Source organism: Amycolatopsis sp. NPDC049252, assembly GCF_043197175.1.
Classification (GTDB): domain Bacteria; phylum Actinomycetota; class Actinomycetes; order Mycobacteriales; family Pseudonocardiaceae; genus Amycolatopsis.
This window is the reverse complement of the sequence record NZ_JBICSQ010000017.1, coordinates 1-55,351: the sequence shown is the minus strand read 5'-3', so window position 1 is coordinate 55,351 and position 55,351 is coordinate 1. Positions and strand designations below refer to the sequence as shown.

Here is a 55,351-nt window from a genome sequence, read left to right as displayed (position 1 = left end):
CGACGACGCGGCGGGCCGCCAGCGCGGGTCGGTTCGCAGCCGTGCGCTCAGGGCCAGCGCCGCCAGCGGGAGGCTGGTGAACAGCACCGCCCCGCCGAGGCGGTGGATCTCGCCGGACGCGGTCGGGTCCGTCGCGCTGACGTTGCTGCGAAACAGGAGGACCACGACCAGCCCGGCCGTCCACAGCGCGAACAGCGTGCTGGCCAGCGGCGTCCGGGGCAGCTCGGCGAGGTGGGCGGCGGCGGCCAGCGTTCCCGCGGCCACGAGCAGCAGCACGACGGCCACCGTGAACAGCACCCGCCCGCCGCGGTGCCAGGCGTAGTCGCTGACCGGGTCGCGCAACGGGTTCACGTGGCCGGCGAACCCGAGGGTCAGCCCGGCGATGATCACCTGGGCGGCGAGGGCCGCGACCAAGGTCAGCGTCGCCAGCGGCGAGGGTGAGAGCGTGGACCGTGGAGTCACACCTCAAAGCTGCTGGGCGCGCATGAGAGTTCGATGAAGATCGCGCGCGGTTTCCTTAAGAAGCGGTGAGAGGGAGCACCAGGTCGAACCGGGCGCCGCCGCCGTCGGCGTGCGCGGCCTCGGCGCGTCCGCCGTGCTGGACCAGCACCTGCTCGACGATGGCCAGCCCCAGCCCGGAGCCGGGCAGGGCGCGGGCGGCGTCGGCCCGGTAGAACCGCTCGAACACGTGCGGCAGGTCGGCTTCGGCGATCCCCGGGCCTTCGTCGTCGACGCGGACCCGCACCGCGAGCGACGTCACCGACATCGTCACCCGGACCGTCCCGCCGGACGGCGACCACTTCGCGGCGTTGTCGAGCACGTTCAGCACGGCGCGTTCGAGCGCGGCCGGGCGGGCGAGCACGTCGGCGCCGGCCAGCTCGGCCTCGAAGGACACCGCCGGCCACCGCGACCGGGCGCGTTCGACCGCCGAGCCGACGACGTCGGCCAGCGCCACGCGTTCCTCCGCCTCGCTCGGCCGTTCCCCGGTGGACAGCTCGATCAGCTCGCCGATCAGCGCGCTCAGCTCGACGGCCTGGGTGTCGAGGTCGGCCAGCAGCCGGGAGCGGTCCTCGGCCGGCAACTGCCGCTGCGGGTTCGCTTCGGCGTGGATGAGCAGCTCGATGTTGTTGCGCAGGCTCGTCAACGGCGTGCGCAGCTCGTGGCCGGCGTCCTCCACCAGCCGCCGCTGTTCGTCGCGCGAGCGGCTCAACGCCCCGAGCATCGCGTTGAACGCGGTCGAGAGCCGGCCGATCTCGCCGGACGCGGTGACGTCGATGGCCGCCGAGAGCTCCTGGGTCCGGGCGACGTTCTCGGCCGCCGCGGTCAGGTCGTCGACCGGCCGCAGCGCCGACCGCGCGATCGCCCGGCCCACCAGCGTCGCCCCGAGCACCCCGGCCACGGACACCACCAGCAGCCAGATCCCCAGTCGTGCCAACGTGTGCTCGACGTCTTCGGAGTCCTGGGCGACCTGGACCGCGCCGCCGCCGGCGCGCTGGGCCGTCCAAACCCGGAAGCGGTCGCCTTCGATGCGGCGGACGTCGGAGGTGCGGTCGAGTTCCCCCGCCGCGACGGGTGCGTCGGGCGGCAGCACCGGGATGACGGGCTTCGCGCCCGCCGTGCCGGTGATCTCGCCCGTGGCGGACAGGAACTGCACGGTCAGGCCGCCGCCGTGGCCGGAGTCCGGGCCGTGGTTGTCCGTGGAGGTCAGCGTCTCGAGCGCTTCGGCCGGCGACGACGTCTTCGCGGCGAGCTGGGCGTAGGACTGCAACCGGGCGTCGAACTGGTCGTAGAGATCCGCCCGCGTGATGCTCCAGGAGATCGCCGACACCAGCACGACGGCGATCGCCACCGCAGCCGCGACGAGCACCCCGAGCCGCGCCCGCAGCGAGAGCGTCTTCCAGCGGATCCGTTTCACAGTTGCTCTTTCACAGTGGCTCTTCGCGCAGTACGTAGCCGACACCGCGCACCGTGTGCAGCAGCCGGGGCTCGCCCTCGGCTTCGAGCTTGCGCCGCAGGTAGCTGACGTAGACGTCGAGCCCGTTGGAGGCGGTGCCGAAGTCGTAGCCCCAGACGTGCTCGAACATCGCGGTGCGGGTCAGCACGATCCGCGGGTGCCGCAGGAAGGTCTCGAGCATCGCGAACTCGGTCCGGGTCAGGTGCACCGGCCGCTCGCCGCGGAACACCTCGCGCGTCGCCGGGTCCAGGGTCACGTCCGTGAACCGCAACGCCGTCGATGAAGGGACCGAGGCCGTCGGGGTGTTGTACTCGGTGCGGCGCAGGAGGGCACGCACGCGGGCGAGCAGCTCCTGCAGCGCGAACGGCTTGGCCAGGTAGTCGTCGGCGCCGGCGTCGAGGCCGGCGACCCGGTCGGTCACCGCGGTGCGGGCGGTCAGCATGAGGATCGGCACCGGGTTGCCCTCGGCCCGCAGCACCCGGCAGGTTTCGAGGCCGCCGAGCAGCGGCATGGTGACGTCGAGCAGGACGCCGTCGGGCGCCTCGGCGCGGATCAGCTCGAGCCCGGCCACGCCGTCGCCGGCGACGGAGACGGTGTAGCCCTCGAACCGGAGCGTCCGGGACAGCGAGTCCTGCACGGCAGCTTCGTCGTCGACGATCACCAGGTGCACCCTCGCGTCCCTTCGCTCAGCTCGATGACACACCGTGACTGTAGTCGAGGTCCGGGGGCGGCCGGCCAACTCTCATCGAACCTTAACGTTGGACCGCGATCGGGGCCGGATTCCGCGGCTAACCTCGCTGGAAAGGGATTTCACCGACGCGAAAGAGAAGAACATGAGCGAGAGTGTGCTCGGCGCGACCCTTCCCGCCGACGCCCCGGCGGCCGAGGGGATCCGGTGCTCGGATGCGGAACGTGAGCAGGTCCGGGCCCGCCTCTGCACCGCGGCCGGCGAAGGCCGTCTGACGATGGACGAAGTGGAGGAGCGGCTGGCCCGGATCGAGGCCGCCCGCTTCCGCCACGAACTCGCCGACGTGACGGCGGACCTGCCCGGCCCGGAGCGGAACGAGCCGGACGGCCGGCGGCCGATCCTGGCCGCGGCCGGCCGGACCCTGGCCGCCGATCTCGCGGTCCTGCTCGGCCGTGCTCCCGAACCGGCCCCCGGCCGCCGCCGGCGGTTGCTCGCGCTCACCGTCCTCATCGGACTCCTGATCACGGCCGCGGTGATCGTCGCCGCGGTGCACGGGTTCGGCGGCGACGGTTTCGAACCACACGGCATCGACGCCGGCGAGCACGGGCGCGGCTGAGCCCCGGGTACCCGCTGGTGCGGTGCCGTCGCCGCTGTCTTGGTCGACAGCGCCATCCCCGCCCCGGCCGGCGCGGGCGCGGCCGGGCAGCAGGGCCGACGGCGAGCGCAGGCTTCCGGCTCGCCGGGCAACCACGGCGGCCGCCCGGGCGTGCTGGTGGCATGACGTCATCGAGGTCCTGGCTGCCCGAACCGGCCCTGCTGTGGCTCCCGCTGGTGGTGCTGATGGGGGGGTGGCGGTGCTGTGGACCGGCGCGTCCATGCTCGCGGACGTGAACCGGTCGGCCGGCCTCGTCCCGGGGCGGGTCGTCGCGACCGAGGCCGGGGAGCACCGGACCGCGGACGTCGAGTACACCGGACCCGACGGGCTGACCACCACGGGAACCTTCGAGTACAACGACAAGAGGATCGCCCCGGGATACCGGGTTGAGATCCGGGTGTGGCCGGACGGACGGCGAGCCGAATTCGACGAAGGCGACAAGCACACCGGGCCGATCGTGTACGGCGGCCTGCTGATCCTGCTCGGCGCGGGCGCCACCGCCGCCCTTTTCGTGTGGCACCACCGAGTGCGGCGTCGAGGGTGAGGAAGATGGTTTCGTGAGCCGGCAACGCCCTCAGCGGGCCGCGAGCACCCGGCGCACCTCGTCCGCGCCCAGCACCACGGGGGAGTGCAGGGATCCGACCTCGTCGATCTCGATCTCGACCAGGTCTCCCGGCCGCAGCTCCTGATCGAGCCCCGGCACGACGGACGTGCCCGTGGAGAGCACGGCGCCGTCGGGGAAGTCGTTGTCCCGCCACAGGTACTCGACCAGTCCGGCCGGTTCGCGGTTGAGCTGCGCGGTACTGGCGTCGCCGGCGAACACCTCGTGCCCGTCGCGCCGGACGCGCATGCGGATCTCGAGCGACAGGGGGTCCGGCACCTCCCACGCGGGCCGCACCCGCGCCGACACCGCGCACGAGCCGGTGTAGATCTTGGCCTGCGGGAGGTACAGCGGGTTTTCGCCTTCGATGCTGCGGGAGCTGACGTCGTCGACGACGACGTACCCGGCGATCTCCCCGGTCCGGGTCAGCAGCAGGCCGAGTTCTGGCTCCGGCACGTTGTTGGCGGAGTCGGTGCGGATCGCGATCGGCTCACCGTCGGTGACCACGCGCCAAGCGGGCGACTTGAAGAACAACTCCGGCCGCTGCGCGCGGTACACCCGCGCGTAGACGTCCTCGTCGGCGCTCTCCTCGCGACGGGCCTCCTCGGATCGCCGGTAGGTCACCCCGGCGGCCCACACCTCCATGCGCCCGTCCAGCGGCGGCAGCAGGCGTGTCCCGGCCGCGGGCACGGGCTCCCCGGCGGCCTCGGCCAGCTCGCGGATCTCCGCCACGGGGCGGCGCAGCAGATCGCTCATCGACGCCACCGCGAGCGGCCGCAGCTGCTCGTCGGCGAGCAGGCCGACCCGGACCGTGCCGGTCCCGTCGGCGAATCGCACCAGGTGGCTCATGCCGGACCTCCTCGTTCCGCGTCGAACCTACGGAGTGCGGAGCGCGGTGGTCAACGAATGCCGGACAGCTGCCTGACCGGGCTTCGGGGGTCGCTCAGCTGATGACGATGTGCACGAACGCGTTCACGGAGTTCAGGCACTGGTTGCCGGTGCCGTTGTCGTGGTCGTGGTAGCCGTTGTCGGAGTAGTTGTCGTCCTGGTAGCCGAGGATCAGGCTGCCGCCCCGGCCGCCGACCACCATGGGCCGGCCGACCACGTTCTGCAGCCGCGCGAGGCCGGCGGTCGCTCCGGGCACGGTGATCAGGCCGTGGTAGAGGTCGTTGTCCGCGGCCGGGTCGACGTAGCGTTTCCAGGTCGAGCCGTGGCCGCCGGTCTGCACGCACCCGCCCGCGTTCACGGTGACGTGGTCACCGGGCAGGAAGGAGAACTGGTAGGTCGTCTGGGGCTGGTTCACGACCGGTTCGGTGATCGTGCAGTCGATCGGCAAGGTGGTACCGGAACAACCGGGGCTCAACACGAACGCCGAAGAGATCGCCGCCGGTGTCCGGCGGACGTTGCGGTCGCCGGGCTGGGTGGGCGAGGGGCTCTGCGCGGCCACGGCGGTGTTCGTGTTCACCGCCGCACCGATCAGCATGTGCTTTCTCATGGTCGACACTCCCGTCGACAATCCGTCGACAGGGCCGGGAGCTCGGTCATTCCCGGCCGATCGCCGGCTTGACGGCTTCTTCGGCGAACTCGCGGAAGGTGGTGGCCGTGGTGTTTCCGGCGGTGCGCGGCGTGGCGTGGTTGATGCCCCGCTCACCGGCGATGTCCATGGCCGTCACGGATCGGGCCATCGCTTCGGAGAAACCGCGGCTGACGAGGAACCGTTCGACCGCGGTGCGGTCGCCGGCCTGGTAGCGGACCGGGGTGCCGAGGACGTCGGTCAGGATTTCGGCGATGTCCCGGTACGAAAGGTCCTCGCCACCGAGGACTTCGACCGGGTCCTGGCCGGTCCAGGTGTGGTCGGCGAGGTGGCCGGCGGCGAGGGCCGCGATGTCCTTCGTCGCGATCCAGGGCATCGTGAAATCGGCCGGGAGGGTGCCCGAGACGACGCCGTTCCGGATCGTGGCCACCTGCCGCAGGATGTTGTCCATGAAGGTGGGCAGCGCCAGCGCGCGCACGTGCGTGCCGGTGCTGCGGAAGAGGTCCTCCATCGCGTGCGACGCGGAGATGTGGCCGGCGTAGATCCGCGATCCGTGCCCGAGCGCGGAGACGATCACGACGCGCGGCACCGCGTGGCGCACGACCGCGTCGGCGCCCGGGATCGACGCGGTCACGTACGCCTCGTAGGGACTGCTCGCGGTCGCGGCCGCCGGCATGAGCCAGAACAGCGCGTCCGCGCCGTCGAGGGCACGGTCCAGGACGTCGGGCTCGCGGTGCGACCCGACGACGACCTCGGCCCGGTCCCGCACCTCGGCGGGCAGCCGGCCGGGGTCCCGGACGACGAGGCGGACCGGCTCGCTCCGCCGGAGCAGCGCGGGGACGAGCTTGCTGCCGATCTGCCCGGTGGGGGCGGTGATGACGATCATGGATGATGGCTCCGAACAAGAGGAAGCAGAAGTAAACTACACTGTACCGTAAACTTTAAGGGGAGCGCCATGGCCCGACGCGGGGAAGCGCTGCGTGAGCACATCCTCGACGCGGCGAAGCTCGCGTTCCTGGAGGGCGGCTTCGAACGGACCTCCATGGACGCGATCGCGGCGCGCGCGGAGACGTCCAAGCGTTCCCTCTATGCGCACTTCCCGACGAAGGACGCGTTGTTCCTCGCGGTCGTCGAGCGGACCCGCGTCCTGTTCGGGGAGCGGATGCGCACGCCCGCCGAGTACTCCGAGCAGCCGGCGGAAGCGGTCGTGCGGTACTGCGGGCGTTTCGTCCAGCTGCTGCGGTGGTCTTCGGTCGCCAGGATGGTCCGGCTCGGCATCGCCGAGGCCGACCGGCTGCCGGACCTGGCCGCGGGCCTCTACGAGGTCCTCTTCGGGACCACGGCCGGCGCTCTCGCGTCCCACCTGGTCACCGCGCTGGGGCTCACGGCCGGCGAGGCCGAACTGGTGGCGGACGAGCTGATCGGCCTCGTCGTCCACCCGACGCTGCCACGCCTGTTGTTCGGGATCGACGCTTCCGTGGACGAGCTCCCGGAGGACACCCGCCTGGCGGCCGAGGTCGACCTCGCCCGGATCAGGCGCCTCTTCCGCGTGGTGCTGCCTCCGCCGGCCGTGGCGGATTAGCTCCGCCGCGGGTCCTCACCCGGGACGCCGGGGCACCTCGGCGCGGAGCGTTTGTCGCGGCTACGCCACGAGTTCCGGCTCGTGCGCCGGAGCACGGCGGGCGGCAACTTTTCGTGCGTCCGGCCGGGAAAGTGTCACTGCCGGCTGGCCTCGTCCAGACGGCGGGCCTCGGCGGCCTGCTCGAACGGCGTGTCGCCGGCCGGGTGGCGGTCGCCCAGGGCGGCGAACAGGGCGGCCACCTTCAGTGAGTCGTGGTGGGTGGCGAACTCGGCCAGCGCGGGATCCGTGGCGGCCAGCACCTGCCGGAACCGGAGCTCGGCGAGCGGGCCCAGGCGGTCGTAGATCTGCACGAACACCTTCTGCGCGCGGTCGCGAGCCCAGTCGGCCGGCAACAACTCGGCGGGCAGGTCCGGGTCGGTCTCCGGGAACCGGCGCCAGTCCACACGCAGTTCGGTGCGGGTGCGCAGCGCCTGCGCCGGGCTGATCAGGCCGGCCTCCAGGCCGGTGAGCACCTCTTCGTAGCGCTCGACGAACTGCTCGTACTCCCGGGCGAGGGGCTCGAGGTCGAACGCCGCGACCGGGCTGCAGGCGTCGCCGGGGACCTCGGTGGCGCGGAAGACCGTCGCGCTGCGGAGGTCGAGTTCGCGCAGCGCGGTGAGCGCCGGTCCGGTCAGGTCGTGCGGGCTGACCCACACGCCGTCGTAGAGGGCCGCGAACCGCAGGACCCGCAGCCGGGAACGCAGGGCCGTGCGCAGCCCGCGGTCCTGTTCGGGCACCGAAAACGTGACCACGGTCCACTGCCCGTCCCAGCCGGGGGCGGTCGCGCCGAAGGTCAGCATCCGGTGCGTGCGCTCGATGATCACCTCGGACGTGCGCGCGGGAATCCCGTACGCCGTCGTCCGCCCGCTTCGCGACACGGTGAGCAGGCCGCGGGCGGCGAGCCGGCGGATCGCGGCCCGCGCGCTCGCCGGGCTGATGTCGAACTCGCCCAGCAACGCCACCAGGGCGGCCGAGGGGACGTGTTCGTCGCGCCAGTACCAGAAGTCGCCGAGCAGGGACGTCAGGAGCAGCTGCGGTTCGGCTCCCTGCTGGGAGCGGGGCAGCGGCCCCGAGGACGTCGCTGTCATCGCGCGCCTGCCTCTCCCGGGAATCGGTCCGACGTCCGGCGGGGGTCGCCCGCCGCGGATGTCCATGGTGACAGTGCCGTCCGGGTGGGCGCACCGAGGGGTTGAATCACGCGACACATCATGCGACGATCGGCGCCCAGATAGCAACCAATCGATCCCTCGGGTTCCCGCGCCGCCCGGTCGGGCGGCCTTCCTCAGGAAGAAAAACGACATGGGTTCCTCACTTCGTCAATGGCGTCGAAGGCGTCGAAGCTCGCTCGCCGTGGCCGCCGCCGGGCTCGTCCTGGCCGGGTGCACGGTCGACGACGGCGCGGCCACGGCGCCCACGGCCGCCGCCCTGACCGCCGACCAGGCGCTGCACGACCAGCTGCCCCAGGCGGTCAAGGACTCCGGCGTCCTCCGGTTCGCCGGGGACTCGCACCCGCCTTACCGCACCGTCGGGCCGGACGGCAAGACGGTCACCGGCATCGACCACGACTTCCAGGAGGCGCTCGGCCAGCTCCTGGGCGTGCGCACGGAAACCACCATCGTCAGCGGCCTCCCGGCCGCGCTGCAGGGCATGCTCAGCGGCCGCTACGAAGCCTTCAACGGGCCCGTCAAGGCCACCGCCGAACGCGAGAAGCAGTTCGACACCGTCACCTGGATGACCACGCGCACCGCCTACGTGATCCCCGAGGGCTCCGCCGCCGGCATCAAGCAGGCCGCCGACCTGTGCGGCAAGCGCGTCGCGGTGGTCACCGCCAGCGTCGTGGAGGACCAGCTCGCCAAGCTGTCCGCCTTCTGCGAGAAGCAGGGGCGGCCGGCCGCGCAGGTGGTCGGGCTCGACGACACGAACGCCACCCTGCTGGCCGCCAAGTCCGGCCGGGCCGACGCCGCCGGGATGACCCAGGCCGCCGCGATCGACGTCACCAGCCAGCAGAAGGGGCAGTACGAGTACGTGACGCAGACCGAGGAGCAGGGCGCCACGAAGGACAACCTCGCGCTCTACACCCCGAAGGCCGGCAAGCTCGGCCCGGTGCTGCAGAAGGCCTTCGAGGAGCTGTTCCGCGACGGCACCTACACGCGGATCATGCAGAAGTGGGGCCTCGCCGACGTCACGGTCCCGCAGCCGCTGTTCGACGCGGCGTCCGCGAAATGACCGCGGTGTCCACTGTGGAGGAGACGTCGGCCGCCCGCGACGACGTCGCGTCGGCGCGCGGCCGCTTCCGTCCCCTGCGCTGGCTGTTCGTGCTCGTGCTTCTGGTGCTGCTCGCGCAGCTGGTCGTCTTCCTGGTCGGCAACCCCCGGTTCCAGTGGGACGTCGTGGTGAAGTACCTCTTCGAGAAGAGCGTCGTGGCGGGCCTGGGCACGACCGTCGTGCTCGCCGTCGCGGCGATGGTCCTCGGGTCGCTCGTCGGCGGGGTGGTCGCGGCCATGCAGCTGAGCGGGTTCGGGCCCGCCCGGTGGGTGGCCACGCTGTGGGTTGGCCTGTTCCGCGGGATTCCGCCGCTGGTGCAGCTGATCTTCTGGTTCAACCTCGCTTACCTGCTGCCGAAACTGTCCCTCGGCATCCCGTTCGGCCCGGTCTTCGGGACGTGGGACGCCAACACGGTCATCACGCCCTTGACCGCCGCGGTCATCGGGCTGTCGCTGGTCGAATCGGCCTACCTGGCGGAGATCTTCCGCGCCGGGGTGTCGTCGGTCGACCCCGGCCAGCGCGACGCCGCTCGCGCGATGGGCTACCCACCGGGGCAGACGCTGCTGCGGATCGTGCTGCCGCAGGCGATGCGCGTGATCATCCCGCCCGCGGGCAGCCAGTTCATCAACGTGCTCAAGGGCACCGCGCTGGTGTCGGTCATCGCGATGTCGGACCTGCTGCACGCGGTGCAGGTGATCTACAACCGCACCTACGAGATCGTGCCGATGCTGCTGGTCGCCTGCTTCTGGTACCTGGTCGTGGTCACCGTCCTGACCGCGCTGCAGCGCCGGCTGGAGCGCCGGTTCTCCCGCGGTCACCTCCCCGTCGTCCTCCGGAGGCCCCGATGACCGCGCCCGTGCTGCGGATCAGCGACGTCCGCAAGGACTTCGGCCCGGTGACCGCGCTCGCGGGCGTCAGCCTCGACGTGCACGAGGGCGAGACGGTCGTGGTGATCGGGCCGTCGGGCTCGGGCAAGTCGACGCTCGTCCGCTGCGCCCACCAGCTCGAGCCGATCGACGGCGGGGCGATGTACCTCGACGGCGAACTGCTGGGCCACCGGCGCACCCCGGGCGGGCTGCGGGCGCTGACCGAGCGGCGGATCGCGGCCCAGCGCCGCCGGATGAGCATGGTCTTCCAGCAGTTCAACCTGTTCCCGCAGTTCACCGTGCTGCGCAACGTGACCGACGCGGCGATCCGCGTCCACGGCCGCGATCGGTCCACTGTGGAGCAAGAGGCGCGGGACCTGCTCGAGCGCATCGGCCTGGCCGGCCGTGAGGACCACTACCCGCGGCAGCTCTCGGGCGGGCAGCAGCAGCGGGTCGCCATCGCCCGGGCCGTGCTGGTCCGGCCGCGGATCATGCTGTTCGACGAACCGACCAGCGCCCTCGACCCGGAGCTGGTCGACGAGGTCCTGGCCGTGCTACGGACCCTCGCGGCGGCGGGCACCACGATGGTCGTGGTCACCCACGAGATGGCCTTCGCCCGCGAGGTGGCCGACCGGTGCGTGTTCATGGAGGCGGGCCGGATCGTCGAGGAGGGCCCGCCGGGCGAGCTGTTCACCCACCCGCGGACCGACCGGCTGCGTGCCTTCCTGTCCCGCCATCTGTCCGAAAAGGAGGGTGTTTCGTGATCACTGTCGGCGCCGTCGGCGACCTCATCCTGGACGAGCCGGACCCGGAGTTCTTCCTCGCCCCGGCCGCGCCGGTGCTGCGCGGGATGGACCTGGCGATCGGGCACGTCGAGGTGCCGCATTCGACCACGGCCGTCCAGCGCAGCACCGACGTTCCCGCGCCCCCGGCGGACCCCGAGGCGCTGAAAGCGGTGGCCGGCGCGGGCTTCGCGGTGGTCACCCTGGCGGGCAACCACGTCTGCGACGCCGGTGACGGGGGACTGGCCGACACCATCGCCTACTCCCGTGCGGCGGGGATGGTGACGGCCGGCGCCGGACCGGACCTCGCGCAGGCCCGGCGTCCGGCGATCGTCGACCGCGGCGGCCGGCGCATCGGCGTGCTGTCCTACAACTGCGTCGGCCCACGCGACTCCTGGGCGACGTCCCGCAAGCCCGGCTGCGCCTACGTGCACGTCCTCACCCATTACGAGCTCGACCACGCGAGCCCGGGCGGCCCGCCCAAGATCTACACCTTCGCCGACCCGGACAGCATCGAGGCGATGGCCGAGGACGTGCGCAGCCTGCGCGCCGAGGCCGACGTCGTGCTCGTCGCGCTGCACAAGGGCGTCGGGCACACGCCGACGGTCGTCGCGATGTACGAAAGCCCGGTCGCCCGCGCGGCGATCGACGCCGGCGCCGACGCCGTGTTCTCCCACCACCCGCACATCATGCGCGGCATCGAGGTCCACAGAGGACGGCCGATCTTCCACGGGCTCGGCAACTTCGCCACCGTCACCCACGCCCTGACCCCGGGCGCCGGGGTCGGCGCGGACGAACTGCGGGCCTGGGCCGAACGCCGGACGAAGCTCTACGGCTTCGCGCCCGACCCGGACATGCCGTTCTTCCCGTTCCACCCCGAAAGCCGCAACACCGCCATCGCCTTTTGCCGCTTCGACGAAACCGGGCTGCGCGAAGCCGGCTTCGTCCCGTGCTGGATCGACGACCACGGCCGTCCGGTGCCGGTCGGCGGCACCCCGGAAGGCGAGGCCGTGGCGAAGTACGTCGAGGACATCACCCGCGGGGCCCGCCTCAACGGCCGGTTCACCACCCGCGGCACCGAAGTGCTCGTCGATCTCTCGGAAGGGATCTCTTCATGACCGACCAGCCGCTGGCCGGCCGCACCGTCATCGACCTGACCACCGCGCTCGCCGGGCCGTACGCGACGCTGCTGCTCGCCGGGCTCGGGGCCACCGTGATCAAGGTCGAAAACCCGGCCACGGGCGGGGATTCGTCGCGCAACAACGCGCCCTACGTCGGCCGTGACGGGCTGAACCTCGCCCGCAAGCACGAGGACGACCTGTCGGTGTCGATGCTGCTGCGCGGCCGCAACAAGCTCAGCGTCACCCTCGACCTGAAGAACCCGCGCTCCCGCGCGGTGTTCACCGACCTCGTCCGCGACGCCGACGTGCTGGTCGAGAACTACAGCCCGGGCGTCACCGACCGGCTCGGCATCTCCTACGAGCAGGTCCGGGAGATCAACCCGCGGCTCGTCTACACCTCGATCAGCGGGTTCGGCGCCCAGGGCGGCCCGGGCTCGGGCAAGGCGATGGACTCGATCATCCAGGCGCTGAGCGGGGTGATGATGACCGCCGGGGAACCCGACGAGGGCCCGGTCCGGTTCGGCCTGCCGATCGGCGACCTGCTGGCGCCGCTGTTCGCCGTGGTCGGCACGGTGTCCGCGTTGCTGCAGGCCGAGCACACCGGTGAGGGCCAGCGGGTGGACGTGTCGATGCTCGGCGCGCTCACCTCGCTGGTCGCGTGTGAGCCGTTCGACGCCTTCGACGCGGTCGGCCTGCCGCAGCGCACCGGGTCGATGGTGCCGCGGCTGGCGCCGTTCGGGATCCTGCCGGCGGCGGACGGCTACCTCGCCCTCTGCGCACCTACGGACGCCTTCGCCCACGGCGTCCTCCGCGCGATCGGCCGCCCGGAGCTGGCCGAGGACGACCGCTACCGCACCCGTGACCAGCGGGTCCGGGCCGCCGACGAGCTGCACGACCTCATCCGCGAGTGGTGCCGTGTGCGGCCGCTGGCCGAGATCCTCGCCGCGTTCACCGCCGAAGGTGTTCCCGCGGCGGAGGTCCGCGAGCCGCGCGACGCCGTCCGTGACCCCTTGGTCCTGGCGCGCGAGGAAGTCGTGCCGCTGCGGCACCCGCGCCACGGCGCGGTGGCCGACCTGGCCGGGACCGGCGTGCCGATCCGGTTCTCCGCCTCCCGGGTCTCGCTGGAGCGGCCGGCGCCGGGGCTGGGGGAGCACAACGAGCACGTCTACCGCGAGCTGCTCGGGTACACCGAAGAGCAGCTGGCGGAGCTGGCCGCGGAGGCCGTGATTTGAGCGCGCCGACGGTGGGGTACGTCGGCGCCGACGTCCCGGTCGAGCTGATCACCGCGGCGGGGCTGCGGCCGCTGCGGCTGGCCGGGAAGCCGGGGGAGGACAGCACGCTGGGCGACGGCTACCTCGGCCGCGGCGTCGACCCGGTCGCCCGGTCGATCCTGACGCGGATCCTCGCCGGCGGTTACGGGCCGCTCGAGGCCATCGTCGTCTCCCGCGACTGCGAAGCGTCGCTGCGCCTGTTCTACGCCCTGCGGGAGCTGCACCGGGTCGAGCCGGAGCTGCGGCTGCCGCCGGTGCGGCTGGTGGACGTCCTGCACCTGCCGCACCACACGACCACCCGGTACGTCCACGCGAAGATCGCCCAGCTGCGCGAGTGGCTCGGCCGCTGGCGGCCCATCTCCGACGACGACCTCGCCGCGGCCATCACCGCCCACGACACCCTGCGGCGGTCGCTCACCCGGGTCGCCGGCCTGCGCCGGGCGAACCGGGTGAGTGGCACCCGGTTTCTCGAGGTCGTCGCCGCGACCACCCGGCTGCCGGTCACGGCGGCCACCGCGCTCGCCGACGGCGTGACCGCCGACCCGTCCGAGGCCGGCGGGGTGCGGCTGTTCCTCACCGGCAGCTCCCACGACGACCCGGCGGTGTACGAAACGTTGGAGCGCAACGGTTTCCTGGTCGCGGGGGAGGACCACGACTGGGGGGAGCTGCTCTTCGCCCGGACGTGCGCGGCGCCGACGGAACTCGCGCTGGCCGAGCGTTACCAGTACAACGGCCCGTCCGCGCCGCGCGCGTCCATCCGGCAGCGCGCGGCGCACACCGCCGCGGCCGCCCGGGCCTGCGGCGCGGAAGTCCTGCTCTCGTACGCCCGGGTGCACGACGACGCGCCGCCGTGGGACTTCCCGGAGCAGCGGGCCGCGACGGGGTTGCGGGCGGTCCTGGCGGAACGTCAGCCGTACGGCGAGCTGACTCCCGAGGCGCTGGCGGCGCTGCTCCCGGCGGGAGTGGTGGCATGACCGCCCGGCTGGCCTCGGCGACCACCGCGACCGCCTACCAGCGCGAGTGGTTCGCCGGGGTGCGCGACGCCGGAGGCCCCTTGGCGCTGGTCAACGCGGACGCGCCCCAGGAGATCTTCCGCACCATGGGGATCCCGTACGTCGTCAACCAGTGGTGGGCCTCGATCGTCGCGGCGAAACGCCAGACCCAGCGCTACCTCGGCCTGCTGCGCGAACGCGGCTACCCCGACTACATCGAGCAGTACAGCGCCACCTCGCTGGCGTCGGCGTTCGAGGACGATCCCGGCCAGGCACCGTGGGGCGGGCTGCCGACGCCGTCGATCGTGCTCGGTGAGACCACCGGCGACGCCTCCCGCAAGATCTTCGACGTCTGGGACGCCCAGCCCGGTGTCACGTACTACCCGCTGGAGAGCGCGGCGGAGAACGCCGTGCCCGAGCGGTGGTGGGAGCTGATGCCGCACCGCTGGGAGGAGGCGATCGGCAGCGACCGGCTCGACCTGCTGACCGGCGAGCTGACCGGGCTGATCCGGTTCCTCGAGCAGACGACCGGCCGGGTGTTCTCCGCAACCCGGTTCCGCGAGGTGCTGGCGCTGGTCAACGAGCAGCAGGAGTGGAACCGCCGCACCCGCGACCTGATCGCCGCCGCCCGGCCGTGCCCGATCGCCGTCACCGACGGCATCCCGAGCGTCATGGTGCCGCAGTGGCACCGCGGCACCGAATGGGCGCGCGACGCGGCGCGCGCGTTCCACGACGAGGTGCGCGACCGGATCGACGCCGGTGTCGCGGCGGGCCCGGACGAGCGGCTGCGGCTGATGTGGGTCGGCCGCGGGCTCTGGTTCGACCTCGAGTTCTACCAGCGGTTCCAGCGCTCGCACGGCGCGGTCTTCGTCTGGTCCATGTACCTCGCCATCGCGGCGGACGGCTACCTGCGCTACGGCGACGACCCGCTGCGTGCCCTCGCCGCCCGCTTCGCCGCGTTCAGCGACCAGCTCTACACCCCGCCGTGGTCGGCGGAGTGGTACGTCAAGGAAGCGCGGCACCACGGCGTCGACGGCGTGGTCCACCTCGTCTCCGACGACGCGCGCGGCAGCTACTTCACCACCCGCGCCCTGCGCGCGGCGGGCATCCCGGTGCTGGAACTGCCCGCCGACAACGTCGACGCCCGCACGGGCGACGACCTGACCGCGCGGATGACCGCGTGGCTCGACGACCTCGTCTGATGCAGTTCCGCGCACGATCGTCAGGCAAGTAGCGCGTAGTCACGCTAGAAGTGAACCGCCAGGCCCAGACCACTTCGCAGATGTCATCGAGAGGGGAGGGGGTGGGGTTGAACAAGGCGACAGATTATGCAACGATCGCCGCCGCGTCAGCAACCTATTGTGTCCCGGGTCTCGCCCCCGGAGGCAAGTTCGACAGCCGATCACAGCCAAGGAAGCCGTCCTATGCGATCACCCCTTCGCCGACGAAGCCGAAGAAGCCGAAGAACGATCCTCGCCGTCGTCGCCCTCGGGCTGGCCACCACCGGGTGCACGGTGGGAGGCAGTTCGCCGGGCCTGGCGACCGCGACGAACCTCGCGGTGGTGCCGTCCCTGCACGACGCGCTGCCCCAGGCGATCAAGGACGCCGGGGTGATCCGGTTCGCCGGTGACTCCCACCCGCCCTACCGCACGGTCGCCTCGGACGGGACCGTCACCGGGATCGACGCCGACTTCCAGGCCGCGATCGGGCAGGTGCTCGGCGTCCGGACGCAGACCGTGATCGTCACCGGGCTGCCGGCCGCGCTGCAGGGCATGCTGAGCAACCGGTACGACGCGTTCAACGGCCCGGTCAAGGCCACCGCCGAGCGCGAGAAGCAGTTCGACACGATCACCTGGATGACCACCCGCACGGCCTACGTGTTCCCCGCCGATTCGACGGCCGGGATCTCGCGGGTCGAAGACCTCTGCGGCAAGCGCATCGCGGTGGTGACCGCCAGCGTCGTGGAGGAGCAGCTGGACAAGCTGTCCCGCTTCTGCACGCAGAGCAGGCACCAGGCCACGCAGACCGTCGGCCTCGACGACACCGACGCCACGCTGCTGGCCACCCGCTCGGGCCGCGCGGACGCCGCGGGCATGACGGAGGCCGCGGCGATCGACGTGACGCAGAAGCAGGGCGGCATCAAGTACGTCACCCAGACCGAAGCGCAGGGAGCGGCCAAGGACGACCTGGCGTTGTACGTCCCCAAGTCCTCGAAGCTGGGCCCGGTGCTGCAGCAGGTGTTCGAAGAGCTCTTCGAGGACGGCACGTACGTCGGGATCATGTCCCGCTGGGGGCTCAACCAGGTCTCGGTCCCGAAGCCGGTCTTCAACGCGGCCACGCCGCGGTAACTTCCGACAGGAGCGGTTCATGGGTACCAGAATCACCTTGGCGGCCACGGCCGTGGTCCTCGCCGCCGCCTTCCCCGCCACCGCCCAGGCGGCGGAGCCCGGATCCCCCTGCCCGGACGCGGCGAGGTGCGTCGACGGGCAGCTGACCGACGGCACGCCGTACGCCTTCGCGAAACCGGACCGGTGGAACGGCGCCGTGCTGGTGGACCTCGACTTCGCCGCGGGCGGGCTCACGAGCCCGCTCACCGCGAGCCTCCTGCGGCGCGGTTACGCGGTGGGCGGCACCACGCGGACGATCACCAGCTGGAACATCGCGCGGGCCATCGACAACCAGGCGGCCGCGCTCGGCCGGTTCGAAACCGCGTTCGGCCGCGCCCGGTACGCGATCGCCGAAGGCCGCTCGATGGGCGGGATGGTCGCCGCCGGCGTGGCGCAGGTGTACCCCGGCCGCTTCGACGCGGCGATCCCGATGTGCGGCGGCCTCGGCGGCGCGGTGGGGCAGTGGAACCAGAAGCTCGACACCGTCTTCACGCTCAAAACCCTGCTGTTCCGCGATTCCGCGCTCCCGGTGACCGGCATCCCCGCCGACGTCCCCGGACTCCAGCAGCAGTGGGTTTCGGCGATGACGTCGGCCCAGGCGACCGCGGCGGGCAAGGCGCGCATCGCCCTGGCGGCGGCGATCGGCCAGCTGCCGGGCTGGGGCCTGGCCGCCGACGGCACGACGACCCCGGTCCCGGACGGGCGCGACGCCGACGGCGTCGAGCAGGGGATGTTCCTGGCCCTGGCCGGTGGGCCGCTGCCGTACCTGGGGCAGGCGGTCAGCAGCCGGCGGGCGATCGAGCAGCTGGCGGGCGGGAACCCGTCGTGGAACACCGGCGTCGACTACGCGCACCAGCTCACGACGGCCGACCCGAGCCAGCAGAACGCGGTGCGGCGGCTGTACGAGCGCGCGGGGCTCGACCTGCGCGCCGACCTGGCCCGGCTCGCCGCCGAACCGCGCGTGTCCGCCGACCCCGCCGCCGTGGCGTTCCTGAGACGGGGCATCGTGTTCACCGGTGATCTGCGGATCCCGGTGCTCACGGTCAACGGCACCGGCGACCAGATCTCGACGGTGGCCCAGCAGCAGTCCTACGGCGCGCTGGTCCGCCGTGAGGGCAACGAATCCCTGCTCCGGCAGACCTACGTCCAGACCGCGGGGCACTGCACCTACACCACCGGCGAGCAGCAGGCGGCGATCGACCGGATGCTGACCCGGCTGCGCACCGGGCACTGGCCCGACACCGCACCGGCGGCGATGAACCACCTGGCCGCCGCCGCGGACGGCGTGCCGGGACGGTACCTGTCCTATGCGCCGCCGCGGTTCAACCGGATGTACCCCGCGGTTCATCGCGCCGGGGAAGGCTTTCCGGCCGTACCCCGCTGAAGTGGTCCGGACAGCCGTGGAGCCGGCCTGCCGGAAGGCGGCGGGCCGGCCGGGCGTCGCCGGCACCGCCGGGCTTCAGAGGCTGCGGGCGGTGATGTCGCCCTGGGAGGTGGTGGCCCGGATGGTGAGTTCGGGGGTGCCGTTGTTCTTGAGGGTGTTGTCGATGCGGCCGTAGGTGGTGCCGGCGTCGAGGGAGGCGGAGACGCCGGGGGCCGCGGCGACGGTGATGCTGCCGGACTGGGTCGTCAGCGTGACCGTGCCGCCGGCGGCTTCGCCGATGTGGATGTCGCCGCGGGCCGTGCTGATGTCGGCCGGGCCGTCGAGGTAGCCGATGTGGACGTCGCCGTCGGTGGCGGTCAGGTGGACGGCGGCGGTGTGGGCGAGGGTGATGTGGCGGTAGGCGCCGGTGAAGCTGACGTCGCCGAGGCGCCCGGTGCTGTCGACTTCGGCGGCGGCGGTGGTGGCCTCGACGCGGGAACCGGCGGGCAGTTCGACGGTGACGTCGAGGGAGCCGGACGGGCCGAAGTGCTGGTTCTTGCCCTGCGGGGTGTGGACCCGCAGGACACCGTCGGTGTAGGTGACGGTGGTCTGTTCGGCGGCCTTGACGTCGCGGTTCTTGCCCGGGTCGGCCGGGCGGATCTCGACGGTGGTGTCGGCGCGGTCGGTGGCGCGGAGGTGGACGCGGCCGGCGGGGAAGTCGAGGGTGGCGGTGATCGGGGCGGTGGTGGCGAAGGTCTGCACGGTGTTCTCCTGGGTTCGTGGCCCCCGGTGGTGGGGACGGGAACCACGGTCGCGGGCCGGGCTGACACGGGACAGCCACGGCGCTGACACGGCAGCTGACACGGCGACAGCCCCCCGGTCGCTACTCGAACACGCCGTAGCCCGCGACGGCGTGGGCCCGGACGCCGTCCATGTCGAGCTCGACCCCGATGCCGGGTGTGTCCGGAAGCGTGATGTAGCCGTCCTTCACGATCGAGCCGCTGCCGTCGGGGGCGTGGACGTAGCTGTCCCACACCTCCCGCTCTTCGAGGGCGTGCCATTCCTGGACCAGGAAGTTGGGGATCGCGCCGCACTGGTGGGACGTGGCCATCGTGCCCAGTGGTGTCGACACCAGGTGCGGGGCGAAGGGAACGTAGTGCAGCTCCGCGAGGTTGGCGATCTTCTTGGCCTCGGCGAGACCGCCGCACTTCGGCACGTCCGGCTCGATGACGTCGACCGCGCCGCGTTCGAGCAGCTCGCGGAATCCCCAGCGCAGATAGAGGTTTTCTCCCGCGCAGATCGGCGTGCGGGTCTGTTCGCGCACCCGCACCAGCGCGTCGACGTTCTCCGCCGGCAGCGGCTCTTCCAGCCACATCAGGTGGAACGGCTCGAGCTCCCACGAAATCCGGCACGCGCTCGGCACGTCGTAGCGGGCGTGCAGGTCGATGGCCAGGTCGACGTCCGGTCCGATCGCTTCCCGGACGGCGGCCACGCGCTCGACCATCGAGCGCAGCTCCGCGGCGTTGATCGTGTGGTTGAAATCGTCGAACTTGGCCGGGTGGCGGAGGTTGTCGATGTCGAACTTGATGGCGGTGAAGCCTTCGGCGACCATCCGCTGGGCCCGGTCGACGCACCCGGCGATCGAGCCCGCCGGGTCGTCGCCGTCGCCGCAGTCGGCGTAGAGGCGGATCCGGTCGCGGAACTTCCCGCCCAGCAACCGGTACACCGGCTGGCCCGCGGCCTGGCCCGCGAGGTCCCACAGCGCGAGCTCGATCCCGGACAGCGCGATCACGAACACCCCGCTCTGCGCGCCCGCGAAAACCTTGCTGCGGCGCAGTTTCTCCCAGCACCGCTCGACGTTGCGCGGGTCCTCGCCGATCAGGAGCGAGGTCAGGGACTTGATCATCCCGACGACGGCGCCGGCGCCCGCGTCGGGATTCGCTTCGCCGAACCCGCTGAGGCCCTCGTCGGTGTCGATCCGCACCAGCGTGGCCTGACCGTGGTAGGCCACCACCGCCGTCGTGACGTTCACGATCCGCATTGTTCTCCCGCCGCAGGGTAATGCGTATGAAGAGGACTGTCGCGATGTCGAACTTGTCCTATAAGCTGATGACATGCCAAGGAGACAAGAGTCTCCGGACGCTGTCAAGGTCCGGACTCTCCCGGTGCAGGTGGCGGCCCACCTGACCCGGCGCATCGTCAGCGGCGAAATCGAGGACGGCCGGGCGCCGTCGGAGCTCGAGATCTCCCAGGAGTTCGGGGTTTCCCGGGTGGTCGCACGGGAGACGCTCAAGATCCTCGCCGCACTCGACATCGTCGACGTCGCGCAGGGCCGCCGCGTCGTCGTGCGCCCCCGCGCGGAGTGGGACTACCTGAACCCGTTGCTGATCGAGTGGCTGCCCGCGGAGATCGTCGACGAGCTGCTGCAGGAACTGCACCAGATGCGCGTACTGCTCGAACCCGAACTCGCCGCGATGGCGGCGGCGAGCATCACCGCCGAAACGTTGGCCCGGCTCGAAGACGAGATCGAGCGGATGTCGGCGCTCGAAGCGGATCCCGAGGCCTACCTCGAGGTCGACCACGAATTCCACATGGAGATCTGCCGGGCGGCCGACAACCGCATCCTCGACCGGATCATGTACTCCGCCCGCTGGCTCGGCACGGCCAGCCGGCGCCTCACCAACGAGGCCCCGGCCGGGCTGCGCCGCGCCACCGCCCAGCACACGGAGATCTACGAGGCGCTCGTGGCGCGCGACCCGGAGGCGGCCCGCGCGGCGATGCGCAAGCACCTGAGCAACAACTACTCCACGCTCCTCGCGGAGAAGGAACAGCGAAGCAAGCGGGCCGCCAAGCGGCGTTAGAGCACTGCACGACCGACGTTCCGGAACCGATGACGAGGACGGACGAGGCATGGCAGCATCCGCGATCAAGCCGATCCGCCTGGGGCTGATCGGCACCGGGCTCGCCGTCGAGAAGCTCCACTGGCCGGCCTTGCGCGAGCTCGCCGACCGGTACGAGGTCACCGCGTTCACCGACTCCTCCGCCGAGCAGCGCGCGCGGTTCGCCGGCTACAGCGGGACCGATCCGGCCCGGGCCGCCGCCGACCGGGCCGCGTTGCTGGCCCGGGACGACGTGGACGCCGTGCTGATCTCGGTGCCGATCCCGCACCTGTACGAGGTGGCGTGCGACGCGCTCACGGCCGGCAAGGACGTGCTCTGCGAGAAGCCGGCCGGCGTCGACGCGGAGCAGGCCAAGGCTTTCCTCGCGTTGGCGGCCGGGCATCCGGACCGCACCTTCGTGATGGGGGAGAACTTCTTCTACCGCGACGACCTGCGCTACGCCCGTGCCCTGCTCGACGGCGGCGCGATCGGCCGCTTGCACCTGATGGCGTGGCGGCACGCCGGCCGGCTGGTGCCCCGCGAGGGCGGCTTCACCGGCACCCCGTGGCGGCACCGGCCGCAGTACCGCGGCGGGGTGCACCTCGACTTCGGGGTGCACCACATCGCCCAGATCCGGCTGCTCTGCGGGGACATCGCGCGGCTGCACGGTGCCGTGCAGACGGCCAACAGCACGATCGACGCGCCGTCGGACCTCGCGCTCAACCTCGTGTTCACCGGAGGCGCCATCGGCAACTACACCGCGTCCTTCCCCGAAATCCCGGTGCCGCCCGAACCCAACGACATGCGGCTGTACGGCACCGAGGGGGTGCTCGTGCTCGCCGGGTCCGAAGCGGAGCGCCGCGTGACGCGCAGCGGCTCCGACGCCACCACCCACACGACGGTCTTCCGCGGCAGCGACAACGGCTACCGCGCGGAGCTCGTCGACTTCGCCGACGCCGTGCAGTTCGGCGTGCGGCCGGTCGGCAGCGTCGCCCAGAGCGTGGCCAACGCGATGGTCGTCCAGCGGGCGCTCGACTCCGCGGAACGGGCCGCCGCACTGGCGCTCGACCCCGTGCCCGGCGCGGGCCCGGTACCGCTGTGGCGGCCCCGAGGCTCGGCCGGGCTGTTCGACGGGCTGCCCGGACAACGCAGCAGCAGTTCGGCGTCCTTCGCCGCATGAGAAGACCCAGCTTTGAAGACCCAGCATTGAAGACCCGGCTTTGAAGACTCGGCTTTGCACACTCACAGCGGGGCGCTCGCCTCGCTGTCCCCGCCGGTTGCACCGTCGCCCCGTCGGTACGAGGAGTTGTCATGGAAGAGAAGAATGACCTGTCGAGGCGTACGTTCCTCGGGATGAGCGCGGGGGTGAGCGCGCTGGGCGTGCTCGGTCTCGCCGGGTGCGGGGGCGGCCCCGCACCCGCACCGCAGGTCGACGTCCAGGTGCCCCAGGCGCTGCTCGACCAGGCCGCCAAGCTCCGCGGCGGGTCGGTGGGGATGCTCTCGCAGAAGCTGTACTCGGAGGCCGCCAACAAGGCGCTGGACAAGTCGCTGCAGGTGTTCGCGCAGGCCACCGGCACCACGGTCCGCAACGACCTGGTCTCCGGCGACGCCGGCGACATGGTCGCGAAGATGGACGCCGAGGTGAAGGCGGGCACCAACCGCGACCTGGCCTTCCTGAGCGACCGGCGGTTCGTCGGCCAGCTCCACAACCTCGGCGCCCTCACCGACGTCACCGACGTGGTCACCGACATGAAAGCGCTTTACGGGGAGCCCGCGACGGAGGCGGACAACTACTGCGTGTTCGACGGGCGCTGGTTCGCGATCCCGTACCACTTCATCGCGACCGGGATGTACCTGCGCAAGGACTGGTACCAGGAAAAGGGTCTTCCGCTCAAGCCCTACTACACCTGGGAAGAGCTGCGCGACAACGCGTTGGCGGTTTCCGACCCGGCCAAGCGGCGCTTCGGCTGGGGTCTCACGGTGAACCGTTCCGGCGACGCCAACGGCTTCATCGCGAACGTCATCAACACCTACGGCGGGGCGATCGCGGACAACACCGGCACGAAGGTGGTGTTCAATTCGCCGGAGACGGTCGCCGCCGTCACGTTCATCGGCGACATCTACACGAACCCGAAGTACAAGCCGATGCTGCCACCCGGGGTCGGCAGCTGGACCGACTCGAGCAACAACGAGAACTGGCTGGCCCAGATCCTGGGGCTCACGCTCAACCAGTTCAGCGTCTACGCCGACTCGAAGACCAAGAAGAACCCGGTCTACGCCAACACGCACGTGTTCAACGGCGCCACCGGGCCGGCGCTCGACCGGCCGCTGGCGTACGGCGAGTCCAACTCGTTCGTCGTGTTCAAGGGGGCGAAGAACCCGGGCCTCGCCAAGCTGGTGGCGAAGTTCATGGCCGGCGGGAGCGCGCTGCTCGGCGTCGCGAAGGAAGCACCGTGCCTGGTCAACCCGTCGTGGAGCAAGGTGTGGGACTCCGACCCGTACTACACCGGTGGCGACCCGGCCTTCCCCGCGCTTCGGGACCAGACCCGCGCGCCGCTCCCGGTCAAGACCAAGACCGGCTACGCGTTCCCCCAGGCCCCGAGCCCCGGTGAGCAGGCCGCCACCGCCGCCTACCTGCTGACCGACATGATGCAGTCGGTCATCCAGGGCACCCGGCCGGCCGACGCCGTGGCCTCGACCCACACCCGGATCGTGCAGATCTTCGAGCAGCAGGGCTACCGGCAATGACCGTCCTGCGTCCGAAGACGACACCGCCGGCGCCGGCCCGTCCGGCGCCGGGCGGGTCGTCCTCGCTCACGCCGACCCAGCGGCGGCTCGGGCGCGACTGGCGCCTGGCCGCGGTGTTCATCGGGCCGACGCTGATCCTGGTCGCCGGCCTGATCCTGGTCCCGATCGTCAGCTCGGTCTTCACCAGCGCCACGGAGCGCCACGGCGCGGAGACGGTCTTCGTCGGGCTGGACAACTACACCGCGCTCATCGGCGATGCCCTGTTCCACAAGGGCGTGCTCAACTCGTTCGTCTTCACCGCCTACGCCGAGATCTTCAAGGTGGTCCTCGGGCTCATCGCGGCGTTGATGCTGCACCACATGCGGCGCGGGCGGGCGCTCATCGCCGGGGTCATCCTGCTGCCGTGGGTGATCCCGACGGTCGTCACGGCGTTCACGTGGCGGTCGCTGCTCGACCCGATCTTCGGCAGCGTCAACGTTCTGCTCACCGATTCGGGGATCGGGCCCGCCCTCGCCGCGATCGGGCTCGTCGACAAGTGGCCCGCGGAGTGGCTGTCCGATCCCGCGCTCGCGATGCCGGCGGTCATCCTGGTCAACGTCTGGAAGGGCATCCCGTTCTTCACGGTGACGTTCCTGGCCGGGCTCAAGGCCATCGACGCCGGTCTGCACGAGGCGGCGATGGTGGACGGCGCCTCGCCGTGGCAGCGCTTCGTGCACATCACGCTGCCGGGGCTGCGTCCCGTCATGATCGTGACGACGCTGCTGTCGTCGATCTGGACGTTCAACAACTTCGACCTGATCTGGCTGATGACCCAGGGTGGGCCGGGGGACGCCACCGCCCCGTACGTGATGGTGGCCTACTCGAAGGCCATCCAGCAGCTGCAGCCGGGTGCGGGCGCCGCGGTCACGCTGGTGATGCTGCCGATCATCGCCGTCCTCGTGGTGATCCTCGTGCGGATGATGCGGCGCAGTGACCAGCCGGGCGCCGCGGACCTGGGGCGAAGGCGGCTGAGTCCCGCGCAGCGCCGGGCTCTGCCGTGGGTGATCGTCGCGGGCTCGGTGCTCGTGCTGGTCTGGGCGTCGCCGCACATCGTGTGGAAGGCCGCGCTCGTGCTGGGCGTGTTCGTGGTGCTCGCGGCCGTCGTCGGACGGGTCGTCTCGGTGCTCGCCACGCGAGGCAACCGGCTGGCCGCCCGCGTCGTCGGCGCCACCGGCTCGGGGGTCGCGCTCGTGGCCCTGCTGGGCTTCGTGCTCGCCCCGCTCTACTGGATGACGGTCACGGCCTTCAAGTCCGACGACCAGATCGTCGCGCGCACCGACGACCTCTGGCCGACGCCGTGGAGCACCGAGCAGTTCACCAACCTGTTCACCGGGGCGTTCGGCACCTGGTACGTCAACACGATCCTGGTGTCGGTGGCGTCCACGGTGATCGCCCTGGTCTGCGCGGCGCTGGCCGGTTATGCGCTGGCGCGGCTGAAGTTCCGGGGTTCGGAGAGCTTCACGGTGACGATCCTGCTCACCTACGTGATGCCGGGCGCGCTGCTGTTCATCCCGCTGTACCAGCTGATGAGCGGGATCGGGCTCAACGACTCGCTGTGGTCGCTCGTGCTCGCCTACCCGACGTTCACCCTGCCGTTCGCGACGTGGCTGCTCGTCGGCTACTTCAAGTCGATCCCGGCCGACCTCGAGGAGGCCGCGCTGGTGGACGGCTGCACGCGGCTCGGGGCGTTCCGCCGGATCGTGCTGCCGCTGGCCAAGCCGGGGCTGCTCGCGGTCGCGCTGTTCACGCTCACCAACGCGTGGAACGAGTTCCTGTTCGCCTTCGTGTTCATCACCAAGGACGAAAACAAGACGCTGCCCGTCGGCATGCAGTCGATGATCTTCGGCGACGTCGTGCCGCAGGGACAGCTGGCCGCGGCCTCGCTGCTGGTCAGCATCCCGGTCGTGCTGATGTACGGGTTCGGGCAGCGGTTCCTGACCGAGGGTCTCACCGCGGGAGCCGTCAAGGGATGAGCGAGATCACCGAGGAGCACGTCGCCACGGCCTCCCGGCCGAGCGAGCTGCGCATCACCGACCTGCGGGTGGCCACGCTGGCCGGCGTGCCGTTCCGCTCGTCGATCATCCGGCTCGACACCAACCAGGGGCTGGCCGGCTACGGGGAGGTGCGCGACGGGGCCAGCGCCACCTACGCGCTCATGCTCAAGAGCCGGCTCGTCGGCGAAAATCCTTGCAACGTCGACAAGATCTTCCGCAAGATCAAGCAGTTCGGGTTCCACGGCCGCCAGGGCGGTGGCGTCTCCGGCGTCGAGATGGCGCTGATGGACCTGGCCGGCAAGGCGTACGGAGTGCCGGCGTACGCGCTGCTCGGGGGCCGGTTCCGGGACGAGATCCGCTGCTACGCGGACACTCCGTCGCTGCCGGACCCGCACGCGATGGGCGCGCGGCTGCTGGAGCGCAAGAAGCGCGGATTCACGATGCTGAAGATGGACGTGGGCGTCGACCTGCTGTGGGACGTGCCGGGGGCGCTGATCGCGCCGCCGGGGGCCCGGGAGGACGTGACGACCATGCACCCGTTCACCGGCATCCAGGTCACCGCCAAGGGCGTCGACCACCTGGTGTCCTATGTGGACATCGTCCGCTCGGTCGTCGGCACCGACGTCGCGCTCGCCGCCGACCACTTCGGCCACATCGCCCTCGACTCGGGCATCCGGATCGGCCGCGCGCTGGAACCGTTCACGTTGGCGTGGATCGAAGACCTGATCCCGTGGCAGCTGACCGGCCAGTGGCGGCAGCTCACCGAAGCCGTCGCCGTCCCGACGTGCACGGGGGAGGACATCTACCTGCTCGACGGCTTCCGGCCGCTGCTGGACGCCGGCGCCGTCCGCGTGGTGCACCCCGACCCGGCGACGGCGGGCGGGATCGCGGAGACCAAGCGGATCGGCGACTACGCGCAGGAGCGCGGGATCGCGATGGCGCTGCACCTGGCGGCGTCGCCGATCGCGACGATGGCGTGCGTGCACCTGGCCGCCGCCACGGAGAACTTCCTCGCCCTCGAACACCACGCGGCCGACGTGGGGTTCTGGAGCGACCTCGTCACCGGCCCGCTGATCCGGGACGGCCACATCACGGTGCCGGACACGCCGGGGCTGGGCTTCGGTGACGTCAACGAGGAAGTGCTGCGCCGCCACCTCGATCCGCGCGACCCGGTGTTCTTCGCCGAGACGACGCACTGGGACCAGGAGTCGAGCCACGACCGCCTGTGGAGCTAGGCGCGGCCCTGTCCGGCCCGCCACTGTTCGTACTCCGGCCGCGCCTCGTCCGACAGCGGGTAGTACCGCCGCAGGTCACCGCCCTCGGCCAGCCGGATCCGGGAGAACTCCTCCCATTCCGCGTGTTCCTGCGCGTGGGCCACCAGGGCGGGGGCGAGCTTGACCGGCACCACGACCGCGCCGTCGTCGTCGGCGACCACGATGTCGCCCGGCTCGACGAGCGTGCCGCCGCACGCCACCGGCACGTTGACGGCGGCCGGGACGATGCCGGTCTGGGCGTGGAAGTTCGGTGTGGCGCCCCGGATCCACAGCCCGAGGCCGAGCTGCTTGGCCTCGCCGGTGTCGCGCAGGCACCCGTCGATCACGACGCCGGCGCCGCCGCGGCCCTTGAAGTACGTCAGCATCATCTCGCCGAAGACACCGCTTTCCATGTCCCCGCGCGCGTCGACGACGATCATGTCGCCGGGCTGGGCGTGGTACATGACGTGGCGGTGCAGCTGTTTCTCCGGTTCTTCGTACTCGTCGACAGGGTAGAGGTCCTCGCGCTTCGGCAGGAACTGCAGCGTCAGCGCCGGTCCGGCCACGCGCACGCCGGGGGTCACCGAAACCGGGCCGCGGATGAACGCGCTGCGGATGCCCATGCGGCTGAGCTCGCCGCTGGCCGTCGCGCTGCCGATGGCCGCGAGGGCCGCGCTGAGCTCGGCGGGCGGGCGGACGATGTCGTGCGTTTCGACCACGTCGATGGCTCCCTCGGGTCCGCGCTGACCGTGACTTTCGGAGAGTTTCACGGGTTTCCGGATCCGAGCCTAGTCCGGCGAACCCCCCTTGCGCGATGGTGTGCGCCGTCCGGGGGCGGTAGGAGCCGGCCAGGGTTCCGCTGGCGGACAACGAGATGAGCACCTTCCTTTCGGGAGAAAGGAGAACCTGGTGGTCACGAGGTCGTGATGACGAGCTTGCCGCGCCGGGGTGAGCGTTCGAAGTCCGTGAGGGCCGCGATCGCCTCGCCGAGCGGCACGCTGCGCGCGACCGGCAACCGCAGGATCCCCTTCCCGGCGGCCTGCGCGACGGCGTCGAGGTCCGCCAGGGTGGCTTTGCTGACCAGCACCCGGAACGGCCCCGGCAAGGCGCTTCTCACGAACTTCGCCGGCGTGGGGTTGATGTCGATGGCGCGGCCACCCGGCTTGAGCAACGTCCGTGCCGCCCGGACCGGCAGCGTGCCGGCGGTGTCGAACACGACGTCGAATCGCTTCGCGAGTTTCGCCGCGTCGAAGTCGAAGTCCACGATCGGGGAGATACCGAGGTCGCGTGCCTCGGGCACGGCGGTGTCGCGGCAGCTGCCGCCCACCGAGGCGCCGTGCGCCAGGGCGATCTGCGCGGCGGAGCGGCCGACTCCGCCGAGGCAGCCGTGGATGAACACGGCCTGCCCGGCGCGCAGCCTGCCCAGGTTGACCACGGCCTGGAAAGCGGTGAGCCCCACGACGGGAAGCGCGGCGGCCTCCTCCCAGGACAGGTTCGCCGGCTTCGCCACGACCGCGTTCTCCTCGGCGACGACCACCTCGGCGAACGCTCCCGCCGCCCGCAGGCTCGCCCCGCCGAGCACCTCGTCGCCGACGCCGAGGCGCGTGACGCCGTCACCGACCGCGATCACGACGCCCGCGAAGTCGTGCCCCAGCCCGCGCGGGAACTTCCGGCCGGTCAGGAGCTTCATCTCGCCGCTGCGGATCTTCCGGTCCATCGGGTTCGCGGCCGCGGCCTTCACGCGCACCTGCACCTCGCCGGGGCCGGGCGGCGCCGGCTGGAAGTCCTCGAGCCGCAGCACCTCGGGACCGCCGTACTCGTGGTACTGGATGCGCTTCGCCGGGGTCATGGGGCCGCCCTCCGCAGTGATGTCAGCTGATGACATCACCGTACCACGCTGATGTCATCGGCTGACATCACCGCGCGACCTCACGGATGACCGCACTAAACTCGCGGCATGGGACGCTGGGAGCCGGGAGCTGCCGGGCGGCTGCGCGAGGCCGCGCTGAGCCTGTTCGTCGAACGCGGCTTCGAGCAGACCATGGTCAGTGACATCGCCGACCGGGCCGGCGTGACCGCCCGCACCTTCTTCCGCCACTTCGCGGACAAGCGCGAAGTCCTCTTCGACGCATGGGCCGAGCTGGAAGAGAAGTCGCTGGCCGCGCTGGAGGCGGCGCCCGCCACCGCATCGGCGCTGGACGTCGTCGCGGCCGCGCTCGACGCCATCGCCGCCGTCATCGGGCACGACCGCGAGCTCACCCGGCAGCGGCACACGGTGGTCCTGGCCAACGCCGAGCTCCGGGAACGCGAGCTGATCAAGCTGGAGCGGATGTCGGCGGCGATCGCCGACGCGCTTCGTCGGCGCGGCTTCGGCGACGCCGAAGCCGCCCTGGCCGCCGAGACCGGCTCCGCGGTGTACCGGGTCGCCTTCCAGCGATGGGTCGACAACGCGGACGACCTCGACCTGCGGGGCGCCCTCCGCCGGTCGTTCGCCCAGCTGCGCGCCCTGGCCGCTCCCCGCTGAGCCGTCTTCGGCCGCTCCTGCAACAGATCACGGGGGCAGCGGCGTCTTCAGGGATGTGCGGCTCGATCGCTGAACGCTTTCCCCTGCGACGCCGGTTTCCGCCGTGCCTTCGGCCGGCCGAAGGAGCTTCGATGCGCAGATCCGTGATCGTCGTCCTGGTGGGCGTCGTCTTCGGTGCCCTCGCCTCGGCGGCCTGCCTGCCTCCCGGCGGCCCTTCCGCCGCGGCGGAAGGGCCCGGTTCGTTCGTGTCCTCGCCGCCGGACACGCGCCCGGCCGCCTCACGGCCGGCACCCCTGCGGCCGGAGGAGGTCGAGGTGGCGGCCGACGTCCGGGGCGCATGGTCCTGGGCGTTGCGCGAACTCGGCACCGGCACGGTGGTCGGCGACGGAACCCTGCGCAACACCGCCGAATCGATGATCAAGATCTGGCTGGCCGTGGATTTCCTCGCCACGCGGGACTCGCGGATCGCCGCCGGCGACGAAGACCGGCTGACGCGGATGATCCGGGCCGGTGACGACCACGCCGCGCAGACGCTGTACCTCCGCCTCGGCGGGGACGCGTCGATCGCCCGGATGGTCCGGACCTGCGCGTTGCGCGAAACGCGGATCCACCCGGGCTGGTGGACCAGGACCACGATGTCCGCGGCCGACGCGACCCTGCTCGGCCGGTGCGTGACCCGCGGTCCGGGCTTGAGCCCGGTGTGGCGGGCGAAGCTGCTCGACCTCATGCGGCCGGCCGAGCCCGGCGTCGCCTTCGGCATCCCGGAGGCACCCGCGCTCGCGGGCCGGTCGCCGGCGGTCGGGAACGGCTGGTCCCGGCACGGGAGCTGGTGGGCGGTGACCTGCCTGGCGATCTGGGACCACTGGGCGCTCGCGGTCATGGTGCACTACCCGGACCAGGGCGACGAGCAGCGGTACGGGGCCGGGGTGTGCAAGACCGTCGCGCAGCGGTTGTTCGGCCGCGCGGACATCGGGTTCGCGGCGGTCGCCGGCCACCCTTGAGCGCACGTAGCCTCTCCGGCCGGAGAGGCTACGTGCGCGTCGGAGCTCAGGCGCAGGACGTTCCGTTCAGGGTCGCCGACTGGAACGGCGGCGTGGTCCCGGTGTAGCTCGCGTTGTAGCCGATGGTGGCCGTCGCGTTCGTGCCGAGGGCGCCGTTCCACGCCGCGTTGTCGACGTCGACGACGTCACCGGTGTCGGTCCAGCTCCCGTTCCAGCCCTGGCTGACGGTCACCCCGGGCGCGGAGAAGGTGAGCCGCCAGTGGTCGACGGGCGCGCCGCGGTTCTCGATGACGATCTCGCCGGTGAACCCGGTCGACCAGGTGCTGACCACCCGGTGCGTGACCTTGCAGCCGCCGGAAGGCGGCGGGGTCGTGGTGACCGGGGGAGTGCTGCTGGTGGGCGTCGTCGGGGTGCTGGTCGGGACCGGGCCGGCCGCGACGGCCAGGTCGTAGGCCCGCTGCGGCACGAACTGGCCGGCCGTGGCGAGGCAGCCGTCCGCTTCGCCCGGCGGCTTGACCCAGAGGAAGGCGGCGATCGAGCCGTCGCCGGTCTGGTCGGTGCTCGGGGTGCCGATCGCGCGCCCGGCCGGGTCGCACCATTCGCTGCCCTGCGGCCCGTTGCCGTTGCGGCTCGTGTCGACCACGGCCTTCAGCCGCGCGTCGCCGAGCTGGCCGAGGACCGCCTTGTCGTAGGCGACTTCGTCGCCGGTCGCGCGGTAGTTGGACACGTTGGTGGAGAAGCCGTCCGCGCTGTTCGAGACGTCGGCGGCCCGCAGCCGCGCCGCGGCGTCGCCGGCCGAAAGCCAGGCGGAGTGGCCGATGTCGAAGTACACCTTCGCCTGGGACGAGCCGGCCTTGAGCCGCTTGCCCGCGTACGCGATCGACGCGGTGGTCTGGCTCTGCTGGTCACCGCTTTGGCAGCTGGTCATGAGCGCGAGCACGTCGGGTTCGAGCACGATGGCCGCGGGGCGGCCCGCCAGGCCGGCCGCCACCTGGTCGATCCACGCCCGGTAGGCGTCGTGCGACGGCGCGCCGCCGCTGCTGGCGCCGCCGCAGTCGCGGTTGGGGATGTCGTAGACGACCATGATCGGGATCTTCCCCGCCGCGGCCGCGGCCGCGGTGTAGGCGTCCACCTCGCCGCGCACCGTGGCGGTGTTCGTGGTGGTGAACCACCTCGCCTGGGGTACGGCGGCGACGCGGTCGCGGATGACCGCGGCGCGCGAGTCGCCGGGGTTCGCCGCGACCCACTGGGCCGCGTTGGTGCCGGGGTCGGTGTAGAACGCCGATCCGGCGGCCTGTGCGCCGGCCCACGTGGTCGTGGCGACGACACCCGTCGCGGCCAACGCGGCGAGCACCCCGGCTGCCACTGTCCTGCTTCGCATGCACCTTCTCCTTCGAGCGACTGGATGGCACCGGTGCGAAGACGGCCGCGTACAGCGGCGTCTCCGCCCCGGCATCGCCGGACCGAAAAGGCTGGGAGCGCTCCCAATAATCTGGACTGTAGCCGGGAGAGCGGATCGGGGAAAGGGCCGGCCGGTGCGTTTGCCCGGCCCGGTGTTGCGGGTACCGGTAGGGACCACGAGCCGACGGGGTGCCTGCCGATGACGAACGAACGGTCCGCTGACCACGGTGCGGCGCCGCACGTGCTCGCCGGGCGCTACGAGATCGGGCCGCTGATCGGCCGGGGCGCCACCGCCCGGGTCCACCGGGCGCTCGACCGGGAGCTGGGGCGCGCGGTCGCCGTCAAGGTCTACGACGTCCGCGCGGTGGACGGGGAGCACCTGCGCCGGGCGCGGGAGAAGACGGTGCTGGCGAGCATCCACCACCCGCGGGTGGTGACGTTGTTCGACAGCGGCACCGACGGGGACCGCCCGTACCTGGTGATGCAGCTGGTCGACGGGGAGAACCTCGCCGAGCGCCTGCTCGCCGGGCCGTTCACCGCGGCGCAGGTGAGCGAACTGGGGGTCCGGCTGGCGGACGCGCTGGCCCACGTCCACGCCCGGCAGATCGTGCACCGCGACCTCAAACCCGCGAACGTCCTGCTCGGCCCCGACGGCCCGCTGATCACCGACTTCGGCATAGCCCATGAGCTGGACTCCACGCACATCACCGGCACCGGCCTGGTCACCGGCACGGCCGCGTACCTGGCCCCCGAGCAGATCCTGGGGGAGCGACCCGGCCCTCCCGCCGACGTCTACGCCCTCGGCCTGATCCTGCTCGAATGCCTGACCGCGCGGCGCGAGTTCCCCGGCACCCTGGCGGAGTCGGCCCTGGCCCGGCTGCACCGCGCACCCCGGATCCCGGACGGCACCCCGGCCCCGCTCGCGCACGCCTTGAGCCGGATGACCGCCCGTGAACCGGCGGACCGCCCGGACGCTGGGGAGTTGCCGGGGTTGCTGGGCGAGGACTCGGCCACTGTGGTGGGTGCCGCGGGCCGGTCGGAGGCTGGGGAGTTGCCGGGGTTGTTGGGCGAGCGCTCGGCCGCCGTGACGGCCGCCGTGGACGGGTCGGGTGCCGGGGAGTTGCCGGGGTTGTTGGGTGAGGACTCGGCCACTGTGATCGCCGCCGTGGACGGGTCGGGTGCCGGGGAGTTGCCGGGGTTGCTGAGCGAGCGCTCGGCCGCCGTGACCGCCGTAGTGGACGGGTCGGACGCTGGGGAGTTGCCGGGGTTGTTGGGTGAGAACTCGGCCGTGGCGGCAGCCGCGGACCGCCCGGAGGCTGGGGAGTTGTCGGGGTCGTTGGGTGAGGACTCGGCCACTGTGGTGGGTGCCGTGGGCCGGTCGGAGGTTGGGGAGTGGCCGGGGTTGCTGGGCGAGGACTCGGCCACTGTGGCGGCTGCCGCGGGCCGGTCGGAAGCTGGGGAGTGGCCTGGATTGTTGGGCGAGCGCTCGGCCGCCGTGACCGCCGCCGTGGACCGGCCGGGCGCGGAGCAGTTGCCGCGGTTGTTGGGCGAGGACTCCGCCACCGTGACCGCCGCCGCGGTTCCGGCGGCCGCCACGGCGCGACGGCGGACGCTGGCCGCGGCCGGTGTCCTCGCGGCCGCGGCCGCGGTGCTCGCGGTCGTGCTCACCAGGCCCGCCGACCCCGGGAGCGCCCCGGCCCGGCTGCCCGAGGCCGCGCCGCCCACCGGTTCGGCCGCGGCGCCCTCCCCGGTCACCCTGTCCCCGGCGTCGGCCGTCATGGTGGTCTCGTCGCAAGCCGTGAAACCGGTGACCCAGGGCGTGGTGGCCGCCGTCCCGCAGAAGAGAGGCCCGGCGAAGCCGGGCGGCGGCCCGCACCCCGGTGCCGGAAAGCCCGGCGGGCCGGGGAGACGGTGAACGCGGGGTCGTGATCGAGCCGGTATTCGCTGGCCCGCGCCCTGCGTCGAAGAGGTTGCGCGCCCGGGCTGTGATCCCGACGTTTCGGCCGGGCGTGAAACCTTCCCGGTCCGGTTGACGGCGTTCGCCCGCCGCTGGCACCTTTCGCTTCATCGAGAGCGCTTTCACCCGGCTCTCGGTGCAGGGGCGTGCTTACTGGGGAAAACGGGGGTCGGCATGGTGCGCAAAAACAGGCCAACTACGACCGCCATCTGACGCCAGACTGTCCACTTCGGACGTAAGCCTCCTGCGGATCCAAGGTCGGAAACCCCTCCGGGCAAACGATTCCGGCGTCGCCTGGCGTTCGGCCACGGCATTCACTTCCGGCTCGGCGCGTGTTCGCGCCGAGCTCGCCGGTGCGCCGAAAACGCCACCCAAACGATGGGAGAAACATCGTCATGAATCCGAGAACCAAAGTCTTCGCCGTCCTCACGTTGGTGCTGTCCGTGGTCTTCGCCGGGGCCATGCCGGCGTCGGCCACCACGGCCCCGCCCGTGGAAATCAGCGCGCCGGCGGCCAACGGCCTGCCGCCCTACCTCGCCGTCATCAAGCCGGTCACCGCGGAGCGGCTCGCGTCCAGCTGGCACGAGGGGTGCCCGGTCGGGCCGGACCAGCTGCGGCTGGTGAGCTTGAACTTCTACGGTTTCGACGGTGCGGTGCACCGGGGTGAGCTGGTCGTCAACGCCGATCGCGCCGTCGAGGTCGCGCGCACGTTCGCCGACCTGTACTTCGGGCGCTTCCCCATCGAGCGGATGGAGACCGTGGAGAAGTACAACTCCGACGACGACGCGTCGATGGCGGCGAACAACACGTCGGCGTTCAACTGCCGGGCGATCACCGGCGGTACCGCCTGGTCGAACCACTCCTACGGGCGTGCCATCGACATCAACACGGTGCAGAACCCGTACATCTCCGGCAGTGGCGCGGTGTACCCGCCCAACGGTGCGCCCTATGTGGACCGCACGCAGACCGTGCCGGGCATGATCCACGCGGGTGACGCCACCGAGCGGGCGTTCACCACCCGCGGCTGGACCTGGGGCGGTTCCTGGGACACCCCGATCGACTACCAGCACTTCGAGAAGCCCTGACACCAGCCGGGAAACCCGGCGCCCTCAGGGACGCGAACAGCTCGCCGGATTTCTCGTGCGAGCGTGAGAATGGGAGTGCCTGATGCGTAACAAGGGGGGTTCCGTTCCGGGTGCCTACGACATCCGCCTCACGCTCACCGCGTCCGGCGGACTCGGGTCGTGCGCCTCGGCCGGCGCCTCTCAGGGCGGCGTGTACCACCTCCCGGAGAACACGAGCATCGGCGTGACGGTCTGGCTGGGCCCGGACTACGAGCACCAGAGCACGCACTACCACCTCAACGACCACTAGGTCCTGTTCGGACGGCCCGGTCGCTCCCGACCGGGCCGTCCGCGGTGGTTGCTCGATTGAAAGCGGCTTCAGGTCCGGTACGGGCCGCTGTCGCCGAGGTCCGGGCTGACGTGCGGGTGTGGTCCGCCCTGGCCGGGAACGGGAGTGACGGCCGGCGCCTGCCGCGGCGAAGGAAGCTCGGCGTCGGCGGTTCGGTCGCGCTCGTGGAGGTGCGTTTCCACGACGTTGTCCTGGCGGCGGCGCGCCAGCACCGAAAGGGTGGCGGCGTGGGCCACGGCCACCAGGAGCAGGAACACGCCGATCCGGCCGACGAGCGCGGCCGTCGAGCCCGACCAGCCGGGTCCGATGACCGAGAGCAGGGCCAGCAAGCCCAGGGCGACGAGGTGGAAGACCGTCACCACCATCCGGGCCATCGGCCCGGATCCCTCGTCGCCGTCCGGGCCGCGCAGGTAGCGGCGGCCGCTGCGGTAGAGGACCTGGCCGTCCGCCACCACGATGATCAGCCCGATGATCAGGAACCCGGTCAGTTCGTTGTCGGTCATGGCCGCCTCCTCGTTTCGGGTGGGGTACCCGGGGACGGCGGCGTGACGGGGTGGTTCACCGCATCGAGCGAGAGGTCACGCCGTCTTGCCGGTGGCGCACTGCCGCCGCGGAGGGCGGCCTCAGCCCGAAACCACCGGAACGGGACCCGCGGTGCGTCAGAGCCGCGAGGCCGTCCGGATCAGGCCGGCCAGGGCGCGGGAGCGGCTGTGTGCCGGCCAGACGATGTGGGTGGTCACCGGGGGAGCGTCGCGTACCGGGACGGCGGCGTGCTCGTCCCACAGCCAGGTGCGGGCGGACTCGGGGAAGACCGCCATGGTGCGGCCGAGGGCGATCAGCTGGGCCAGCTGGGTCTGGTCGTTGACCTCGGGGCCCGGGCCGCGCGGGTACGTGTCGTCGCGGGGCCAGCGGGCGAGCGGGAGATCGGGGACGTCCGCGATGTCGGCCAGGGACAACGTCTTCCGCCGGGCCAGGGGGTGGCTCGAGGGCAGGATCGCCACCTGCCCCTCCGTCATCAGCTCGACGCTGTCGAACCCGGCGAGGGAGTTGAACGGCGTGTGCATGAGCGCCACGTCGGCGCGGCCGTCGCGCAGCATCCCCTCCTGCTCGCACATGCCGCTCGGCAGGACCTCGATCCCGGCGGCGCCCGGTTCGGCCGCGTAGGCGTCGAGGAGCTTGTTGAGCAGCTCGTGGAACGCGCCGGCCTTCACCGCCAGCACCACGCGGTCGCCCGGGCCGTCGGCACCGCCGGCCCGTCGGGTGCGGCGGACGGCGGCGGCGGTCGCGTCGAGCGCCGCGCGGCCCTCCCGCACCAGGACCTCGCCCGCGGCGGTCAGCGCGACGCCGCGGCGGTTGCGCTCCAGCAGGGTGACGCCGAGGCGGCGCTCGAGCTGCTGGATCGCCCGGGACAGCGGGGGCTGCGCGATACCGAGGCGGTCGGCGGCCCGGCCGAAGTGCAGCTCGTCGGCGACCGCGACGAAGTACCGCAGCTCGCGGGTTTCCACGGTGTCCATGCCGCCAGTGTAGCTCCCGGTGATACCGCGCAAGTATCACAGAGCACCCGATCGGTGTTGGCGGTCTCCTGGGGCCGCGCGTGAAGATCGACGGCATGAGCACTGACGAATTCGCCGTTCCCCTGCCCGGTGGCACCTGGTCCCTGGGCGAACTGACCGTCACCCGGTTCGGCTACGGCGCCATGCAGCTGGCCGGCCCCGGGGTCATGGGCCCGCCCGCCGACCGCGACGGCGCGCTCGCTGTCCTGCGCCGGGCCGTCGAACTCGGCATCACCCACATCGACACCTCCGGCGCCTACGGCCCGCGCGTCACCAACGAGCTGATCCGCGAGGCGTTGCACCCCTACCCCGAGGCGCTGCACATCGTGACCAAGGTCGGCGCGCGCCGCGACGAGCAGGGTGGCTGGCCCACGGCCCGGCGGCCCGCGGATCTGCGCCGCGCCGTCCAGGAGAACCTGGAAACCCTCGGCCTCGACCGGCTCGACCTGGTCAACCTCCGGCTCGGCGACGCCCGGGGGCCGCAGCCCGGGTCACTGGCCGAGGCGTTCGAGACCCTGGTGGAGCTCCAGCGGCAGGGCTTGGTCCGGCATCTCGGCGTCTCCAACGCCACGAGGGACCAGGTGGCCGAAGCCCAGGCGATCGCGCCGATCGTGTGCGTGCAGAACATGTACAACCTCGCCCACCGGCCGGACGATGAGCTGATCGACGAGCTCGCCGGCCAGGGCGTCGCCTACGTCCCGTTCTTCCCGCTCGGCGGGTTCAGCCCGCTGCAGTCCTCGGCGCTGTCGGCGGTCGCCTCGCGGCTGGCCACGACACCGATGTCGGTCGCGTTGGCCTGGCTGCTGCACCGATCGCCGAACATCCTGCTCATCCCCGGCACCTCGTCGGTGACGCACCTGACCGAGAACGTCGCGGGCGCGGCAATCCGGCTCTCCGAGGACGATCTGGCCGAGCTCGACAAGATCGAGTCACGGTAAGAAGGGTTCCCGCGCCAGGCGATCTTGTCGACGGCTTCGACCGCCACGGGTCACTCCGCGGGGACGTCCACCGGGGACCAGAGACTCGGCAGGTTGACCACGATGCCTTCCTGGCTGCTGCGCGCGATGATCACGACCGCTTCCTCGCCGGTCGGGTTCTCCTCGCGGTGCGGCACGTACGGCGGCACGAAGATGTAGTCGCCGGGGCCGGCCTCCAGGCGGATTTCCTCGTCACCGTCGGCGAAGACGAACACCGGGTGGCCGGACTTGACGTAGATGGCGGTTTCGGCCTCACCGTGGTGGTGGTCGCCGGAGTTGGTCTCCGGCGCGACGTGCGTTTCGCCCATCCAGACCTTCTGCGACCCGACGGTCTTGCCGGAGATCGCCTCCAGGCGGGTCATCCCGGTGGTCTGGTTGGTGTCGCCGGTGAGGTCCGCGCCGCGGATGTGGCGCAGCGGCTGGTGCCAGAGGTCGGTCATGGTCGTCCTTTCAGGTGGCGATTTCGGCGGCCGCGTCGGCCTCGCCGGTGATCCTCCCTGTGGGGTCCGCGGCGAGCTCCAGCCGGACCCTGATCGCGTAGTCCGCCCTGGCCGGGATGCGCATGCCCGCCATCTTCCCCGGACCGGCGCCGGTGTGCCCGCTGCGGCGCGAACCGGCTGGCGACGGGCGTCCGCAGCTCACCGCGGGCGAACACCGTGTCGACCGGCGGTTTCGACGAGGTCCAGGGCCGCGCCTACGTGCTGGACGTCCGGCCGGTTTCGGCGAATTCGAGCCGTTTGGCCACCGAGACGGCCTGGTCGGCGAAGCGCTCGTGGAAGCGGGCGAGCAGGGCGAGGTTGCTGGCCGCCTGGACCCCGTGCGCCCAGCTTTCGTTCGTGATCGCGGCCAGCGCGCGGGCGTGCAGGGCGTCGACGGCGTGGTCGGTCTCGTCGAGCTCGGCATGGCCGCCCTCGGCGTCACCGAGGATCAGCTCGCCCACCCGGTCGGCCATGCCCGCCCCGATCTCACCCAGTTCGGTGAACACGCCTTCGAGCTCGGCGGGCACGGCGTGGTCGGGGTGGGTGAAGCGGGCCGCGTCGGCGACGTGCGCGGCGAGGTCGCCCATGCGCTCGATCTTCTCCGCGCAGTAGACCGCGGCGAGGATCGTGCGCAGGTCCCCGGCGACGGGCGCCTGCAACGCGAGCAGCGACTGGGCCTGCTCTTCACACGCCTCGCGGGCCCGGTCGAGCTGGTCGTCGGCCGACAGGACCTCCTCGGCCAGCCGCAGGTCGGCGGTCAGCAGCGCCCGGTTCGCCCGCCTCATGGCCTCGGCGGCCAGACCGCACATCGCGCCCAGCTGTTCGCCGAGCCGGGCCAGGTCTCCGTGAAAGCTTTCGCGCATCGCGGCAGAATAGCGGCAGGCGGCCGGGTACGGCGGGAAGGTCCGGGCATGCGGGAACTGGTCACGCCCACCACCCGGCTGCGCGACGCCTGGCTCGAAGCGCACGAGGAGTGGGGGCCGGGAGTCCACGAGGACGGCTTCGGCCTGCGGCCCGAGGACGACGTCGGCTCGCCGGCCGGCTTCGCGGCCTGGGTCGCGCGCCTGGACGGCGACAGCGGGACGCGGTACCGGTGGATCGTCGAAGACGACGTGGTGCTGGGCGGGATCGCGCTCCGGCACGGGTCCGGCGAGCTCGTGCGGCTGGCCGGCCACATCGGCTACGGCCTGAGGCCGGCCGCGCGTGGCCGCGGGCTCGGTGCGTGGGCGCTGGGCCGGATGCTCGGCGAGGCGCGGTCGCTCGGCCTGGACCGGGTGGTGCTGGTCTGCGAGGCCGGCAACACCGCGTCGAGGAAGACGATCGAGCACCACGGCGGAGTCCTCATCGAGCGTGGCACCGTGCTGCGGTACCGCATCGACCTCGGCGCGTGAGGCAGGTCGCTGTCGGCGAAGTCCGTTGCCGGGCAAGCGTTTCCCGCGACGGAAGCGCCGGTTGTCCGCGATGTGGGAACACCCGTCCCGGCGGCTTAGGCTGCTGGACGTGACCACGCTCGAGGACTCCGGGGCGGCCACCGCCCTGCCGCTGATCGACATCTCGCCCTTCCGCGACCCCGCCGCGGACCGCGCGGAGTTCCTGGCCGGCCTGCGTCACGCCGCGCACGACGTCGGCTTCTTCCACGTCGTCGGCCACGGTGTGCCCGAGCGGCTGACCACCGGGATCTTCGACGCGGCAAAGGAGTTCTTCGCGCTGCCGGCCGGCGAACGGCTGGCGATCGAGAACGTCCACTCCCCGCAGTTCCGCGGTTACACGCGAACCGGTCACTCCGGGAGACGACCCTCGCGTGGCAGGCCGAAGCCCTGCGCGTCAGCCGCGAAGTGCTCCGCGCGCTGGCCGCGGCCCTGGGCCAGGACGAGAACCACTTCGACGCGTGGTTCGACGAAGAGGTGTGGGCCCGCACAAGGACTACGGCTACCTGGCGCTGCTGCAGCAGGACGAGATCGGCGGCCTGCAGGTCCAATCGGCCGACGGCAGCTGGATCGACGCCGCGCCGGTGCCGGGCGGTTTCGTGGTCAACGTCGGTGAAATGCTGGAGATCGCGACCCAGGGCTACCCGACCGCCACCCGTCACCGCGTGGTCAGCCCACCGGCCGGGGTGGAGCGGTTTTCGGTGCCGTTCTTCCTCGGCCCCCGCCTCGACGCGGTCGTCGAACCGCTGCGGCTGCCACCGGACCTGGCGGCGGACGCGAAGGGCGTCAGCGCGGACGCGGACAACCCGCTGCACGCCGCGTACGGCGAGAACGCGCTGGCCGGCTGGTTGCGGTCACACCCGAAGGTCGCGCAGCGCTGGTGGGGAGATGTGCTCGCTGAGCGCGAACAGTGCCTGAGCCCGAACTGCGACGTCCACGGCAAGCAGTGACGTATAACGCCCTGCACGTCGGTGGTCAGTGCAGCTGGCTCCGCAGGTCGGAAACCCGGTCGACCGCGGCGGTGAAGTCCGCGGCGGGCAGGGTGCCGTTGCCCAGTGCGGTGGCCAGGGCGTCGGCGGCGCTGTCGCCCTGGGTGACGTCGCGGGCCGAGGCCAGGAGGAGGTCACTTCCCGCGCCGGCCGCCAGCACCGCGCGGTTGCCGGTGGTCCCGTAGGCGGCCAGGGCGCGGGCCTCCAGCGCGTCGGTGATGGTGATGCCGCCGAAACCGTTGCGCTGCCGCAGTTCCTGCTGGATGACGGTGGGGGAGAGCCCGGCCGGGCGGGCGGCGTCGAGCGCCGGGTAGACGGCCCAGGACAGCATCACGAGGTTCACCCTCGCCCGGATCGCCGACGAGTACGGTCCTTCGTCCGTCGCGCGCAGCTCGGTCAGGGGCACGTTCAGCGTGACCGGCGCCGTGTCGGTGTTCGCGCCCGCCGGGGCCGAGCCCAGGCCGGGGAAGTGCTTGGCGGTCGCCGCGACGCCGGTGGCCTGCTGCGCGGTGATGTCCGCGGCGCCCAGGCGGCCGGCGACGGCCGGGTCGTTGCTGTAGGAGCGGCCGTACTGGTCGATGAAGTCGCCGGGCTGTCGGTAGACGTCGAGCACCGGCGCCAGGTTGACGTTCATCCCGGCCGCGGCGAGCGTGTAGCCCGCGCCGCGGCCGGCGGTGGTCGCGGCGGCCACCGGATCGGCCGCCTGCCCGACCTGCTTCTCCGACAGGGCGGGCTCGCCCGGCAGCCGGCGCACCTGGCCGCCTTCCTGGTCGGTCATCAGCAGCAGCGGGTACGGCACCGGGCTCTGCGCCGACGCGGCGCGCAGCTGCTGCACGACCCCGGCGATCTGCTGGCTGCTCTGGACGTTCTCGCCGAAGAAGATGACGCCGGCCGCTTCACCGGCGCGGATGCGCTGCAGGAGCGCGGCCGGCGGGGTGAGGCCGGGGTAGGAGTAGATCACCCGCTGACCGGCGAGCTGCCGGGGTGTCAGGCCGGCCTCGGGGGCGGCGGCCGCGGAACCGGCCAGCGCCGCCACGGCGACCACGGCCAGCAAAGTACTCCTGCGCGTCACACGGGTCATGGGGTGAAGCTCCCTCCAGTGGCCTTCACGGTAACTCTTTCGAGTGGCGGAGGGAAAGTTTCCGACGATGCCGACGGTGAGCGCTGCCCGCGGCCGCCTCGGTACTGTGAGGTCGCATGACCGACACGGAGATCACCGCGGATCTGGTTCGCGCCCTGCTGGAGGAGCAGCATCCGGACCTCGCGGGGCTGCCCGTCCGTGCGGTGGCGGGCGGCTGGGGCAACCAGATGTGGCGGCTCGGCGACGAGCTGTCCGTGCGGATGCAGCGGATGGACCCCACCCCGGCGCTCCAGCTCAAGGAGCGGCGATGGCTGCCCGTGCTGGCCCCGCTCCTGCCGCTGCCGGTGCCGACCCCGGTGCGGTCCGGCGCACCGTCCGAGCGGTTTCCCAAGCACTGGACCGTGATGACGTGGGTGCCCGGCGAGCCACTCGACCACGGCTCGATCCGCCGCGGCGGCCACGCGGCCGACACCCTGGCGGAGTTCCTCCGGGCGCTCCACGTGGCGGCACCCGCCGACGCGCCGGTCGCCACCGACCGCGGCGCCCATCCCCGCGACTGCACGGGCGGCTTCGAGAACTTCCTCCAGGCCGTGGCCCCCGACGACGCCGCCGAAGTACGGGCCGTCTGGGACGACGCCGTCGCGGCCCCGGCGTGGGAGGGGCCGCCGGTGTGGGTGCACGGCGACCTCCACCCCGCGAACGTCGTCGTCTCGGACGGAACGCTCTCGGGCGTCGTCGACTTCGGTGACCTGTTCGCCGGCGATCCGGCGTGGGACCTGGCCGCCGCGTGGGTGCTGCTCCCCGCGGGCACGGCGTCACGGTTCTTCGACCGGTACGCGCGTGCGGACGAGGCGGCGATCCGGCGCGCCCGCGGGCTGGCCGCGCTGAAGAGCCTGTTCCTGATGCTCATGGGGCAGAACGGGGACCGGGGTCTTCCCGGCGGAAAGCGGCACTGGGGACCGGTGGGCCGGGCGGCCCTCGACCGTGTGCTGCGGGGTTGATCAGCTCCGCGTCAGCTCGAACCCGAGCTGCCGGCCGCCGCTGCCGGACTGCTCCAGCAAAGTGAACCGGTAGGGTCCGACGACCGCCGCGTTGCCTTGGGTCAGCCGGATCTGTTTACCCGCGAAATCGACGGCGAGCGCCGGTGTTTCCCGGTCGCCCCGCAACTGCAGCAACGGCCCGCCGGCGCAGCCGACGAACAGGCCGTCCGCGGTGTGGGTGATCTGCGGCTTGTCGCCGGTGGTGGTGGCCGCGCCGGTGCCCAGGTTGAGGGTGAAGGCGCACTTGCCCGGCGTGCTCGGGGCGCTCGTGGTGACCGGTGCCGCCGACGACGTGGCCGCGGTCGTGGTCACCGCGGGCGGCGGTGACGGCGCGGCGGGTTCGCCCCCGCAGCCGCTCACCAGCACCGAAACCGACAACGCGAGCACCACGGGGTTTCTGCGCACGCGGCACCGTACCGCGGTTCGAGCCTCAGCTGGTGCGGCGCGGCACGTTCAGCCCCTCCACCACGAACCGCGGGCGGCCCGACGGGAGGGCGCGGGACGGCCACGACACCGTCACCGTGGCCGTCTCGCCGGGGAGCAGCCACAGGTAGTTTTCGCTGCAGCGCAACGGAAGGACGCGCTCGTCGGTGCGGGCGTCGCGAGCCGAAACGCGGGCGCCCGCGGTGACGACCCGGCCGGTGTTGCGCAGGGTCACCACGGCTTCGCCGCGGTCGCCGTCGCGGCGGACCGGGCCGGCGTGCACGGTGACGTCGGCCGGGGTGCGAGTCAGCTCTCGCGCGTCCGCCGGGGTGCGGTAGCGCCAATAGACGTTGCGGGACAGCTCGGCGCCGTCCGGTCCGACGAGGCGCAGGCGCAGCAGGTGCAGGGCGGGCAGCGCGGCGGTGAACGGCACGGTGAAGGCCGCCGTGACCGAGGACGCGGGCACCGAAACCGGCGCGGTCACCGGCGTGCCGAGGGAGCGTCCGCGCAGGTCGACCAGCTCGGCGTGCACCGTGGCGCCGTCGAGGTTCCGCGCGGTCTGGTTGACCGCGTGCACCTGCCAGTCCGACAGCCGCGCCTGCACGTGGAGCGGTTCGCAGCCCTTGCGGGCGCCGTGGAAGCTGCCGTTCGTGTCGAGGTCGTAGTCGTAGGTCTGCCAGACCGTGCTGTGGTGCGCCGGGTGCGACATCCACAGCAGCACGCCCGACGCGTCGTCCCACAACGCCGCGTTGTAGGCCTCGAAGATCGCCCGCATGCTCTCGTAGTTGACGAGCTGGGCCTTCGCGCAGAAGTCGTCGAGCGAGGTCCCCGGCCCGAACCGGTCCTCGATCGCGCCGCGGTAGGTGTCCGGGTTCTGGCCGCCGCGGGTGCACCAGTCGTGGTGGAACCAGACGTCGCCGATCGGCCACGACGGCTGGTCCGCGGCGAGGCGCCGCATGCTCTCCGCGACCGGCACGGTCGGCAGGCCGATCTCGCTGTGGAAGCCGTAGCTGCCGATGGAGTAGGTGTCACCGTCGAAGTAGCGCGCGGGGTCGATCCACGAGTACGGCCCGTGCCCGGTGACGACCCCGCCCGCCGAGTTGCCCTGGTACCACAGCTCCGGCTGCCGCACCGCGAGCATCTTCCGCAGCCCGGTGTCCATCGCGGCGGGCGGGTCGCTCTCGTTGGTGGCGCACCAGACCACAATGGACGGATGGTGCCGGTAGCGCACCACGGTGTCCGTCGCGATGGCGAGGAAGACGTCGTCGTCCGGCGGGAAGATCGCGTCACCGGCCCAGAAGTCGTTCCACACCAGGATGCCGTTCTCGTCGCAGGCGGCGAAGAACTCCTCGCGGTTGCTGGACCCGACCCAGTTGCGGATCATCGTGAAGTTCATGTCGCGGTGCAGCGCGACGGCGTCGGCCATCCGGTGGGGGAGCACCCGGCGCAGCAGCTCGTCGAAGCCCCAGTTGCCGCCCTTGGCCAGCACGCGCACGCCGTTGACGCTGATCTGCAGCGGGGTGCCGGAGTTGCTGACCCTCTTGACGTCCGTCCAGGTCGCGCCGTCGTCTGAGACCTGCACGGTGAACGTCAGCGCGTACGCGGTCTCCCAGGTCAGCACCACGTGGTCGAACGCCACCGCGGCGCCCAGGTCCACCTGGATCCACTGGTCGTCGGAGTAGCCCGACGACCAGCGCGTGTCGTCGCGCCCGTCCACGGCGTTGGGGGCGCGGTCGTTCCCGTTGTCCTCCGACGACGCGGTCGCGGTCCGGCCCCGCGCCAGGTCCGGCCCGGAACCGTCCACAACGGACAGCGTCCACAGGGAAATGCCGTAACCGGTGGCGCGTTTCCCGCCCTGGATCCGCAGGTACCGCGCGGTCGTCCGGTCGAACTCCACCGTCTGGGGCGGGGAGTGGCCGGTGGCCGGGTCGATCACGATCGGCTGGGTCGCGGTGTAGCCGAACTGCCGCAGTCCCACTGGGACGGTCCGGCGGTCGCTGACCTGGCTGCCGACGCTCACCGTGGTGGTCAGCGCGTGCAGCTTCGGGTCGCCGTACCCGTTGGGCCACCACAGTTCCGGCCGCCGCAGCCGCAACGCCGGATCGGTCGCCGGGCTGAAGGTGACGTCGAGCGACGCGCCCGCCGCGAGGTTCACGCGGCGGCTCACCCGGGCGCCCGCCAGCTCGGCGGCGACGGTCACGGTCCGGGCCGTCGTCGAGGCGTTGCGCACGGGCACGACCAGCGTCACCTCGGCGACCGACGTGTCCGGCAGGTTCGGCAGCCGGGTGTCGACGCGCGGTTCGCCGAGCACGGCGTCGCCGGTCGGGCGCAGCCGGACGTGGTTCCAGATGCCCGCGCCGCGGTCGCGGACGCCGGGCATCCAGTCCCAGCCGCTGATCGAGATGTAGCCGGGCAGGTCCTGCTGCTCGGCGTTGGAGTTGAGCGTCGAGACGCCGTCCGGGCCCTTGTCGCCGGGGTTGCCCGGGTGCGGCATCGGGTCGATCCGCACGGCCAGCGCGTGCGCGTCCGTCCCGCGCAACGCCGTGGTGACGTCGAAGGCGGCCCGCGCCACGGGGTGGGTGAGCGAGCCGACGGCGGTCCCGTCGACCCAGACCTCGGCGTGGTGGTCGATCCCGTCGAACTCCAGCCAGACGCGGCGGCCGGCGTCGAACCCGCGGGGCAGGGTGAACTCGCGGCGGTACCACCAGCTGTGCCGCGAAAGCGCTTCCGGCGCGCGCATGTTGCCGAACCCGGACGTCGGCTCCGGCAGCTTGCCCTGCTCCACCAGCGACGTGTGCACGGTGCCGGGCACGGTCGCCGGCAGCCAAGTCGACGTGTCGACACCGGCGCGGGCGAGCGCGGCGCCGTCGGCGGACGGGAGCCGCGAGTCCATGGTCAGCGTCCAGCCCGACTCGAGCGCGACCGTGCCGTCCGCGGCCGTTTCCAGCGCGGGCGGCCGGGTGGTGTGCCGGCCCCAGTCGGTCCAGCCGGTGGCGTCCGGCCGCGGGTGGCCGGACCGGCCGTACACCTCGAAGGCGTTGACGCCCAAGGGGTTCGCGTTCGCCTGCTGCTTCGCGGTGAGCCGCACCCAGCGGGCCGTGACCGGCGTCGTCAGGGTGACTTCGACGCGCCCGCCGGGGGAGTCGGTGGCGTCGTGAACGGTCTGCCAGGTGCGGCCGTCGGCCGAGACGTCGAGGGTGAACGCGACCGGGCAGCTGGACAGCACTTCCCAGCCGGTGGTGTTGAGGAACGGGTTGATCCCCGGCGCCGGGGTGAACACCGGGTCCGCGGCGGTCGCCTCGAACACCAGCGCCACCGACTCGATCCGGCACGTGGCCTGCAGGTCCACGGCGATCCACTGGGGATCACCCGCCCCCGCCCGCCAGCCCGAGCCCTTCACGCCGGTCTCGGCGAGGCTGTCCACGGCGAACCAGGCGGGTGTCGGCGCGTACGCGGTGGAGGACACCGTCACCGGCCGGTAGCGGGCCAGGTCGGTCGCCTGCTGGGCCTCGGCCGCGGCGGGGAGCGCGGCCGGCACCCCGAGCGCGGCGAGCAGCACGGCGTTGGACCGCAGGAACGTACGACGGGACAAACCGCTCACGGACGGGGCTCCTGACGGGAGAGCTCGAGATCGACGAACCGGGGGCGGTTGTTGTCGATGTTCGCGTAGAGGTCGGCGAGCTTCTCGCTGTTGGTGTTGTAGGAGATGACGAGCTCGCCGGGCTTGCTGATCTCGGGGTGCGCGGCGACGTTGTAGGTGTAGCGCCCGTTCCCGGCCTCGGGCGCGGTGTAGATCGTCTCACCGCCGGTGAACGGCCCGACCGGGCTGGTCGCGTGGTAGGCGTGGATGGTGCTCTCCAGACCTGAGCCGAACGTCGTGAGCAGGTACTCGCCGCCCACCGGCGTGACGCCGAAGGAGCTGCCGACGTTGCCGAGCAGCCGCGCCGACGCCGCCGGGCCGGCCGACCAGCCGTCCGCCGTCCGGAACTGCCACGGCCCGTCGAGCCGGCCGATCGGGGCGCGCGCGACGTGCAGGTACTTCGTGAAGCCTTCGCCCTCGACGCCGTAGATGTAGGTCCACGCGCCGTCGCGCATCAGCTCGGTGCCCCACTGGACGTTGCCGGCCGAAGCCACGTCGGTGAGCTTCTCCAGCCGGAACGTGTCCGGGTCGAGTGTCGCGAGCTTCGTCTTGGTCCAGGCGAAGTTGAACGGCGGCGGGTCGTCGGTCGGCGCCTGCTCGAACTCGATGACCCGCAGCTTCCCGCCGTCGACGATGCCGTCGCCGTTCCAGTACCAGTAGTCGTTCGGCTCGCCGGGGCTGTTCGGCGTCGGGCCGACGAGGGACTGCGGGTGTCCCGGCGGGCCGGGCGCGATCGTGGTGAGGATGCGCTTCGCGTCCGGTGTGGACAGTACGGCCGAGTTGTGCGTGAACGGCGCGGACTCCGGCAGGCTGTCGTCGGCGCGCACGGGCCCGAAGAAGGTGTCGTTGTACAGCCAGACATCCAGGCCGGACGGCAGCCGTGTCGAGTAGGTACCGTCGGCCGCGGCCCAGCCGACACCGGGGCGGCGGCCGAAGTCCTGCCAGCGCTGGGTGAGCGCGGTGTCGGCGGTGGCGCCGACGATCCGGAGTGGACGGTCGGCCGCGGCGGCGGGCCCGGCGATGGCGAGGGAGGCGGTGACGGCGGCGGAGAAGGCCAGGGTGCGGCGGAACTTCATGAGTCGCTCCTTACGGGTCGGCGGTGACCGAGCAGTTCGACTTCGGCGAAGGACGTCCGGAACGACGACGGTTTCGCTGTGGCTGTCGTCGTGGCGACAACGGCGGCGAACGGGACCAGGCGACGGCGGAAGACGGCCACGGAGGGCTCCCTCGAAGAGCGTGCGGGTCGGGCTCCGACGCTCGTCTCGTGCGGATTGACAACGTTGGCAACGTGGCCCAGTCTCGGACGCCGTTGTCAGCGTTGTCAATGGCCAGAACTGGACAGAACCGCTGCCCAACGGGGGTTCCCTTGCGCCCCGACGTGGTCTTCGGTGCTCCATCCCTGCCCCGCTGGCACCCTCGACCAAGGCCGCCTGGGGGGCGTTCGCTCAGTGCCCGGTGGAGCGCAGCGCGATCCCGAGACCCTCGCTGGAACCACGCGGCACCAGCGTCGTCGGCAGGACCACCCGCCGAGGCCGGGAACGGTCACCGTCGAGGCGGGCGAACAGCAGCTCGGCCGCCTGTTTTCCCAGCTCGCGGGGGTCCTGCGCCACCACCGTCACGCCCAGCACCTGGGCCAGCTCCGAGTCGTCGAACACGACCAGTGCCGTCCGTGGCGCGCCGGACTCGGCGATCGCCCGAGCGACGCCGCCGACCAGCCGCGGGTTGTCGGCGAACAGCGCCGTCGGGGCTTCGGCCGCGGCCAGCAGCTCGGCGGCGGCTCGGTGGGCCGCGGTGGCGTCGACCGCGTCCGTGCGGACCGCTTGCGGTTCGAGGCCCGCCTCGGCCAGCGCCGCCCGGAAGCCGCGCAGCCGCTCCCGCGCCGTGTGGATCACGGGGGAGTGGCCGACGTAGGCGATCGCCCGGTGGCCCTGCCCGAGCAGGTGCGTCGCGGCCTGCCCGGCACCCTCGGCGTGCGCGGCCAGCACGCAGTCCACCGGCAGCCGCCGCGGCGGACGGTCGGCGAACACCATGCGCGTCCCGACGTCCAATTCCGGGCGCAGGTGGTCGTGGTGGCGGTCGGCCGACACCACGATCAGGCCGTCGAGGCGGCGCTCGACGAACGTGCCGAGCAGCCCGCGTTCGCGCGCGGGGTCCTCGTCGGAGCCGGCGACGAGGGTAGTGAACGACCGCGCCGTGGCGACCTGTTCGATCGCGCTGAGCATCCCGGCGTAGAACGGGTCGGCCAGGTCCGCGGCGAGCACGCCGATGCCGCCGGCGGGCCGGTCGGTCCGCCGCAGCCCGACGGCGTTGCTGTTGGGCCGGAAGCCGAGCCTGCGGATCTCGGCCTGGACGCGGCCGCGCACGTCGTCGCTGATGAACGGGTAGTTGTGCACGACCCGCGACACCGTCTTGACGCTCACGGACGCGGCCGACGCGACGTCGCGCATGGTGGGCCGCCCGGTGGGCGCCGGGCCACGCCGGCCGGTCGCCGGCCGCTCGGCATCCGAGGCTCGGGTCACGGCCGGACCCTACCTCAGGCCCGGAACCTTGCCGGGCAACAGGATTCACCCGGCCGCGCGCCCGCTACGTCACGCGCAAGGCGTCGATCATGCCGACGGACGTGCTGCGGTTGACGATCCGGATGGTGTGCTGACCCGAGGCCAGGCCGCTCTTCTGCCAGACCACCTGCTGGACCTGCCAGGCGCCGTCGGCGTACGTGGCGCCCGAGGTGGTCGGGCGGTGGCGCCCCATTGGCTGCGCAGGCCGACGTACTTCGTCTCGTTCGCTTCGCGCTCGGAGCTGACGAGGAAGCCGTTCTTCGCCAGCAGCGTGAACTTGCCGACGAACGACGAGTTCGCGGGCGCCGGGCGGCCAGAATGGGATCATGGCGAGTTCCGAGATCACCCGTGTCGGCGTAGTGGCCCACCCGCGGAAGCCGGTGCGCGAGTCGGTCGACGTGCTGGTCTCCTTCGCGCAGCGGCGCGGCGTCGAGCTGCTGGTGCGGGACGCCGATGCCGCGCAGGTCGGACCCGGGGTGGCGGTGGTGTCCGACGCCGGGTTCGCGGCCGGGGTGGACGCCGTCGTCAGTCTCGGCGGGGACGGGACGATGCTGGGCGCGATGCGGCTGGCCGTCGACCGGCCGGTGCCGGTGCTCGGGGTGAACTACGGCAACGTCGGGTTCCTGGTCGAGATCGCGCCGCCCGAGCTCGCCGCCGCGCTCGAGCGGGTGCACGCCGGGGACTTCGAAATCGAACCGCACAGCTGCATCGCGCTGGAAGAGGGCGACGCGGCGGCGGTCGCGTTCAACGACGTCGTCGTCGGCGGGGCCGAGCCCGGTGCGACGGTGGAGGTCGACCTGCTGGTCGACGGCGCGCAGTTCGGGTACTACCGCTGTGACGCGCTGATCCTGAGCACCCCGACCGGCTCCACCGCCTACAACTACGCGGCCGGCGGGCCGGTGATCTCCCCGGCGGCGGAGGTGCTCGCGGTGACGCCGGTCGCGTCGATGTCGGGCGTCAGCCGCTCGATCGTGCTGCCCGCCCGCGACGTCGTCACGTTGCGTGGCGCGGCCCGCAGCGCCCCGCCGGTGCTGCGCGTCGACGGGAACGCCTGGCGGCCCCTGGATCCCGCCACCCCGCTGACGGCGACGCTGCGCCCGGACGCGGCCCAGGTCGTGCGCCTGGATCCCGGCCGGCACGCCCGGCGCAGCCGGGTCAAGCTCAGCCTGCTCGACCTGCCGCTGCGGCCGGAGCAGATGGCCGAGCTCCTCCCGGCGGACATGCGTGAGGATCTGGCCCGTCTGCGCGAACGCCGTCGGCTCCCGGAGAGCTGAACCGGGCACCGCGGAATGCGGTAACCCGGGTATTCGAATCCGCGCAAGGGGATATCCGCCCGGTCGTCGAAGACGTCGATGCGGATCGCGGCCGAACGGGCTCGGGAACGAAGTGAAACCTGTTCGTGATCTCGGTCGGCAAACCGAGTAGTGTTCGGGCACCAATCGGACTCGAGGAAGTGGAGCGGATGTCGGAACGACCGCCCGCACAGCATCGGGAAGAACGCCAGTCAGTCGGCCGGGCCGTAATCGGGGTACTGGTCACCGCTGTCGTCACCGCCGCGATCTGGACTTGGGTGTCCTTGTCGGTTTCCGGTGGTCAGGGGATTTTCGTCGCGATCGCGGGCGGGTTCACCGGGATCGTCGCGTGTGTCGCCGTGTTCTTCGCGCTGCGCCGCACCGACCAGGTCGCGCACGCGGCCGAGGAGACGCAGGCCGCGCTCGACGAAGCCAGGCAGGCACGGGAATTCGTCCGGTTCAGCGATGGTGAACTGGCCCGGCTGATCGAGCAGACGGTGCCCGACGCGGTCCGGCGGCTGCGCGGTGGCGCGCCCGCGGACAGCGTGCTCGCCGAGGTCCCGCGCCCCGCGGACGAGCTCCACCAGCGCGTTTTGCGGCTCCTGGTCGAAGAAATCGCCGTCGGGGAACGCCGCCGCGCCGCCGCGACGGCCGCCTGCGCGAACGCCGCGGGCCGGCTGCAGGCGCTGGCGACCAGCACGCTGGGGGACCTGCGCGAAATGGAGAACCGGTCGTCCGACGCGATGCTCGGGGACCTGCTGAAGGTGGACCACAGCACCGCGCAGGCGGGACGGCTGGCCGACAGCATCGCGGTGCTCACCGGCGCGCGATCGGGACGCCGCTGGACGAAACCGATCCGGATGGAGAGCATTCTGCGCGGTGCACTCGGCCGGATCGGCGCATATCAGCGGGTCAGGGTGCATTCCGCGAGCGGGGTGGCCGTTGTCGGTTATGCCGCGGAAGACGTCATGCACGCGCTCGCCGAACTGATGGACAACGCCACGAAGTTCTCGGCGCCGTCGGAAGAAGTGCACGTTTATGTCGAGGATCTGCACAATGGGGCAGTCATCACGATCGAGGACGGTGGCCTCGGGATGAAGGCGCAGGCCCTCGTCCGGGCCGAGCGGGCCGTGTCGCTCGAGCAGCCGCTCGACCTGACCTCGATGTCGGGGACCCGGCTCGGGCTCGCGGTCGTGGGCAGCCTGGCGCGCAAGCACCAGCTGCACGTCTTCTTCCGGCCGTCCTCGCGCGGCGGGATCGGCGTGGTCATGCGCATCCCGACGCAGCTGATCACGCAGCCCCGGCCGGAGGCACTGCCGCAGATCGAGGAGCCCGCCGCCGCGGCCGCCGCCGTCGCGTGGCCGGGGCCCGACACGAGCCACGAGATCGCCGGCGACCTGACCGAGCCGTCCGAACTGCCGAAACGCTCGCGCGGGCAGACGCTGACCGCCGCGTCGCGCCGGCCGCCGTCGCCCACGCCGAGCCCCGCCCGGGCCGAGCGTGACTCCGGTTCCCGGTTCGGCGCCTTCCAGCAACGGCGCAGCGGCGGGGCCACCCCGTCCCGCCACGCCGCTTCGCCGGCGGAGACCGGCGAAGACGCGTGACCCGTCGCCCCGCTCGTCCATCCGCACCCCGCCAGATAGGAGCGAGGGGACCCGCCAGCCCGGTCCCCGGATTCGATGACTGATTCGGACAAGAGCCTCGAATGGCTCCTCGAAAACCTCGTCGCCAACACGGCCGGCGCCTGTCACGCCCTCGTGTTGTCCCGTGACGGCCTGAAGCTCTGCCACACCCAGGGGCTCACCGTCGACCGCGCCGACCAGCTGGCCGCGATCGCCGCCGGCGTCCAGGCCCTGGCGCACGGCGCGTCGGTCGAGTTCGGTGACGGCACCGGCGGCGTGCGCAACTCGATGACCGAGTTCCACGGCGGGATCCTGTTCATCGTGGAGGCCGGTGTCGGGTCGCACCTGGCGGTGATCGCCACCGAGGACGCCGACGTCGGCCTGATCGGGCACAACATGGACGAGCTGGTGGAGCAGATCGGCTCGATCTTCACCGCCCCGCCGCGCTTCACGGCGGCCGACCACCCGGCTTCGTGACGCGCTCGGCGCTCGACGGGGAGGACCCGGACCGGCTCTACACGGTCACGGGCGGGCGCAGCAGTGCCGACGACATCGACCTCGATCTCGTGACGCTGATCGTCAGCGAGTCGAAGCCGTCGGCGGGCATGCAGTCCGAGCACGTCCGGATTCTCGAAATCGCCGCGCGGCCGACGTCCGTCGTAGAGCTGTCGTCGTATCTGGCCCTGCCGGTGAGCGTGACCAAGATTCTGCTCGCGGACCTGCTGGACACGGGCAAGGTGTCCGCCCGACATCCGTCGTCGGCCCAGGCCGCGGGACGGACCTCCGACTCGGAATTCCTCAAGAAGGTGCTCGTTGGACTCCGCAATCTCTGAAACAGACGAACGGCTCCCTCTCGCCGACACCGCGACCGACGGCCTGAAGATCGTCATCGTGGGCGGCTTCGGCGTCGGGAAGACGACCATGGTCCGGTCGGTCAGCGAGATCCGGCCGCTCAGCACCGAAGAAACCATGACCCAGGCCGGGGTCGGCGTCGACAGCACCCGGGGGGTGCAGGCCAAGACGACCACCACGGTGGCCTTCGACTTCGGCCGGATCAGCCTCGACGAACAGCTGATCCTCTACCTGTTCGGCGCGCCCGGCCAGGAACGGTTCTGGTTCCTCTGGGACAGCCTCTTCGCCGGCACCCTCGGCGCCGTCGTCCTGGTGGACGCCCGGCGGCTGGCCGACTCCTGGTACGCGATCGACCGGCTCGAGCACCACGGGACGCCGTTCATCGTGGCGCGCAACAACTTCGGCCCGCCGAAACACAGCCTCGACGACATCCGCGCCGCGCTCGACCTGTCCGACGAGGTGCCGCTCGTCGACTGCGACGCCCGCGAGCGGGACTCGGCCAAGCAGGTGCTGATCTCGCTCGTCGACCACCTCTACACCCTGTCCACAGTCCGGGAGGGCGCATCGTGACCGGTTTCCAGACCAGCACCCCGGCGGAGACGATCCCCGCCGCGGACCGGGTCCGGTTGTACGGACCCGAGTTCCAGAAGGATCCCGCCGCGCTGTACGCCCGGATCCGGCGGCAGTACGGCGGTGTCGTCCCCGTCCTGCTCGACGGCGACATCCCCGCCTGGCTGCTGACCGGCTACCGCGAGATCCACCAGGTCTGCCAGGACTCGCAGCTGTTCGCCCGCGACACCCGCCGCTGGAACCAGTGGGGCAACGTCCCCGAAGACTGGCCCCTGCTGCCCTACGTCATGCACAACCCGTCGGTGATGTTCACCGAGGCCGCCGAACACCGGCGGCGGGCCGGCGCGATCGGCGACGCGCTCTCCTCGGTCGACCAGTTCGACCTCGGCGCGCACTGCGAACGCATCGCGGACCGGCTGGTCGACGAGTTCGCGGGCTCCGGCGAAGCCGACCTGATCGCGCAGTTCTCCCAGCAGGCGCCGCTGCTCGCGCTCGCGAAGATGTACGGCATGCCCGACTCGGAGGCGCCCGCGCTGGTGCGGGACGTCGCGTTGTCCCTGGACGTCGGCCCCGAAGCGCTGCCGGCCTACGTCCGGGTGCAGGAGGCCATGGCACGCCTGGTGGCGACCAAGCGCGAGCAGCCGGGCGCCGACGTGCCCACGGCGATGATGCAGCACCCGGCGAACCTCACCGACGACGAGGTCGTCCAGGACCTGCTCGTGGTGACCGCCGCGGCCCAGCAGCCGACGGCGAACTGGATCGGCAACACCATCCGCCTGATGCTGACCGACAGCCGGTTCGCGATGACGCTGTCGGGCGGCCGGGGGAGTGTCGGCCAGGCCCTCAACGAGGTGCTGTGGCACGACACACCCACCCAGAACTTCATCGGCCGCTTCGCGACGCGCGACACCGTGCTCAGCGGCGTCCGCGTCCGGCAGGGTGATCTGGTGGTTCTGGGGCTGGCGGCGGGCAACGCCGACCCGCACGCCCGTCCGGACGCGGCGGCCGGTGCCCTGGGCAACCACGCGCACATGTCCTTCGGCCACGGCGAGCACGGCTGCCCGTACCCGGCGCCGGAGGTGGCCGAGGTCATCGCCCGCACCACCGTCGAGGTCCTGCTGGACCGGCTCCCGGACCTGGAACTGGCCGTCCCGGCCGAAAACCTGGTGTGGCGGCCGTCGGTGTGGATGCGCGGGCTGGAGAGCCTGCCGGTGGTCTTCACCCCGGTCCACGTCGCCGGCCCGGCGACGTGGTGACCACCCCCGCCGCCCCCGCATTTTCGTGAAGGCCACATTGAGGGACTCTGAGTCCCTCAAGGTGGCTCGGAGTCATGGGGTCGTTGCAACACCACCTCGATGAAAGGTGGAATTGCAGATGGTGCGAGAGCATCGCTGGCTACCACGAACAGCCCAGCTGGACTTCTGGGACCAGATCCGGAACGGAGTCGGGGGGGGGGGGGGGGGGGGGGGGGGGGGGGGGGGGGGGCCCCCCCCCCGGCGGGCGGGGCGCCCCCCCCCCCCCGGGGGGGGGGGGCCAGCG

The 55,351-nt window shown here is 72.0% G+C and carries 54 protein-coding genes and 1 pseudogene (1 of these 55 cut by a window edge); 33 read left to right on the top strand and 22 right to left on the bottom strand.

Going from position 1 to position 55,351, the window contains the following annotated elements; translation table 11 throughout:
* The 3 genes in view from ACGFMK_RS20750 to ACGFMK_RS20740 are tightly spaced (at most 55 nt apart) and all read right to left on the bottom strand, a layout consistent with a single transcriptional unit that may run on beyond the window.
* A protein-coding gene (locus ACGFMK_RS20750; RefSeq protein WP_392765392.1) for a DUF998 domain-containing protein crosses the window boundary here: on the bottom strand, positions 1–462 show its 5' portion. 162 nt of this gene lie to the left of the window's left edge; the window shows 462 of its 624 coding nt (coding positions 1–462); it begins with the start codon at positions 460–462; its stop codon lies beyond the left edge, outside the window.
* A gap of 55 nt (positions 463–517) precedes the next feature.
* On the bottom strand, positions 518–1,915 hold the full coding sequence (locus ACGFMK_RS20745; protein WP_392765390.1) for a sensor histidine kinase: 1,398 nt from the start codon (positions 1,913–1,915) through the stop codon (positions 518–520).
* Between the two features lie 10 nt (positions 1,916–1,925).
* Entirely contained in the window at positions 1,926–2,624 is a 699-nt protein-coding gene (locus ACGFMK_RS20740) for a response regulator transcription factor (protein WP_392765387.1), read from the bottom strand.
* Between the two features lie 163 nt (positions 2,625–2,787).
* Between ACGFMK_RS20740 and ACGFMK_RS20735 the strand changes: the two genes are divergently transcribed.
* The gene (locus tag ACGFMK_RS20735) at positions 2,788–3,258 is read left to right on the top strand and encodes a DUF1707 domain-containing protein (protein ID WP_392765384.1); all 471 of its coding nucleotides are present in this window, start codon (positions 2,788–2,790) and stop codon (positions 3,256–3,258) included.
* A 232-nt stretch (positions 3,259–3,490) separates the two neighbouring features.
* On the top strand, positions 3,491–3,841 hold the full coding sequence (locus ACGFMK_RS20730) for a hypothetical protein (RefSeq protein WP_392765382.1): 351 nt from the start codon (positions 3,491–3,493) through the stop codon (positions 3,839–3,841).
* Between the two features lie 30 nt (positions 3,842–3,871).
* On the opposite strand, the gene ACGFMK_RS20725 is transcribed toward ACGFMK_RS20730, so the two are convergent.
* The 3 genes from ACGFMK_RS20725 to ACGFMK_RS20715 form a co-directional block, all read right to left on the bottom strand.
* Positions 3,872–4,747, bottom strand: coding sequence for a fumarylacetoacetate hydrolase family protein (locus tag ACGFMK_RS20725; protein ID WP_392765379.1), 876 nt, complete (start codon positions 4,745–4,747; stop codon positions 3,872–3,874).
* Between the two features lie 94 nt (positions 4,748–4,841).
* Complete coding sequence (locus ACGFMK_RS20720) at positions 4,842–5,393, bottom strand: hypothetical protein (protein WP_392765376.1); 552 nt, start codon at positions 5,391–5,393, stop codon at positions 4,842–4,844.
* Positions 5,394–5,439: 46 nt separating this feature from the next.
* Positions 5,440–6,318, bottom strand: a complete 879-nt coding sequence (locus ACGFMK_RS20715) for an NAD(P)H-binding protein (RefSeq protein ID WP_392765372.1) — start codon at positions 6,316–6,318, stop codon at positions 5,440–5,442.
* A 69-nt stretch (positions 6,319–6,387) separates the two neighbouring features.
* On the opposite strand from ACGFMK_RS20715, the gene ACGFMK_RS20710 reads away from it, so the two are divergent.
* Complete coding sequence (locus ACGFMK_RS20710) at positions 6,388–7,014, top strand: TetR/AcrR family transcriptional regulator (RefSeq protein WP_392765369.1); 627 nt, start codon at positions 6,388–6,390, stop codon at positions 7,012–7,014.
* Between the two features lie 134 nt (positions 7,015–7,148).
* Here the strand turns inward: ACGFMK_RS20710 and ACGFMK_RS20705 are convergent, their stop codons facing one another.
* Positions 7,149–8,141: a PaaX family transcriptional regulator C-terminal domain-containing protein gene (locus tag ACGFMK_RS20705; protein ID WP_392765366.1), complete on the bottom strand. Its 993-nt coding sequence runs from the start codon at positions 8,139–8,141 to the stop codon at positions 7,149–7,151.
* 262 nt (positions 8,142–8,403) lie between these two features.
* Here ACGFMK_RS20705 and ACGFMK_RS20700 point away from each other — a divergent pair, with 262 nt between their 5' ends.
* The 9 genes from ACGFMK_RS20700 to ACGFMK_RS20660 all read left to right on the top strand — a co-directional run bounded on the left by ACGFMK_RS20700 (position 8,404) and on the right by ACGFMK_RS20660 (position 18,121).
* On the top strand, positions 8,404–9,279 hold the full coding sequence (locus ACGFMK_RS20700; RefSeq protein ID WP_392765364.1) for a transporter substrate-binding domain-containing protein: 876 nt from the start codon (positions 8,404–8,406) through the stop codon (positions 9,277–9,279).
* Entirely contained in the window at positions 9,276–10,166 is an 891-nt protein-coding gene (locus ACGFMK_RS20695) for an amino acid ABC transporter permease (RefSeq protein ID WP_392765361.1), read from the top strand. The genes ACGFMK_RS20700 and ACGFMK_RS20695 overlap by 4 nt, the downstream gene beginning before the upstream one ends.
* Positions 10,163–10,948: an amino acid ABC transporter ATP-binding protein gene (locus ACGFMK_RS20690; protein ID WP_392765359.1), complete on the top strand. Its 786-nt coding sequence runs from the start codon at positions 10,163–10,165 to the stop codon at positions 10,946–10,948. The genes ACGFMK_RS20695 and ACGFMK_RS20690 overlap by 4 nt, the downstream gene beginning before the upstream one ends.
* Positions 10,945–12,084: a CapA family protein gene (locus ACGFMK_RS20685; protein ID WP_392765357.1), complete on the top strand. Its 1,140-nt coding sequence runs from the start codon at positions 10,945–10,947 to the stop codon at positions 12,082–12,084. Before ACGFMK_RS20690 ends, ACGFMK_RS20685 begins: the two co-directional genes overlap by 4 nt.
* On the top strand, positions 12,081–13,319 hold the full coding sequence (locus ACGFMK_RS20680) for a CaiB/BaiF CoA transferase family protein (RefSeq protein WP_392765354.1): 1,239 nt from the start codon (positions 12,081–12,083) through the stop codon (positions 13,317–13,319). Before ACGFMK_RS20685 ends, ACGFMK_RS20680 begins: the two co-directional genes overlap by 4 nt.
* Entirely contained in the window at positions 13,316–14,332 is a 1,017-nt protein-coding gene (locus ACGFMK_RS20675; RefSeq protein WP_392765352.1) for a 2-hydroxyacyl-CoA dehydratase, read from the top strand. The genes ACGFMK_RS20680 and ACGFMK_RS20675 overlap by 4 nt, the downstream gene beginning before the upstream one ends.
* Positions 14,329–15,552, top strand: a complete 1,224-nt coding sequence (locus tag ACGFMK_RS20670; RefSeq protein ID WP_392765349.1) for a 2-hydroxyacyl-CoA dehydratase — start codon at positions 14,329–14,331, stop codon at positions 15,550–15,552. Before ACGFMK_RS20675 ends, ACGFMK_RS20670 begins: the two co-directional genes overlap by 4 nt.
* A 312-nt stretch (positions 15,553–15,864) precedes the next feature.
* Positions 15,865–16,698 carry a transporter substrate-binding domain-containing protein gene (locus tag ACGFMK_RS20665; protein WP_392765346.1) on the top strand — a complete coding sequence of 278 codons (834 nt, stop codon included), beginning with the start codon at positions 15,865–15,867 and terminating at the stop codon, positions 16,696–16,698.
* Between the two features lie 19 nt (positions 16,699–16,717).
* Positions 16,718–18,121 (top strand): DUF6351 family protein, encoded by a 1,404-nt coding sequence (locus tag ACGFMK_RS20660; RefSeq protein WP_392765343.1) that lies wholly within the window; start codon positions 16,718–16,720, stop codon positions 18,119–18,121.
* Positions 18,122–18,196: 75 nt separating this feature from the next.
* Here the strand turns inward: ACGFMK_RS20660 and ACGFMK_RS20655 are convergent, their stop codons facing one another.
* Together ACGFMK_RS20655 and ACGFMK_RS20650 are read right to left on the bottom strand one after the other, a co-directional pair.
* The gene (locus tag ACGFMK_RS20655) at positions 18,197–18,862 is read right to left on the bottom strand and encodes a DUF4097 family beta strand repeat-containing protein (RefSeq protein WP_392765341.1); all 666 of its coding nucleotides are present in this window, start codon (positions 18,860–18,862) and stop codon (positions 18,197–18,199) included.
* A 121-nt stretch (positions 18,863–18,983) separates the two neighbouring features.
* Complete coding sequence (locus tag ACGFMK_RS20650; RefSeq protein WP_392765338.1) at positions 18,984–20,141, bottom strand: mandelate racemase/muconate lactonizing enzyme family protein; 1,158 nt, start codon at positions 20,139–20,141, stop codon at positions 18,984–18,986.
* Positions 20,142–20,214: 73 nt separating this feature from the next.
* On the opposite strand from ACGFMK_RS20650, the gene ACGFMK_RS20645 reads away from it, so the two are divergent.
* From ACGFMK_RS20645 to ACGFMK_RS20625, 5 genes are all read left to right on the top strand, one after another.
* Positions 20,215–20,961, top strand: coding sequence for a FadR/GntR family transcriptional regulator (locus tag ACGFMK_RS20645; RefSeq protein ID WP_392765335.1), 747 nt, complete (start codon positions 20,215–20,217; stop codon positions 20,959–20,961).
* Positions 20,962–21,010: 49 nt separating this feature from the next.
* Entirely contained in the window at positions 21,011–22,159 is a 1,149-nt protein-coding gene (locus ACGFMK_RS20640) for a Gfo/Idh/MocA family protein (protein ID WP_392765333.1), read from the top strand.
* A gap of 131 nt (positions 22,160–22,290) precedes the next feature.
* A complete protein-coding gene (locus ACGFMK_RS20635; protein ID WP_392765330.1) occupies positions 22,291–23,727 on the top strand; it encodes an extracellular solute-binding protein in 1,437 nt (478 codons plus the stop codon).
* Positions 23,724–25,739 carry an ABC transporter permease subunit gene (locus tag ACGFMK_RS20630; RefSeq protein ID WP_392765327.1) on the top strand — a complete coding sequence of 672 codons (2,016 nt, stop codon included), beginning with the start codon at positions 23,724–23,726 and terminating at the stop codon, positions 25,737–25,739. Before ACGFMK_RS20635 ends, ACGFMK_RS20630 begins: the two co-directional genes overlap by 4 nt.
* Positions 25,736–26,995 (top strand): mandelate racemase/muconate lactonizing enzyme family protein, encoded by a 1,260-nt coding sequence (locus ACGFMK_RS20625; RefSeq protein ID WP_392765324.1) that lies wholly within the window; start codon positions 25,736–25,738, stop codon positions 26,993–26,995. The genes ACGFMK_RS20630 and ACGFMK_RS20625 overlap by 4 nt, the downstream gene beginning before the upstream one ends.
* Here the strand turns inward: ACGFMK_RS20625 and ACGFMK_RS20620 are convergent.
* The gene (locus ACGFMK_RS20620) at positions 26,992–27,732 is read right to left on the bottom strand and encodes a ribonuclease activity regulator RraA (RefSeq protein WP_392765321.1); all 741 of its coding nucleotides are present in this window, start codon (positions 27,730–27,732) and stop codon (positions 26,992–26,994) included. The genes ACGFMK_RS20625 and ACGFMK_RS20620 overlap by 4 nt on opposite strands.
* 194 nt (positions 27,733–27,926) lie before the next feature.
* Complete coding sequence (locus tag ACGFMK_RS20615; RefSeq protein ID WP_392765319.1) at positions 27,927–28,862, bottom strand: NADP-dependent oxidoreductase; 936 nt, start codon at positions 28,860–28,862, stop codon at positions 27,927–27,929.
* Between the two features lie 108 nt (positions 28,863–28,970).
* Between ACGFMK_RS20615 and ACGFMK_RS20610 the strand changes: the two genes are divergently transcribed.
* Together ACGFMK_RS20610 and ACGFMK_RS20605 are read left to right on the top strand one after the other, a co-directional pair.
* Positions 28,971–29,537, top strand: coding sequence for a TetR family transcriptional regulator (locus ACGFMK_RS20610; RefSeq protein ID WP_392765316.1), 567 nt, complete (start codon positions 28,971–28,973; stop codon positions 29,535–29,537).
* 131 nt (positions 29,538–29,668) lie between these two features.
* A complete protein-coding gene (locus tag ACGFMK_RS20605; RefSeq protein WP_392765313.1) occupies positions 29,669–30,538 on the top strand; it encodes a serine hydrolase in 870 nt (289 codons plus the stop codon).
* A gap of 46 nt (positions 30,539–30,584) precedes the next feature.
* Here the strand turns inward: ACGFMK_RS20605 and ACGFMK_RS20600 are convergent, their stop codons facing one another.
* The gene (locus ACGFMK_RS20600) at positions 30,585–31,904 is read right to left on the bottom strand and encodes a glycoside hydrolase family 6 protein (protein ID WP_392765545.1); all 1,320 of its coding nucleotides are present in this window, start codon (positions 31,902–31,904) and stop codon (positions 30,585–30,587) included.
* Between the two features lie 234 nt (positions 31,905–32,138).
* On the opposite strand from ACGFMK_RS20600, the gene ACGFMK_RS20595 reads away from it, so the two are divergent.
* From ACGFMK_RS20595 to ACGFMK_RS20585, 3 genes are all read left to right on the top strand, one after another.
* Complete coding sequence (locus ACGFMK_RS20595) at positions 32,139–33,854, top strand: protein kinase (RefSeq protein WP_392765311.1); 1,716 nt, start codon at positions 32,139–32,141, stop codon at positions 33,852–33,854.
* A gap of 437 nt (positions 33,855–34,291) precedes the next feature.
* Complete coding sequence (locus tag ACGFMK_RS20590; protein ID WP_392765308.1) at positions 34,292–34,981, top strand: M15 family metallopeptidase; 690 nt, start codon at positions 34,292–34,294, stop codon at positions 34,979–34,981.
* A gap of 82 nt (positions 34,982–35,063) precedes the next feature.
* Positions 35,064–35,270, top strand: coding sequence for a hypothetical protein (locus ACGFMK_RS20585; protein ID WP_392765305.1), 207 nt, complete (start codon positions 35,064–35,066; stop codon positions 35,268–35,270).
* A 68-nt stretch (positions 35,271–35,338) separates the two neighbouring features.
* Here ACGFMK_RS20585 and ACGFMK_RS20580 read toward each other — a convergent pair whose 3' ends face one another.
* Together ACGFMK_RS20580 and ACGFMK_RS20575 are read right to left on the bottom strand one after the other, a co-directional pair.
* Positions 35,339–35,812, bottom strand: a complete 474-nt coding sequence (locus ACGFMK_RS20580) for a hypothetical protein (protein ID WP_392765303.1) — start codon at positions 35,810–35,812, stop codon at positions 35,339–35,341.
* Positions 35,813–35,968: 156 nt separating this feature from the next.
* Positions 35,969–36,823: a LysR family transcriptional regulator gene (locus tag ACGFMK_RS20575; protein ID WP_392765300.1), complete on the bottom strand. Its 855-nt coding sequence runs from the start codon at positions 36,821–36,823 to the stop codon at positions 35,969–35,971.
* A gap of 95 nt (positions 36,824–36,918) precedes the next feature.
* Here ACGFMK_RS20575 and ACGFMK_RS20570 point away from each other — a divergent pair, with 95 nt between their 5' ends.
* The gene (locus ACGFMK_RS20570) at positions 36,919–37,800 is read left to right on the top strand and encodes an aldo/keto reductase family oxidoreductase (RefSeq protein ID WP_392765298.1); all 882 of its coding nucleotides are present in this window, start codon (positions 36,919–36,921) and stop codon (positions 37,798–37,800) included.
* 50 nt (positions 37,801–37,850) lie between these two features.
* Here the strand turns inward: ACGFMK_RS20570 and ACGFMK_RS20565 are convergent, their stop codons facing one another.
* Together ACGFMK_RS20565 and ACGFMK_RS20560 are read right to left on the bottom strand one after the other, a co-directional pair.
* Complete coding sequence (locus ACGFMK_RS20565) at positions 37,851–38,279, bottom strand: cupin domain-containing protein (RefSeq protein WP_392765295.1); 429 nt, start codon at positions 38,277–38,279, stop codon at positions 37,851–37,853.
* 254 nt (positions 38,280–38,533) lie between these two features.
* Positions 38,534–39,181, bottom strand: coding sequence for a phosphate uptake regulator PhoU (locus ACGFMK_RS20560; RefSeq protein WP_392765293.1), 648 nt, complete (start codon positions 39,179–39,181; stop codon positions 38,534–38,536).
* 48 nt (positions 39,182–39,229) lie between these two features.
* Here ACGFMK_RS20560 and ACGFMK_RS20555 point away from each other — a divergent pair, with 48 nt between their 5' ends.
* From ACGFMK_RS20555 to ACGFMK_RS20545, 3 genes and pseudogenes are all read left to right on the top strand, one after another.
* Positions 39,230–39,709 carry a GNAT family N-acetyltransferase gene (locus tag ACGFMK_RS20555; protein WP_392765291.1) on the top strand — a complete coding sequence of 160 codons (480 nt, stop codon included), beginning with the start codon at positions 39,230–39,232 and terminating at the stop codon, positions 39,707–39,709.
* Positions 39,710–39,779: 70 nt separating this feature from the next.
* Positions 39,780–40,043 (top strand): annotated as a pseudogene (locus tag ACGFMK_RS20550) (2-oxoglutarate and iron-dependent oxygenase domain-containing protein); the annotation flags it as partial.
* A gap of 181 nt (positions 40,044–40,224) precedes the next feature.
* Positions 40,225–40,695 (top strand): 2OG-Fe(II) oxygenase family protein, encoded by a 471-nt coding sequence (locus tag ACGFMK_RS20545; protein ID WP_392765288.1) that lies wholly within the window; start codon positions 40,225–40,227, stop codon positions 40,693–40,695.
* Positions 40,696–40,720: 25 nt separating this feature from the next.
* On the opposite strand, the gene ACGFMK_RS20540 is transcribed toward ACGFMK_RS20545, so the two are convergent.
* Positions 40,721–41,815: a glycoside hydrolase family 3 N-terminal domain-containing protein gene (locus ACGFMK_RS20540; protein WP_392765285.1), complete on the bottom strand. Its 1,095-nt coding sequence runs from the start codon at positions 41,813–41,815 to the stop codon at positions 40,721–40,723.
* A 116-nt stretch (positions 41,816–41,931) separates the two neighbouring features.
* Here ACGFMK_RS20540 and ACGFMK_RS20535 point away from each other — a divergent pair, with 116 nt between their 5' ends.
* Positions 41,932–42,816, top strand: coding sequence for a phosphotransferase (locus ACGFMK_RS20535; RefSeq protein ID WP_392765283.1), 885 nt, complete (start codon positions 41,932–41,934; stop codon positions 42,814–42,816).
* On the opposite strand, the gene ACGFMK_RS20530 is transcribed toward ACGFMK_RS20535, so the two are convergent.
* From ACGFMK_RS20530 to ACGFMK_RS20510, 5 genes are all read right to left on the bottom strand, one after another.
* On the bottom strand, positions 42,817–43,260 hold the full coding sequence (locus ACGFMK_RS20530; RefSeq protein WP_392765281.1) for a hypothetical protein: 444 nt from the start codon (positions 43,258–43,260) through the stop codon (positions 42,817–42,819).
* Positions 43,261–43,285: 25 nt separating this feature from the next.
* On the bottom strand, positions 43,286–46,879 hold the full coding sequence (locus tag ACGFMK_RS20525) for a discoidin domain-containing protein (RefSeq protein ID WP_392765278.1): 3,594 nt from the start codon (positions 46,877–46,879) through the stop codon (positions 43,286–43,288).
* Entirely contained in the window at positions 46,876–47,994 is a 1,119-nt protein-coding gene (locus tag ACGFMK_RS20520; RefSeq protein ID WP_392765276.1) for a hypothetical protein, read from the bottom strand. Before ACGFMK_RS20520 ends, ACGFMK_RS20525 begins: the two co-directional genes overlap by 4 nt.
* A gap of 369 nt (positions 47,995–48,363) precedes the next feature.
* A complete protein-coding gene (locus ACGFMK_RS20515; protein WP_392765274.1) occupies positions 48,364–49,437 on the bottom strand; it encodes a LacI family DNA-binding transcriptional regulator in 1,074 nt (357 codons plus the stop codon).
* A 64-nt stretch (positions 49,438–49,501) separates the two neighbouring features.
* On the bottom strand, positions 49,502–49,669 hold the full coding sequence (locus ACGFMK_RS20510; protein WP_392765272.1) for a hypothetical protein: 168 nt from the start codon (positions 49,667–49,669) through the stop codon (positions 49,502–49,504).
* Between the two features lie 133 nt (positions 49,670–49,802).
* On the opposite strand from ACGFMK_RS20510, the gene ACGFMK_RS20505 reads away from it, so the two are divergent.
* The 6 genes from ACGFMK_RS20505 to ACGFMK_RS20480 all read left to right on the top strand — a co-directional run bounded on the left by ACGFMK_RS20505 (position 49,803) and on the right by ACGFMK_RS20480 (position 55,068).
* The gene (locus tag ACGFMK_RS20505; RefSeq protein ID WP_392765270.1) at positions 49,803–50,750 is read left to right on the top strand and encodes an NAD(+)/NADH kinase; all 948 of its coding nucleotides are present in this window, start codon (positions 49,803–49,805) and stop codon (positions 50,748–50,750) included.
* A 296-nt stretch (positions 50,751–51,046) separates the two neighbouring features.
* Complete coding sequence (locus ACGFMK_RS20500; RefSeq protein WP_392765267.1) at positions 51,047–52,372, top strand: sensor histidine kinase; 1,326 nt, start codon at positions 51,047–51,049, stop codon at positions 52,370–52,372.
* A 75-nt stretch (positions 52,373–52,447) separates the two neighbouring features.
* Entirely contained in the window at positions 52,448–52,867 is a 420-nt protein-coding gene (locus ACGFMK_RS20495; RefSeq protein ID WP_392765264.1) for a roadblock/LC7 domain-containing protein, read from the top strand.
* Positions 52,864–53,223, top strand: coding sequence for a DUF742 domain-containing protein (locus tag ACGFMK_RS20490; RefSeq protein WP_392765262.1), 360 nt, complete (start codon positions 52,864–52,866; stop codon positions 53,221–53,223). The genes ACGFMK_RS20495 and ACGFMK_RS20490 overlap by 4 nt, the downstream gene beginning before the upstream one ends.
* Positions 53,204–53,812 carry an ATP/GTP-binding protein gene (locus ACGFMK_RS20485; RefSeq protein WP_392765259.1) on the top strand — a complete coding sequence of 203 codons (609 nt, stop codon included), beginning with the start codon at positions 53,204–53,206 and terminating at the stop codon, positions 53,810–53,812. Before ACGFMK_RS20490 ends, ACGFMK_RS20485 begins: the two co-directional genes overlap by 20 nt.
* Positions 53,809–55,068 (top strand): cytochrome P450, encoded by a 1,260-nt coding sequence (locus ACGFMK_RS20480; RefSeq protein WP_392765256.1) that lies wholly within the window; start codon positions 53,809–53,811, stop codon positions 55,066–55,068. Before ACGFMK_RS20485 ends, ACGFMK_RS20480 begins: the two co-directional genes overlap by 4 nt.
* The last annotated feature ends 283 nt before the right edge of the window (positions 55,069–55,351 follow it).

What these genes read in the sequence shown, in the direction of transcription:
- ACGFMK_RS20540 (WP_392765285.1), bottom strand. Translation starts at nt 41,815, where the DNA reads ATGACCCGTGTGACGCGCAGGAGTACTTTGCTGGCCGTGGTCGCCGTG.
- ACGFMK_RS20715 (WP_392765372.1), bottom strand. Translation starts at nt 6,318, where the DNA reads ATGATCGTCATCACCGCCCCCACCGGGCAGATCGGCAGCAAGCTCGTC.
- ACGFMK_RS20565 (WP_392765295.1), bottom strand. Translation starts at nt 38,279, where the DNA reads ATGACCGACCTCTGGCACCAGCCGCTGCGCCACATCCGCGGCGCGGAC.
- ACGFMK_RS20580 (WP_392765303.1), bottom strand. Translation starts at nt 35,812, where the DNA reads ATGACCGACAACGAACTGACCGGGTTCCTGATCATCGGGCTGATCATC.
- ACGFMK_RS20625 (WP_392765324.1), top strand. Translation starts at nt 25,736, where the DNA reads ATGAGCGAGATCACCGAGGAGCACGTCGCCACGGCCTCCCGGCCGAGC.
- ACGFMK_RS20615 (WP_392765319.1), bottom strand. Translation starts at nt 28,862, where the DNA reads ATGACCCCGGCGAAGCGCATCCAGTACCACGAGTACGGCGGTCCCGAG.
- ACGFMK_RS20535 (WP_392765283.1), top strand. Translation starts at nt 41,932, where the DNA reads ATGACCGACACGGAGATCACCGCGGATCTGGTTCGCGCCCTGCTGGAG.
- ACGFMK_RS20680 (WP_392765354.1), top strand. Translation starts at nt 12,081, where the DNA reads ATGACCGACCAGCCGCTGGCCGGCCGCACCGTCATCGACCTGACCACC.
- ACGFMK_RS20660 (WP_392765343.1), top strand. Translation starts at nt 16,718, where the DNA reads ATGGGTACCAGAATCACCTTGGCGGCCACGGCCGTGGTCCTCGCCGCC.
- ACGFMK_RS20510 (WP_392765272.1), bottom strand. Translation starts at nt 49,669, where the DNA reads ATGGGGCGCCACCGCCCGACCACCTCGGGCGCCACGTACGCCGACGGC.
- ACGFMK_RS20725 (WP_392765379.1), bottom strand. Translation starts at nt 4,747, where the DNA reads ATGAGCCACCTGGTGCGATTCGCCGACGGGACCGGCACGGTCCGGGTC.
- ACGFMK_RS20590 (WP_392765308.1), top strand. Translation starts at nt 34,292, where the DNA reads ATGAATCCGAGAACCAAAGTCTTCGCCGTCCTCACGTTGGTGCTGTCC.
- ACGFMK_RS20695 (WP_392765361.1), top strand. Translation starts at nt 9,276, where the DNA reads ATGACCGCGGTGTCCACTGTGGAGGAGACGTCGGCCGCCCGCGACGAC.
- ACGFMK_RS20710 (WP_392765369.1), top strand. Translation starts at nt 6,388, where the DNA reads ATGGCCCGACGCGGGGAAGCGCTGCGTGAGCACATCCTCGACGCGGCG.
- ACGFMK_RS20705 (WP_392765366.1), bottom strand. Translation starts at nt 8,141, where the DNA reads ATGACAGCGACGTCCTCGGGGCCGCTGCCCCGCTCCCAGCAGGGAGCC.
- ACGFMK_RS20635 (WP_392765330.1), top strand. Translation starts at nt 22,291, where the DNA reads ATGGAAGAGAAGAATGACCTGTCGAGGCGTACGTTCCTCGGGATGAGC.
- ACGFMK_RS20720 (WP_392765376.1), bottom strand. Translation starts at nt 5,393, where the DNA reads ATGAGAAAGCACATGCTGATCGGTGCGGCGGTGAACACGAACACCGCC.
- ACGFMK_RS20575 (WP_392765300.1), bottom strand. Translation starts at nt 36,823, where the DNA reads ATGGACACCGTGGAAACCCGCGAGCTGCGGTACTTCGTCGCGGTCGCC.
- ACGFMK_RS20495 (WP_392765264.1), top strand. Translation starts at nt 52,448, where the DNA reads ATGACTGATTCGGACAAGAGCCTCGAATGGCTCCTCGAAAACCTCGTC.
- ACGFMK_RS20650 (WP_392765338.1), bottom strand. Translation starts at nt 20,141, where the DNA reads ATGCGGATCGTGAACGTCACGACGGCGGTGGTGGCCTACCACGGTCAG.
- ACGFMK_RS20670 (WP_392765349.1), top strand. Translation starts at nt 14,329, where the DNA reads ATGACCGCCCGGCTGGCCTCGGCGACCACCGCGACCGCCTACCAGCGC.
- ACGFMK_RS20555 (WP_392765291.1), top strand. Translation starts at nt 39,230, where the DNA reads ATGCGGGAACTGGTCACGCCCACCACCCGGCTGCGCGACGCCTGGCTC.
- ACGFMK_RS20690 (WP_392765359.1), top strand. Translation starts at nt 10,163, where the DNA reads ATGACCGCGCCCGTGCTGCGGATCAGCGACGTCCGCAAGGACTTCGGC.
- ACGFMK_RS20520 (WP_392765276.1), bottom strand. Translation starts at nt 47,994, where the DNA reads ATGAAGTTCCGCCGCACCCTGGCCTTCTCCGCCGCCGTCACCGCCTCC.
- ACGFMK_RS20610 (WP_392765316.1), top strand. Translation starts at nt 28,971, where the DNA reads ATGGGACGCTGGGAGCCGGGAGCTGCCGGGCGGCTGCGCGAGGCCGCG.
- ACGFMK_RS20505 (WP_392765270.1), top strand. Translation starts at nt 49,803, where the DNA reads ATGGCGAGTTCCGAGATCACCCGTGTCGGCGTAGTGGCCCACCCGCGG.
- ACGFMK_RS20595 (WP_392765311.1), top strand. Translation starts at nt 32,139, where the DNA reads ATGACGAACGAACGGTCCGCTGACCACGGTGCGGCGCCGCACGTGCTC.
- ACGFMK_RS20585 (WP_392765305.1), top strand. Translation starts at nt 35,064, where the DNA reads ATGCGTAACAAGGGGGGTTCCGTTCCGGGTGCCTACGACATCCGCCTC.
- ACGFMK_RS20645 (WP_392765335.1), top strand. Translation starts at nt 20,215, where the DNA reads ATGCCAAGGAGACAAGAGTCTCCGGACGCTGTCAAGGTCCGGACTCTC.
- ACGFMK_RS20570 (WP_392765298.1), top strand. Translation starts at nt 36,919, where the DNA reads ATGAGCACTGACGAATTCGCCGTTCCCCTGCCCGGTGGCACCTGGTCC.
- ACGFMK_RS20735 (WP_392765384.1), top strand. Translation starts at nt 2,788, where the DNA reads ATGAGCGAGAGTGTGCTCGGCGCGACCCTTCCCGCCGACGCCCCGGCG.
- ACGFMK_RS20630 (WP_392765327.1), top strand. Translation starts at nt 23,724, where the DNA reads ATGACCGTCCTGCGTCCGAAGACGACACCGCCGGCGCCGGCCCGTCCG.
- ACGFMK_RS20560 (WP_392765293.1), bottom strand. Translation starts at nt 39,181, where the DNA reads ATGCGCGAAAGCTTTCACGGAGACCTGGCCCGGCTCGGCGAACAGCTG.
- ACGFMK_RS20605 (WP_392765313.1), top strand. Translation starts at nt 29,669, where the DNA reads ATGCGCAGATCCGTGATCGTCGTCCTGGTGGGCGTCGTCTTCGGTGCC.
- ACGFMK_RS20640 (WP_392765333.1), top strand. Translation starts at nt 21,011, where the DNA reads ATGGCAGCATCCGCGATCAAGCCGATCCGCCTGGGGCTGATCGGCACC.